Origin of the sequence: Paenalcaligenes sp. Me131 (genome assembly GCF_050487225.1) — a bacterium.
Lineage (GTDB): Bacteria > Pseudomonadota > Gammaproteobacteria > Burkholderiales > Burkholderiaceae_B > Paenalcaligenes.
The window spans coordinates 1035853-1091473 of record NZ_JBKQGY010000001.1; the positions used below are offsets into that span (position 1 = coordinate 1035853).

The window sequence follows — 55621 nt, forward strand, 5'->3', positions numbered from 1 at the left end:
AGGTGCTGCTATGGCACAGCAAGTGCTAGACGCGAACACCACGCTATTTGCGATTGCCCGAAGTGACAACCCCTCTTTGGCCGCTCTTGCTCATCAGCAAGGCGCTACACTGCACGCTTTGCAAGCAGACTTATCGTCTGCTGAAGGCGTACAGACCACACAAGAGTGGCTGCAACACGCGCTGCCCCGCACCGCACAGCACTATTGGCTAATCAATAATGCTGGCACGGTAGAGCCTGTTGCCCAAGCTAATCAGCTTAACGATGCACTGGCTATACAACACGCCCTACAGTTAAATGTAGGCAGTGCCATTGCCTTATGTGCCACGCTGTTGGCCGCTACCGATGCCAGCGCTGCTGAACGTCGTATTTTGAATATTTCTTCAGGTGCTGGTAGACGCAGCGTAGCGGGCTGGGGCGTTTATGGTGCAACCAAAGCGGCGTTAGATTTCTACACGCAAACACTGGCCATGGAAAACCACCCTCGCCTGCGTTGTGCCTCGCTCGCTCCTGGTGTCATTGATAGCCATATGCAGAGCGTCATACGTCAACAGAAAGTCTCTGATTTTCCCGACCTACAACGCTTTCTTAACCTACATGCCGAGCAACAACTCAGCTCCCCAGAGGAAACGGCTGCACACATTCTGCGCCACATGGGTAGCGATGTGTTCGGCAGCACCCTCCTGGATGATATCCGTCGTTATTTGTAAAGTTTACTGAAACCATGACTCAACCTACTCCTGCCCCGCATGCCGACGAAAACCATTTGATTACCGAGCGTCGTGGCAAGCTTCAACAACTTCGTGAAAATGGTGTGGCTTACCCCAACAATTTTCGCCCTGCCGACCAAGCCGATGCATTGCACGCTACTTTTAGCGAGCACGAAAAAGAAGCGCTGGCCGAATTGAAACACCCTGCATCCGTTGCTGGGCGCATGATGCTGAAGCGAGTAATGGGTAAGGCCAGTTTTGCCACACTGCAAGACGGCAGCGGCCGTATCCAGATTTATCTGGATAAAAACTCGGTAGGCGAAGACGTATACGAACAATTTAAAACTTGGGATATTGGCGACATGCTGGCCGTTGAAGGCATCATGTTCAAAACCAATAAAGGCGAACTGTCTATTCATGCAAGCAGCATCCGTCTGCTGGCTAAATCACTGCGCCCCCTGCCCGACAAATTCCACGGCTTGGCTGACCAAGAACTGCGTTACCGCCAACGTTACGTAGACCTCATCATGAACGAAGAGGTACGTGGCACCTTCTTGGCACGTAGCAAGATCATTAACAGCATCCGTCAGAACATGCTGCAAGAGCGTTTCCTAGAAGTGGAAACGCCTATGCTGCACCCTATTCCAGGTGGTGCATCGGCCAAGCCATTCGTGACACACCACAATGCGTTGGACATGGAAATGTACCTGCGTATTGCACCAGAACTGTACTTGAAACGTCTGGTAGTGGGGGGCTTTGAGCGTGTATTCGAAATTAACCGCAACTTCCGTAACGAAGGGGTGAGCCCACGCCACAACCCTGAGTTCACCATGATGGAGTTCTACGCGGCTTACACCGACTACCGCTGGTTGATGGACTTCACCGAAGAACTGATCCGTAACGCAGCAATTGCTGCACACGGCACAGCCGTATTGACGTACCAAGACCAAGAGCTGGATTTAAGCAAACCCTTTGAGCGTTTGACCATTATCCAAGCCATTCAGAAGTACGCCGAAGGTTACCAAGAAAGCCAACTGCAAGACATAGACTTCTTGCGTACTGAGCTGAAACGCCTGAAAGTAGACGTAAGCAACCCACCACTGTCTAACGCAGGTCTGGGTGCATTGCAACTGGCACTGTTTGAAGAAGTAGCCGAGTCCAAACTATGGAACCCTACTTACATCATCGACTACCCAGTAGAAGTGTCGCCATTGGCTCGTGCATCGGACTCCGAAGCAGGCATTACCGAGCGTTTTGAACTGTTCATCACCGGCCGCGAAATTGCTAACGGCTTCTCGGAGTTGAATGACCCCGAAGACCAAGCACAACGCTTCCAAGCTCAAGTAGCTGCTAAAGATGCTGGTGACGAAGAAGCCATGTACTACGATGCCGACTACATTCGTGCATTGGAATACGGTATGCCTCCTACAGGTGGTTGCGGTATTGGTATTGACCGTTTGGTGATGCTGCTAACAAACAGCCCAAGCATCCGTGACGTGATTTTGTTCCCACACCTACGTCGCGAGTAATACCCGCTTGCAAGCCAACCCGCTACGGGTTGGCTGCAACAAAAAAGGCTCAATGTGTACACATTGAGCCTTTTTTTAGTACCTAACTACTGATTAGACAGTGAACGACTCACCGCAGCCGCAACTCGCTGCCTCATTAGGATTGTTAAATTTAAAGCTGCTGCTTAAGCCTTCACGTACGAAATCGATTTCCGTACCATCGATGAAAGGCAAGGCCTTGGGATCCACATACATGGTAATGCCGTGCTCAGAGAAGATCTGATCACCCTCTTTACCCTCGCTCACGTAGTCCCATTTATAGGCCATGCCAGAGCAGCCCGTTAATCGCACACTCAAACGCATTGCTTGCGCATCATTTTTAGTCAAATGATGGTTAATGTGTTTAGCCGCGTTTTCAGTTAATGTAATCGCCATGTTTTACCTCATTCATCCTGTGACGGTACAAGTTTGCTCGCCGCATCGCGTAGCACTTCTACAGCCAAAATAGTGCTGTGCAACTTCACTGCTGGCAAATCCAAGGCCTGCATAAGCTCAGCACTGGTCAACGATGCCAATTGCTCTACACGCTTACCCTCTGCCCATCTACAGGCATATTCTGCCGCAGCAATCGTGACACCACAACCATAGGCTTGAAACCTAGCCTGCTGGATGACACCGTTTTCATCCAAACCTAGCGACAGCCTAATTGCCGCACCTTCTTGCACCGAACCCGCCAAAGCACTGCCTGTTTTTGCTGCCGTAATTGCGAGCACCCCAGCATGTTCGGGCTGTTTGAAATATGACTCTACCTGCGCGTTATACCGCATGATATCCCTTTACCTACTACACCAACGAGCTGCTTTGCTCGTGTTCCCAGAAGGGAGACAAATTACGCAAACGCTCTACACTGTGGCGTATGGCCGCAATGGTAGTGTCTACATCTTCTTTTGTGGTCTGACGCCCTAAGGAAATTCGCAACGAGCTATGTGCTTGTTGATCGGTACGTCCCAGCGCCTTCAACACAAAAGAAGGCTCCAAACTGGCGGATGTACAGGCTGAACCGCTGGATAACGCCAAACCCGATAAATCCATCATCAGGGCTTCGCCCTCTACCCCATCAAAGCTCACACTGAGGTTGTGAGGCACGCGCTGAGACAACGAACCATTAATGTAGATATTGGGGATGGACTGCAACCCCTGCAACAACTGCTGATGCAATTGCTGTATGCGTGCGCACTCTTCTTCGCGTAGTTGCTCAGCCAACTCAAATGCAGCACCCATGCCTACAATTTGATGCGTCGCCAACGTGCCAGAACGCATACCACGTTCGTGCCCACCACCATGCATTTGCGCCTCTACACGTACACGCGGTTTACGACGTACATACAGCGCCCCCATACCTTTGGGGCCATACACCTTGTGTGCTGACATAGACAATAAATCGATGCCCATGGCATCTACATCTATAGGTAGCTTACCTACAGCTTGAGCCGCATCCACATGCAACAACGTACCGTTTTCATGGCACAACGCGGAAATAGCCGCCACATCTTGCACCACACCAATTTCGTTGTTCACCAACATGACACTGAACAACGTCGTATCTGGTCGCAAATGCTGGCGTAGTAATTCCAAATCCAGCAAACCATCTGCCTGCACCGGCAGGTAGTCCACTTCAAAACCTTGCTGTTCTAAAGCATGGCAGGTGTCTAACACCGCCTTGTGCTCGGTTTGCAGGGTAATCAGGTGTTTACCTTTGTGCTGATAAGCCTGCGCCACCCCTTTGATGGCCAAGTTATCAGATTCGGTCGCACCCGATGTCCACACAATATCGCGTGCCTGCGCACCTATAGCGTTTGCTACCTGCGCGCGCGCGCGTTCAACGGCCTCTTCTGCATCCCAGCCATAGCTATGGCTGCTGGACGCCGCGTTACCAAAACCGTCTTGCAACCAGTACATCATTTGCTCTAACACACGCCCATCCAAAGGTGTGGTAGCGGCATAATCCAAATACAGTGGTCTAGATTGTTTCTGCACGTCAGCCACCAAAGTTGAAAACACTGGAGGCTACGGGTGTGCTAGTTTTTTGCACTGAAATGACTTCCTCGTCGTTATGAGCCGCTTCTTCTAGCTGACGCAAACGCTGCTGGTCTACTAAATCTTGTAGCGACACTGAATCTAGGTAATCCACCATTTTACGGCTTAGGTTGGCCCACAGATCATGTGTCATGCACTGACCTCGGCCACCACCAGCACCCAACTTGCAATTGCCTTTGCCCTTGCAGTTTGTAGCATCAACCGGTTCGTCTACCGCGAAAATAATGTCGGCAACCGTAATGTATCTAGCCAGCCTAGCCAGTGAATAACCACCGCCAGGCCCACGCGTGCTTTCCACCAATTCATGGCGGCGCAGCTTTCCAAACAACTGCTCTAGATACGACAACGAAATATGCTGACGCTCACTAATTTTAGCCAAAGTGACTGGCCCACTTTGTTGTCGTAACGCCAGATCTATCATGGCCGTTACAGCAAAGCGGCCCTTTGTCGTCAAACGCATACTGAAACTCCTCAGCTTATGGCGGGCACTATTGTGGCTGTTTATACCCGACTGATTTAGTCCAGTATAGCAAACAACACCGTCAAAAATAAGGGTTTTCCCACAACACAATACACCATTTCGTACCGTGAAAACAACGCGAATACTTTACAGCCCCAATAGTGCTTTTTCTTTCAACTGACGCAACTGATCACGCGCTTTAGCCGCCTGTTCAAACTCTAGGTTTTTCGCATGATCCATCATTTGTTTTTCTAGACGTTTGATTTCTTTGGCTAGCTTTTTCTCGTCACCCAGCACATCGCTACCGATAATACTGTACTCAGTCTCAACCACTGGTGCTGCTGACACACCATCAATCAGGTCGCGCACTGCTTTATTCACACCACGTGCTGTAATACCGTGCTCTAGGTTAAACGCCACTTGTTTTTCACGACGGCGCTCTGTTTCGCTCATCGCTTTATGCATAGAATCTGTAATTCTGTCTGCATACAAAATAGCGTGACCATTTAGGTTACGCGCTGCCCTACCAATAGTCTGAATCAAACTGCGCTCGGAGCGCAAGAAGCCCTCTTTATCGGCATCCAGAATGGCGACTAAAGAGACCTCTGGGATATCCAAGCCCTCACGTAGTAAGTTAATGCCCACTAACACATCAAACATACCCAAACGCAGGTCGCGGATAATTTCCACGCGCTCTACCGTATCAATGTCAGAGTGTAAGTAACGCACCCGCACACCGTTTTCAGCCAAATAGTCGGTTAAGTCTTCCGACATACGTTTGGTCAGCGTGGTGACTAAAATCCTTTCTTGAGCAGCCACACGCAGTTTAATCTCGCCCAGTAGGTCATCCACCTGCGTCGTCGCTGGACGCACCTCTACTAACGGATCTACCAAGCCTGTAGGACGCACCACCTGCTCTACTACCGCATCTGCATGCTCTTGCTCGTAGGCTGCAGGCGTTGCCGACACAAACACCGTTTGCGGCATGCGCTGCTCGAATTCTTCTAGCTTCAGCGGGCGGTTATCCAGCGCCGATGGCAAGCGGAAACCAAACTGCACCAGCGTTTGTTTACGCGAGCGGTCCCCCCTATACATACCGCCTATCTGCCCCATGGTGACGTGACTTTCATCGATAAACATCAAGGCGTCTTTAGGTAGGTAGTCGATCAAGGTAGGCGGAGGATCACCCGGCGCTGCACCCGATAAGTGTCTGGAGTAGTTCTCAATGCCTTTGCAAAACCCCAGTTCGTTCATCATTTCCAAATCAAAACGTGTGCGCTGTTCTATGCGTTGAGCTTCGACTAATTCGCCAGCTTTCACAAACTGATCCACTCGTTCACGCAGTTCGTCTTTGATGGTTTCCATCGCGCGCAAAATCGTTTCGCGCGGTGTCACAAAGTGCGACCCGGGGAACACGGTATAGCGACGTACATCTTGCTGGATCTTGCCTGTCAGCGGATCAAATAACGCCAAAGACTCGATTTCATCATCAAACATGGTGATGCGTAGCGCTTGCTCCGCGTTCTCGGCAGGGAACACATCAATGACCTCACCCCTAGCCCGGAAAATACCCCGCGCAAAGTCAGCATCGTTACGCTCATACTGCATCGCCACCAAGCGTGCTAATAACTCTTGCCTAGGCACCGTATCCCCTACGCGCAAGGTCAGCACCATCGAGTGATAATCGCCGGGGTTACCAATACCGTAGATACTGGACACCGACGCCACAATGATGGTGTCGCGACGCTCTAACAAGCTTTTAGTGGCTGACAAACGCATCTGTTCTATGTGCTCGTTAATCGAGGAGTCTTTCTCGATAAACATATCGCGTGAGGGTACGTACGCTTCAGGCTGATAGTAATCGTAGTACGACACGAAGTATTCCACCGCATTACGCGGGAAGAACTCGCGCATCTCGGCGTACAACTGCGCCGCCAAGGTTTTGTTTGGCGCCATCACGATGGCTGGCCTGCCCGTACGAGCAATGACGTTTGCCATGGTGTAGGTCTTGCCCGACCCAGTCACCCCCAGAAGAGTCTGGTACATCAAACCATCGTCTAACCCCTCTACCAGCTTTTCAATAGCCGCAGGCTGATCACCCGCTGGCGGGTACGGCTCGTACAGCGAAAAGGGGCTATCGGGGAAACTGACAAAACGCGGAGCAAACTCTGACATAAGATAGGTGACACGAAGTCCTAAAGAAACAGCCGGCATAAAAATGTGCCTAGATCAGCCCAAAGGCCCATACGGCTTGATTTTTCTTGTATTTTAACGCAAAATCATTGCTGTATAAATAAACAGCATCAATATATCATGGCCGTCAAACTTACCATCAGGCAACAACAGGTGCTTGATATCATCCGTCAAGAGATACAGCGCACCGGTTTCCCTCCCACCAGAGCCGAAATCGCTCAGACGTTGGGCTTCAGGTCGGCCAATGCTGCCGAAGATCACCTTAAGGCCTTGGCAAAAAAAGGCGCCATCGAATTAACCGCTGGTGCATCGCGTGGTATTCGTCTTGTACAAGACGACTCTACCCTGCCTGCAGCCGCCAACGACCACGATATCGCCAGCAACAACTTGCAGCTCCCCATCATTGGTAGAGTAGCTGCCGGTAGCCCTATTCTGGCTAGTGCTCATGTAGAACAAGAAATTGGTGTTGCCCCTAACCTGTTTAGCCAAACACCCGATTACTTGCTGCGCGTACGCGGCCTTAGTATGCGTGACATCGGCATTTTGGAAGGCGACTTGCTTGCCGTCAAAAAAACTACCGAAGCTCGCCATGGCCAAGTGATTGTGGCCCGCCTGGGTGACGATGTGACCGTTAAGCGTCTGCACATCGAAGGTAAAACCATTAACCTGATGCCCGAAAACCCAGACTTCGAGCCTATACCTGTGTCCGACGAAGACAACTTCAGCGTAGAAGGTATTGCTGTAGGCCTGATCCGCAATACACCCATACACTGATTATTGGTTTTATCGCGATAAAAAAACAGCCCAGTACTAACTGGGCTGTTTTTATTTTGACACCAAGCTTAGTGCGTCGTACTCAAACCACCTGCACTGCTCACTGCTTTGTTAGCAACAGCGGCTTCCGCTGCCAGTCTGGCAACTTCTTCATCGCTTAATGGCACAGGCATTTTTTCTAACGCCACTTCCAGCACTCTATCGATCCAACGCACTGGAATAATCTCCAAGTGGTTTTTAACGTTGTCTGGAATCTCAGCCAAATCCTTCACGTTTTGCTCAGGAATCATGACGGTTTTGATACCACCACGCAGTGCTGCCAGCAGTTTCTCTTTCAAACCACCAATTTCCAGCACCTCACCACGCAGTGTGATCTCACCTGTCATGGCAACATCAGCACGGATAGGAATACCGGTCAACGACGACACAATGGCTGTGGTGATCGCAATACCTGCAGATGGACCATCCTTAGGTGTAGCACCATCAGGGAAGTGCACGTGCAAGTCACGTTTCTCAAAAGTAGTGTCAGGAATACCCCACTTCTGAGCACGCGAGCGAACTACCGTACGAGCGGCTTCCACCGACTCTTTCATCACGTCACCAATAGAACCCGTACGCTGTACGTTGCCTTTACCTGGCATGTCAGCAACTTCGATGGTGAGCAAATCGCCACCCACTTCAGTCCATGCCAAACCAGTCACTTGGCCTACCTTGTTCTCGGTTTCCGCCACGCCAAAGGTATAGCGACGTACACCCAAGAACTCTTCTAGGTTCTCGGAATTCACCACTACCGTTGTTGGTTTAGCATTCGACTTCGCTGCTTCCAAGAACTTACGCACTACCTTACGGCAGATTTTGCTGATTTCACGTTCTAGCGAACGCACACCAGCTTCGCGTGTGTAGTAGCGAATCATGTCGCGCACAGCGTCTTCGGTAACTTCCAACTCACCGTCTTTCACACCATTGTGTTTCACCAACTTAGGAATCAAGTGGTCAAACGCAATGCGTACTTTTTCGTCTTCGGTATAACCAGACAAACGAATCACTTCCATACGGTCTAACAGCGCCGGTGGAATATTCAGCGTATTGCTGGTGGCCACAAACATTACGTCGGACAAATCGAAGTCTACTTCCAAGTAGTGATCTTGGAAGGTGTGGTTTTGTTCTGGATCTAGCACTTCAAGCAATGCCGATGACGGATCGCCACGGAAATCCATACCCAACTTGTCGATTTCATCCAGCAGGAACAGCGGGTTACGCACGCCCACTTTGGACATGTTCTGCAGCACTTTACCTGGCATGGAGCCAATGTAGGTACGACGGTGACCGCGAATCTCGGCCTCGTCACGTACACCACCCAGCGCCATACGTACGTACTTGCGGTTGGTTGCGCGCGCAATAGACTGACCCAGCGAGGTCTTACCCACGCCTGGAGGCCCTACCAAACACAAGATAGGTGATTTCAGTTTGCTCACACGTTGTTGAACCGCTAAGTATTCAACAATACGTTCTTTCACTTTTTCCAGACCGAAGTGATCACTATCCAGCACTTCTTGAGCATTTACCAGCGAATTGCTGATACGGCTCTTCTTGCGCCATGGCATACCCACTAGGGTATCCAGATAGTTACGCACCACAGTAGCTTCTGCCGACATAGGCGACATTAGCTTCAGTTTTTTCAGTTCAGCTTCCGCTTTCTTCTGTGCTTCTTTAGGCAGCTTGGCTTCTTCGATGCGTTTTTCCAGTTCTTCTAGATCAGCACCTTCTTCGCCCTCGCCCAACTCTTTCTGAATGGCTTTTACTTGCTCATTCAGGTAGTAGTCACGCTGGCTTTTTTCCATCTGTTTCTTCACGCGGCCGCGAATGCGTTTTTCCACCTGAAGAATATCGATTTCAGACTCCAGCTGCGCCAACAGTGCTTCCAAACGACTGCCTACAGCAGCCATTTCCAGCATTTCCTGTTTTTGCTCCAGCTTCAAGCTCAGGTGTGCAGCCACTGTATCGGCCAGCCTACCTGGCTCTTCAATGCCAGTCAGAGAAGTGAGAATTTCTTGCGGGATTTTTTTATTCAGTTTGACGTACTGCTCAAACTGCGCCAACACAGCACGGCGCAAAGCCTCGTGCTCTGATGCCGACGCTGCAGATTCGATCTCTGCAGCCACAACCTTAGCTTTGAAACACTCGTCGGTTTCCGTAACGTCAACCGCACGCGCACGCTGCATACCTTCGACCAACACCTTCACGGTGCCATCGGGCAGTTTCAGCATTTGCAAAATGTTCGCTACACAACCTATTTCATATAGGTCGTCTTTGGAAGGCTCATCTTTGCTGGCAGTTTTCTGGGCAACCAACATAATGTGGTTGCCATCTTCCATTGCCAATTCCAACGCCTTGATGGATCGTGGACGCCCCACGAACAGGGGAATCACCATATGCGGAAACACCACCACATCGCGCAATGGCAACAGCGGTAGCTCCATGGGTTCCGTAGTAAGAATCTGGCTCGCAGACATAGCAAATTCCTTTTAATAAGCCCGTCATCCGCAAAAGGGAAGCATGAAGCTTCCCTTTTTAGATGCACTTCTTAACTGTAAGGTTGCGGCTATTTTGAATATTTCAAGAGCCAAGGAAGCAATGAGTCTGTTATTTATAACAGAAAGTTTCCCAGTTAGGCGGCTGCAGTGTCAGATGTTGCTGCCGATTTTTCTTCCTCGCTGCGTTCCACCAGAATGGGTTCACCTTTGCCACTCACAGCATCTGCTGTCAGTATCACTTTGCCCACATCAGGACGCGATGGCAACTCATACATTGTGTTCAACAGTGACTGTTCCACAATAGAGCGCAAACCACGAGCACCCGTCTTGCGAGTAATCGCGCGTTTAGCGATGGCACGCAGCGCATCATCTTCCACTTCCAAGCCCACGTCTTCCATCGCAAACAGTTGCTGGAACTGTTTTACCAAGGCATTACGTGGTTGAGTCAGGATTTGAATCAGTGAATCTTCATCCAACTCTTGCAAGGTTGTGACCACAGGCAACCTACCAACCAACTCGGGGATAATACCGAACTTGATCAAGTCTTCTGGCTCAACCTCGGTAAACAGCTCACCTACGCCACGCTCAGACTTAGAGCTTACTGACGCAGAGAAACCAATACCTGATTTTTCTGTACGATCCAGAATAACTTTATCCAGACCTGCAAATGCACCACCCACGATAAACAAGATGTTTGTGGTGTCCACTTGCACAAAGTCTTGGTTAGGATGCTTACGACCACCTTGTGGCGGCACAGAGGCAACCGTACCTTCAATCAATTTCAGCAAAGCCTGCTGCACACCCTCACCCGACACATCACGGGTAATGGATGGGTTATCAGACTTACGGGAAATCTTGTCAATTTCATCGATGTAGACAATCGCTTGCTGCGCCTTATCAACATCGTACTCGCAGCTTTGTAGCAGTTTTTGGATGATGTTTTCTACATCCTCACCCACATACCCAGCTTCGGTTAGTGTCGTAGCATCGGCCATCACAAATGGCACATTCAGCATGCGCGCCAATGTTTGAGCCAGCAATGTTTTACCGGAGCCTGTAGGCCCAATCAGCAAAATATTACTCTTGGAAAGCTCTACACCATCATCCGTGGTATTCGCATAACGAATACGCTTGTAGTGGTTGTAGACCGCAACCGCTAAGCTACGTTTAGGGGACTCTTGACCAATCACATACTGATCAAGAAACCCAGTAATCTCTTTGGGTTTAGGAAGCTCTGTTTTGATGGCTTCCTTCGCTTTTTCCTGTGACTCTTCGTGAATAATGTCACTGCACAAGGTAATGCATTCATCACAAATGAATACGGAAGCAGGTCCAGCTATTAGCTTGCCGACTTCGCTCTGGCTCTTGTTGCAAAACGAACAATGCAGGACTTTGTCATCGGACGAGTGTTTATCGGACATAAGACTCTGTCAAAAATAGAGAGAAAAAAGCATTTTCCCTACAAAACATCAAGTGCCCACACTGCCAGCACTTTCGCATGGCAGCGTGGTCACACCCATTAAGCTGTTTCGTCTGAACGATGTGTTAAGACTTGGTCAATCAGACCATAGTTTTTTGCATCATCTGAAGACATGAAACGATCACGCTCTGTATCCAGCGCAACTTGCTCAATGGTCTGGCCAGTATTTTTGGCCAGAATACCATTCAGACTATCACGCAAGCTCAGGATCTCTTGAGCATGGATTTGAATATCCGACGCTTGACCCTGCGCACCGCCTGATGGCTGATGAATCATGATGCGGGAATTAGGCAAGGCAAAGCGCTTGCCCTTTTCCCCCGCCGACAACAGGAAAGCACCCATGCTGGCTGCCATCCCGGTGCACAGCGTTGAAACCTGAGGTTTCACGAACTGCATGGTGTCATAAATGCCCATCCCTGCGTACACACCGCCACCAGGCGAGTTGATGTACAAAGAGATGTCTTTGTCTGGGTTTTCCGACTCCAAGAACAGCAGTTGCGCCACAATCAGGTTAGCGGATTGGTCATTAACCGGACCCACCAAAAACACCAAGCGCTCACGCAGCAAGCGTGAGTAGATATCGTAAGAACGCTCACCGCGACCAGATTGCTCTACAACCATAGGAATGTAGCCCAAACCGGACGGTGTTACTGCGTGTCCTCCATGCATCGAAGCATAGAAGTCGATAAAACTAGACGACATTAGTTAGTTCCCCATGATTTCGTTGAATGGCACGCCCTCTTCTGTAACTTTAGCGTTAGAAAGTACGTGTTCAACCACGTTATCTTCCAGCACTACAGCTTCGATCTCAGCGCGACGTTGACGATCTGACAGGTAGTATGTCACAACCTGAGCAGGTTGTTCGTAGTTCTGAGCAAACTCTTCGATACGAGCACGAACCTGTTCTGGTTTAGCTTGCAATTCAGCTGCTTTAACCAGTTCAGACAGCAACAGACCCAAACGTACACGACGCTCGGCTTCTTCTTTGAAGCCTTCTTCTGGGATTGGGAAGTTTTCAGCATTAGGCAAACCACGTGCTTTCAACTCTTCACGAGTGGCTGCAATACGGTTTTGCACTTCTGCATCGATCAGTGCTTTAGGCAGTTCGAATGTAGAGGCACCAGCCAATGCATCCATAACGCTTGCTTTTGTACGAGCTTGCACACGAGCTTTAACTTCACGCTCAACGTTGCTACGGATGTCAGCTTTCAGCGCTTCTACATCGCCTTCGGCTTGACCCAGCATTTTTGCAAAGTCAGCGTTCAACTCAGGCAGAACAGCTTCAGCAACTTCCGTTACTTTGATCTCGAATTGTGCTGTTTTACCAGCAACTTCGGTGCCACCGTAATCAGCGGGGAATGCCAGCGGGAAGGTTTTCTCTTCGCCTGCTTTCATGCCTTGAACAGCTGTTTCGAACTCAGGCAACATGCGGCCTTCGCCCAATACGAAGGAGAAGCCTTCAGCAGTACCACCTTCAAAAGCCACGTCATCGATCGTGCCTTTGAAATCCAACGTAATACGATCGCCGTCTTGAGCAGCGCGGTCTTCGCGAGCTTCAAATTGAGCGCGTTGTTTACGCAGGATATCGATAGTTGTTTGGATTTCTTCGTCGCCAACGTCTGCTGTGCTACGAGTAATTTCCAGTGCGGACAAATCAGGCACAGCCACTTCTGGGTACACTTCGAACGTGGCAGTAAATGCCATAGTACCTTCAGCAGGCTCACCTTCTTTAGGTTCGATGCTAGGTGTACCAGCAACACGTACGTCTGCAGCTTTCAGAGCTGCATCCATCGCTTTACCTAATTCAGCATTGATCACATCGTAACGGACGCTAGGACCGTGGCTGCGCTCAATCATGGCTAGTGGTGCTTTACCGGGGCGGAAGCCCTGAATTTTTGCGGTACGCGCCACACGTTTAAGTTGTGCCTGGACTTCTTTTTCGACATCGGCCACAGAAACGACCAGATCGACACGGCGCTCCAAACCGGACAGAATTTCAACCTCGGGCTGCATTAGAGACCTATTTGAGTGAGTTAGTGAATGAAAATAATCGGTTATTTTACCGCAAAAGCCGTCATCAATAACCGGCCAACCCTCTATTCAATAGCAAGCATAGTATCTATGTCTAGCATTTTTTAGGGTAAATCGAGTGATTGTACGCATACAGAGCCATGCATACAATCTCCGGCCCTGCCCTTTAGCTAGCATTTTTCTTTACTTCTACTAGAGGCAAGGACCCACACAAAAAAGCTTGCAGAATTTTTTTTACTCATCTATACTTCAATGCTTGTCTGTGCGAACGTGGCGGAATTGGTAGACGCACCAGGTTTAGGTTCTGGCGCCGAGAGGTGTGGGAGTTCGAGTCTCCCCGTTCGCACCAACAGATTGAAAAAGCATTGATTCTTTTGAGTCAGTGCTTTTTTTATTTGTGGCATCAGACTGGCATTCTTTCTGATAGCAATGCCATCCCTATGCAGCGTCTTATTTGCCGTCAATCGTGATCCAGACCTGATCCTCGGAAACGTCATACTCTTTGGCCAAGGCACTGACTGCCTCGCTTTTCGTTAAGCATAGTGATGGCCTATCTACCCACATCCCCTCATACTTGTCTTCGTCCAACATCCGTATCAGTTGATCTTCACTGGTAAGCATTCTTTGTTGCGACGAAAAACTCTCCAGTGCGGGTGAGTCTTCACCGCTAAGCGCTAGCGTTCTCTTGATCTTATAGTGAAGTAAGAGCGAGAAATCCCCGCTGTCGTTTTCTTCATAATCTACTTTAGGCCCCACAAATACGCTTGCCCTTTCTAACTCAGCAACTACGGAATCACCCTGTTTGGTACTGAAAAACAGATAGTGTATTTCGGTGAATTCAAGGGGATCTAAGGCTGTATTTTGCAAATAGCTAGGAAGGTTAGGCTTCACTTTCAAGGTCACCTCGCCCTCCCAACGCGCTACATACGCCGCAATCTCTACAGGCTCACAAACCACCATCAACCCTTTGAGCCCTCTTTTCCTTGCACCAATTGCCCAATAAAAACCCATGATGAAGCCCTAAAAAACAGCGAATGAATAATAACTGTATGCAGTGTAAGCCTCCCATCTATTAACTATGAAAGTAGCAGTTCCCTCTAGAGCATATGTCAGTCTTACCTACAAAATGTAAAGCTCTACTGCGTGAGTCGCTGCCTGCGCAGCAACCGTAATGAGTTTCAAGGTTCTTTACATCTACGTTACGGATCACCCCATCATAGGCACAAAAAAACCCGCAAAAGGCAGCAACCTTTGCGGGTTTTGATTGTTCGTAACCCTACGCTAACCGGAACTGCTACAGATATAAAAAAAGCTTGGCATTTAGCCAAGCTCACTTTCACGTACCCAAAACGGCTCTTTAGCGCCCTGTTTGTGCTTTCGCAGCACCACCTTATGAATCGCAGCCCGATGCTCACGATAGGTATCCAGACAGCTTTCTTCACCAACCCATTTTCCTGCTAAGGCTTCCAACGCATTGAGGGATACATTTCCCAACACCCGTTCGCCTACATCCGTTAAAAAAGAAAATGCAACGCCTGATGGGTTAACTCTGTACTCAGCAAACTCAATATCCATTTTGTCCTCTTGTAATTATGCCAATAAAAAAACCTACGGATTTTTTATCTTGCTACAACGTAGGCGCCTGATACTGCCCGCCCCTCTCAAAACGACTTGAACTTCTTTGACCTGATATGTGCAAGGTGGCATACACCTTTAGCTCAACCCTTGCGTGATATCCAGCTAAGTCTAGCAGCATAGCGGGAAAATATTACAGAATATATGCAACCAAACAATTACGCTGTATGCATAACTCAAGCTATAGCGCACATTGTTACAGCCAAAAATCGTCCGTTTCCTCTAGGGGAACACGTGTAAATCGCCAAAAAAAGCCCCCAAGAGCACGCGCTCACTACTCAGCACTAACCCCTAGCAAAAAGCGCATCAACATTACAACAAGCAGCAAACTTTCAATCACATTAAAGCAGTGATGCCACAACCTAGCTCGCCCCTCATAACCCAAGACATGGCGTATACCTAAGTAATTAATCGTAAAAGCCGCAATCACCAGTACCGGCCAAAGCAGCCACAACGGTGGGAAAAAGAGCAGAAACAAAAAGCTCAACCATGCAAAACACAACGTAGCGATAGGCGAAAAAAAAGCCAGCAGCTTTAACATGCTGCTAGCCCATTCTCGTCAATCATCATCTGTTGAAACATGATTACGCCCCCACCAATGCAACCAACTCGGTTAAATGGGTGATTTCATAGGTAGGCTGTATCGCCGAGGTGTTCTGAGCAATCGAAGGGTTAAACCAGCAGCTAGAAATAGCAAAGTTATTCCCCCCCAAGATATCCGCCTCTAAACGGTCGCCAATAATGAGGGTAGAGTCATTACTAAACGCCTTGGCCTTATCTACCGCAAACGCAAATAGCCGAGCGTCAGGCTTAGCGTAACCGCACGCCTCCGACGATGCGATAAAAGAAACGTAAGGCTGTAGCCCTGCGTTCAGCACGCGTTGACGCTGCACCTGTTCAAACCCATTCGTAATCACCCCTACCTCGCCTACAGCGGCAAGCGCCTTGCAAACCTCTACGGCGCCATCAATTAAGGCGACGTGCTCTCCCAAGCCTTGCAAATAGAGGTGGTTCGCTTCTTCTGCATCAATAGTTAAGCCATGCTTTGCAAACGTACGCGCAAAGCGCTCAACTTTGAGCTGATCTCTAGAAACCAGACCTTGCTCAAACTGCTTCCATAAGCCGCTATCAATGCTCAGAAAATCGGCAAACACCGAGTCAGCAGATACTGCCGCGCCAGACGTATGCAGCATCTGCTTAAACGACCACGCGTTTGAAGCAGAAAAATCAAAGAGAGTATCGTCGAGATCAAAGAGATAAAGGCGGTATTTCATCTAGTGCCATCGCCCACAAAGTGCAGAAAAACAGAGGACCCACAAAATCTAGTGTATCAATCATCACCCATAATAAAAAAGCGAGACCTATACATAACAGGTCTCGCTCTCTTGTTTTGTCATACCCGCCCGAAGGCTATAGGCCGTTTACAACAGTGTGATTTTTGTTGCACAAGGCCCTTTTTGACCTTGCCCAATCACATATGACACGCGTTGGTTTTCGCTTAGTGTGCTGTACGATTCATTACTTTGGATTTCGCTCTGATGCGCAAAAAGGTCCTTCCCTCCATTTTCCGGCATGATAAAACCAAAGCCTCTGTCGTTGTCGAACCATTTCACAATACCAGTTTCTATTTTCAATGTATTTCCTAAATAGTGAGAGAAATTTCCCTAACCCACTATGACAGAAATACAGCGCTAAAGATACCCATGCGATGTTTTAAACCGTAAAGCCGCCATCTACCTTTAAACACTCCCTGTGATACGTGCAGCACCTGAGTTTGCAAATACCCCCACATGCCACCGTGTTAGCTCAGCTCACCCAAGTACGGTTGACGTCAGCCAAACCTTAAACCTACTATCTACCATATAGTTCACAACTAAACTAAGGGGACAACTGTGCTGGTACCTATGACCAAACCCAAAACGGGTGTGCTTCGCTATCTGGAAGACTTCAAAGTTGGGGAGACAATAGAAACAGAGGCGTTTTCGCTGGATCGCGACATGATTGTCTCTTTTGCTGAGCAATATGACCCACAAGATATGCATGTAGACGAAGAGCTCGCCAAAAACACGATTTTTGGCGAACTGGTGGGTAGCGGTTGGCAAACGCTGTTGATTACCTTAAAGCTGATTTTGAACTCCAAGCGCTTTGGTGACACCCCGCTAATTGGCGCAGGGTTTAAAGAGGTGCGCTTTCATCACCCCATGTATCCTGGCGATAGCCTGAAAGTGTGTGCTGAAATCCTGGATATACGGCCTTCTAAAAACAAGGCTGATCGGGGCTTAATGGATATTCACGTCACCACCAAAACCACCACTGGAACGGTGCTTATTACCCAGACGTGGACACTGGCTCTCCCCACTAAGGCCAGCGTTACCGCCACCGCAGCCAGTCACTAATGGGGTAGCGAGCCTACACCGCACACGAAAAAGCCCGCCGGTTTCGTTACCTACGGGCTATGTCGGTGGTGGTCAGCTACTCATCCGCGATTAACCTACGCCCTAAACTCACTACATCGTCTGGGGTATAACCCAACTCTTTATAGAACTGGATCACCTGCGCATTGCTGCTACGTACCAATAAATTGATTTTTGGGCAGCCTCGTTCTATCAACAACTGCTCGGCTTCGCGCATCAATTGTTTACCATAAGATAAGCGCTGGTAATCAGGATCAACGGCTACGTAATACACCCAGCCACGATGCCCATCAAAGCCTACCATCGCCGTAGCTATCACGTTATCTTGTTCTACCCCCACCAGAAACAGCTCTGGCTGAGCTGTCAGCTTGCGCGCAATATCCTTACGAGGATCATTCCAAGGGCGCGTTAAGCCGCAGGTTTCCCAAAGCGCAATCACCGCCGTTTCATCCGCAGGTTGGTAAGAACGAATTTCCATAATTATCAGTATTGATACTGGTGGATGACAAGCATGCTTAGCGTGACGCGTCAAAGCACGATGAACGTCTTATCCTACCCTAGTAGATAAGCCTAATTTCATGAGCACACACAGTAAACTCACAATAAGACAGCACCGTGACCACACTACTCGTCGGATGGCTGCTTAGGCGTCTGTACAGCCCTAGCCGCATTCGTTAAGCCGCTTGCCAATACTCTCTGCTCTTCTGTACTGAACTGTTTCAGAAAAAGCTCGGCCACAGTGGACTCATACACTTTCCACATTTTTTTGCGCAGCTCTCTACCTTTATCCGTGATAGTTGCGAAAGCGGCCCTGCCATCTTCGGCGGAGCGCGCCCTAGTCACCAGCCCCTCACTTTCTAGCCTATCTACCAATCGGGTGAGGTTATAGCGCTCTATGGCTAACTTATCTGCCAATTCATGCATACGACGCGTACCGTCCGCCCCGCTCTCTAGCCCCCAGAGTACGTCGTACCACGCGTAGTTAGGCAGTTTCTCAGCTGCCAAACGCCGTTCAATTTCGCGAATCATCACGCGATGCGTACGTACAAATGAGTACCAAAGATCCGGTTCACCAGCCGCCATAGCCCTGCTCCTTTTTCTACATTTTGATCACAGACACAATTTTAACTGACGAATATACGATTGCAAATGCTATGATTGCATTTGCAATCCATACCGGCTACCCCGTAGGTTTGTCAGCTCAAGCCAACCCATGGCTTGTATAAAACATTGATTATTCTAGGAGATATGCCATGACCCAGTCCCTCGTACCTCACGATAGTGATCCCCAAGAGACACGAGAATGGTTGGAGGCGTTAGAGGCTGTAGTTGCTGTTGAGGGCAGACCGCGGGCTCATTACCTGATCGACCAGTTGATGGATTTTGATGTTGAACAGCACGGCAGCTTGCATGGCAAAGTGACTACTGCTTACGTCAACACCATCCCTAAACGCAGCCAACCCACATATCCTGGCGACATAGGCATAGAGCGCAGGTTAAATGCCTATATACGCTGGAATGCAATGGTCATGGTGCTACGCGCTGGCAAGTACTCTAATGTGGGCGGGCATATTGCGACCTATCAGTCAGCCGCTGTGCTGTATGACGTGGGTTTCAACCACTTTTTTAGAGGCAGAACCGATAGCTTCGGTGGCGACATGGTGTACATACAAGGCCACTCTGCCCCCGGCATTTATGGACGCGCCTACTTGGAAGGACGCATTAGCGAAGAGCAGTTGGACAACTTCCGCCGCGAAGCTGGTAGAGATGGCTTATCGTCGTACCCTCACCCTCGCCTCATGCCTGAGTTTTGGCAGTTTCCTACCGTATCCATGGGCTTGGGGCCACTCACAGCGGCCTACCAAGCTCGCTTTATGCGCTATCTGGAATACCGTGGACTCATTCAGCACCAAGGCCGCAAAGTATGGGCATTCTTGGGGGATGGCGAAATGGATCAACCAGAATCCTTGGCGGCTATCTCGCTGGCAGGCCGCGAGCGCTTGGACAACATCATCTTTGTGGTGAACTGCAATTTGCAGCGCCTAGATGGCCCCGTGCGCGGCAATAGCAAAATCGTTCAAGAGCTGGAAGGTACGTTCCGTGCCGCTGGCTGGAATGTCATTAAAGTATTGTGGGGTAGCGGCTGGGATGAGCTACTACAGCGCGATACTACCGGATTACTACGTCAACGCATGATGGAATGTGTGGATGGTGAATACCAAACCTTTAAGTCACAAAACGGCGCGTATGTGCGCGAACACTTCTTTGGTAAATACCCAGAATTGCTTGAGCTAGTCGCTCATTTATCCGACGATGAGATTTGGGCCTTAACTCGTGGTGGCCATGACCCCGAAAAAGTCTACGCAGCCTATTCGCAAGCCGTAAACACCACGGGCAGACCTAGCGTTGTATTGGTCAAAACTGTGAAAGGTTTTGGGATGGGCGAGGCAGGTGAAGGCCAGAACATCAATCACCAGTTGAAGAAAATGAGTGCTGACGCGGTGCGAGCCTTCCGGGATCGTTTTTCACTACCGGTGTCTGACGATCAGTTAGAAGAAATGCCTTATCTGAAACCAGCCCCTGGCAGCGAGGAGGCACGTTACTTTGCCGAGCGTAGATCTACCCTTGGCGGCTATATCCCTGCTCGCATCAGTAAGGTAGAGCCTTTAGTCATCCCCCCGTTAAGTGCTTTCGCTGCACAACTCAAAGACAGCGGCGAGCGCGGTGTGTCCACCACCATGTCGTTTGTGCGCATACTCACCACGCTGCTAAAAGACCCCAACCTAGGCAAACTCATCATCCCCATCGTGCCGGATGAATCACGCACCTTTGGGATGGAGGGCTTATTCAGGCAGATAGGCATTCACTCTTATTTAGGACAGTTGTATACCCCTCAAGATGCGGGCCAACTGAGCTACTACAAAGAGGCCAAAGACGGACAGATCCTGCAAGAAGGGATTAATGAGTCTGGCGCCATGTCTTCGTGGATTGCTGCTGGTACGGCCTATAGCAATCACGGCGTGACCGCCATCCCGTTCTACATTTTCTACTCTATGTTTGGGCTGCAACGTGTAGGCGATTTGGCCTGGGCTGCAGGGGACGCCCGCACTCGAGGCTTTATGTTGGGTGCCACATCAGGGCGCACAACCTTGATGGGCGAAGGCTTACAGCATGACGATGGGCACAGTCATGTACTGTCTTCCGTAATTCCTAATTGCATCTCGTATGACCCTACTTTTGCCTACGAGCTAGCCGTCATCATTCAAGATGGCCTACGCCGCATGTACGTAGACCAAGAGGATATCTACTACTACATCACCGTGCTGAACGAAAGCTACCCCAACCCTGCATTACTTGAGGGTTCAGAGGCTGGCATTCTAAAAGGGCTATACCTACTGCAGGAGGGTGAAAAAGATAGTGCTAAGACGCCTCAGGTACAGCTACTAGGAAGCGGCTCCATACTGCGCGAAGTCATTGCGGCTAGCGAGCTACTGCAGAATGACTTTGGTATGAGCAGCAATGTCTGGAGCGCTACCAGCCTGACAGAGCTACGTCGTGACGGCATGGCCGCTGAGCGCTGGAACCTGCTACACCCAGAAGCCGAACCTCGTATTCCTTATGTACAGCAGTGCTTTGACAAACATGCTGGCCCCATTGTGGTGACCACCGACTACATGAAAATAGTTGGCGATCAAATACACCCGTTTATCCATAACCGTCGCTTTGTATCCTTAGGCACCGACGGCTTTGGGCGCTCAGACACACGGGAGTCCCTACGTACTTTCTTTGAGGTAGACAGACATTTTATTGTTGTCGCGGCATTAAAAGCGTTAGCCGATGAGGGGCATATTTCACGCAGCGTGGTAGCCGAGGCCATTAAACGTTATGGGATAGATACTGAAAAACCGGATCCTGCATCCATTTAAATCACGTATATCTGCCCGCTATAGAAAAAGCCCGCAATTGCGGGCTTTTTCTGTGACTACTTAGTTTTCTTGTTCTGCTGTTTGTACTAAATTAACCTTTGGCGTAATGGGTGCTTCTGTTTTTTCTGCCACTAGCACTTCCTCGCCTTGCAGAGGAACACCATCTTTATGATGAGTTCTATCAAAAACAAAAACCTTCCCAAACACTACTTGAATCCACGCTGGGTAGTTGTAAGCAGTGCCTCTATTGTGATCAATAATTGCACCAATCCCGCCCCCAAATAGGATATTCCCAAACATCCCTGCTCCAGCACGAGAAATAGCCGTACCCGTCGCCTTATCCTCTCTATCGGGTGCACTACACGTAATACTTAGGTCATTACTCGATTTATTGACCATCGTATGTTTGCCTATCTCTGTATTGTAGGTACCTTTATCATTGATTAATTCACATGTCGCCTCGGCCACGGGCTGCCCAGACTCATCCAAAGCATCTACTCGCACTAATTGCGTAGATTCAGAAGTAATAGAGGCACAACCAGACGTTAACGCTACGACTGACAGCATTGATATGATTCTCTTCATTCCCACCTCTTTTTAAATGTAAGTAAATTTTATTTTTCATTTCAGGAGGTGATTTTATGATGTAAATCATAATTGTCAAATCAGAACAATAAATTACTCCATAGCCATATTTTTATCCCCTTAATAGCTCAGCAACTATTACTTCGTTTATAGCGGATATTTATCAAAATGATTGTTCTCTATAACACAATCTGTACCGTACATTTTCTAGACAAGCCTTAACTACCCACACACGCCAAAAAACCTCGTAAACAGGGATTTTGATTTGCAGGTGACCAGACCAATACCTGTTCAATCAGTGGCGCATCATCTAACGGTAAATACTGCAGCCCTGCCACCTGCGCTTTTTGCATAGAAGCGGGCACTAACGCAATACCAACGCCTTCTGCCACTAGGCTCAGCACAGTTTGCTGCAGTTGTACCTCGAAACGTATATTGGGATTAAAACCATGTCGCTGGCAATGCTTCACAATCGCCGCATATAGCGATGAAGCGGCATTTTCTGCTGCCACCACAAACGCTTCATCTTGCAACTGCGTAATAGCAAGACTAGGCTCTGAAGCCAATGCGTGTGTACTGGCCAGCGCTACACATAACGGCTCGGCAACAACAGTTTGGGTATTCAACCCTTGCTCATCTTCGGATGGCAATAACACTGCCGCATCAATATCCCCTCTACGCACTTGCTCTAACAGGTTGTTGGATACCACCTCACAAAGCTGCAACGTTACCTCTGGCCACGCTGCGCTAAACAATCTGGTGTAACGCGGAATCACACTGTAGGCCGCACACATCGTAAAACCTATGGTCAATACGCCGGCATCACCGGCGGCAACCGCTCTCGCATTGTGAACTGCTTGCTCCAGTGTGTTTAAGACGTTTTTCGCATCCTGATAGAAACATTCGCCAGCCGCCGTCAGCGTGACATTACGCGAATTACGTTCTAGTAATTTAACGCCAATACTTTGCTCTAATGCCGTCAACTGTCGGCTAAGCGGTGGTTGTGATATGTGCAAACGCGCTGCCGCCTGACCGAAGTGCAGGGTCTCAGCCAACGCCACAAAATAACGCAGCGGTTTAATATCCATAATTGATGCAGAAAAGGTATTAATTCATCAGAAAAATAGCATTGGTAAGCAATGATTTACCTTTTTACACTATACGCTTCACCTGCTGCATCACCTACTTATGCTCTCCGTTCTTGCTGTCATTTTGCCCATTTTTTCACTCATCGCTACAGGATGGATAGCCCGTAAAGCTGGGGCCTTGGGGCCTCGTGCAACAGGCGAGATCAATAACTTTGTGGTCTACCTAGCGCTCCCCGCCTTGCTGTTTGACATCGTCGCTAACGCGGATTGGCACACTCTGTGGCAACCCACATTTGTAGCAGCCTTTGGATTAGGTACTGCCCTACTCTTTATAGCGACCTTATGCCTACAACGCTTACGTACCAAGAAACTCGCCGATGCCACCATAGATGCTTTAAATGCTTCTTATGCAAACACGGGGTTCATGGGCATACCCTTAGCGTTGGCGGTACTCGGACAGCCAGCCCTAATCCCTGCATTAGTCTCAACGATTCTAACCGTTTGTGTGCTGTTTGCCGTCGCCATCGTCGTTATTGAAGTGAGCTTACAAACTGACCGCAGCACCACACAAATGTTGAGCAACATTGCCAAACAACTGGCTCGCAACCCGTTATTGGTCGCCCCCGTTGCTGGCACAGTGGTAATGCTATCGGGTGTCAGCCTTCCTGCCCCTATTAACAGCTTCTTGAAACTTTTGGGTGGTGCGGCCTCACCTTGCGCGCTGATTGCATTAGGACTATTTCTGGCACAACGCCGCAACTCTACCGGCACCTTAAAAGGGCTACGTACCGTGGTTGCACTTAAGCTTGTGATACATCCACTCGTTGTTTGGCTGTTAGCGACGCACCTCTTTAGCCTGCCAGAACCTCTGGTTCACAGTGCTGTGTTGTTAGCTGCCTTACCTACTGGCACGGGGCCATTCATGGTTACACAGTACTATAAGAGGGATGGCAATTTGACCTCTGCCGCCATTTTAGTATCCACCGTCCTATCCCTATTTAGTATCACCGCCTACGTCGTGCTAACACGCCTCTAAGCCTGCAAACGCTGGCTACCTTAGGGGTCAGCGCTACATTGTATGTAGATCAATAAAGGAGACCGTATGACCGCCCCCAGCTACCCGCTGTCGTTTAGAACAGCACAGCATGATGACTTGCCTGCGATTATTGCTCTGCTTTCAGACGACCCACTAGGTGCTACACGAGAAGGGAACGAATACGAGGCCGCCTACCATGCGGCCTTTATGGCGATACAAGCCCAACGTGGTAACTCACTGATTGTGGCTGAACATCAAAACAAGGTGGTTGGTGTATTACAGCTCACTCTTATTCCTGGCTTATCTCGTGGCGGCATGCTCCGGGCACAACTAGAAAGTGTACGTGTGAGCAGCCAACATCGCGGGCTAGGTATAGGTAGAAAGATGTTGGAATACGCGATTGCTCACGCTCGCACGGCAGGGTGTGGCATGGTGCAACTAACCAGTGACAAACAGCGCACCGATGCTCTGCGATTTTATGAAGGTCTGGGGTTTGCACCCTCTCACGAAGGCTTCAAGCTCATGCTGTAAATCATATGGCCATGTAAACCATCAGTGTGGGCATAGCCAACGATGTACTCATTCGTTGATGTAGTAGTCTTCTTCGGTTTCGATGATGACCAAATGTTCTTTTTCTGTGATTACGGCTTTATTCGTACGTATCTCATCGCCACGCCCTGTAATCACTACATTACCTTTAGCGTGAAACTCCATTGGCTTGACCATTTCAATTTCGTCTGCCTGAATCTCAATGGCACTCACTTGAGCAGCCAAATGCTCTTTAGTCTGCTCTGCCGCAACCAGCACAGGCCACAAGCCACACAACGCCACCACCACAACTTTCTTCATGCTAGATCTTCAAGAGTCGAGCACATCGCTCACCTTAACTATTTAGCATATCGATATAGCGTGGATGTTAAGCATTGCAAGCAGGTAATACCGTGTATTTTGACCTACGTAACCGCTTTAAGTAGAAAGACTTCAGCGGCTGCTTGTAACGGCCCAAACTGCACAGCCCCAGCCTCCCTAAAACCATTGCGCTGATGCCATGCCAGCGGTTCTGGTTCATCGGCCTGTGCAGATGTCATCAATAAGGTTGCACCCGCATCCAGCATTAACCTTTCCCAATGATGAAGCAACGCCCTGCCTACGCCACGACGCTGATGTTCAGGTTGCACCCGAATCATATCCATAAAAGGAATTTTTCCCCAGAATAGGCTATATCGCAAAAAGCCCACTAGTTGCCCCTGCCGCTCGGCAACAATGTACTCGTTCTGCGCCACGCAACGTTGCACCCACGAGGGCGCTACCTCGGTATCGTGTGCCACCAGCCAATCCTGATGCGCGGTAGTCGCAATAGTCACAACTAGCGTCATGTGATCCTTTACGTAAATAGGCTTATGGAATGAGAACCCATCATAGCCTCAGCTCACGTGATCACGCTGACTTATTTTTAGAATGATTTCGCTATATTGTATTGGTGATCTGCTTTACTCAGATCACCCTACCTCACGACTTATGCGTAAGAGACCTGAGCGGCACGAATTGTCCGCTCCGCAAAGCGCTGAGCTTCTGCCAAGGCATCTTCAATTCGGCCAAATGCACCGCTAATCACCATATGCTCATGTGGAGCAGGAACGATCCTTGTCTCTACTTGCCCGTTATCCAGAGCTCTAATCTCTACTTCGTACTTCCAGCCCTCAGAGGATCTCTGAGCTACAACTGTCCACTCTTCCATGTCATCCCCACGTACTAGTCATATAACCTTTATTGCCTGACTTAAGCGCTATAGAAAGTTGAAAGATATAGTACGACTTTACAACTTATACATATTGCCATAGCTCAGACAATTCACAATTTGCCAAGTCTACCAGCACAATACGTTATTTTTTCTGTAGAGACGAAACTAAAAGAAACAGCCGCTAACGCTTACTCCGTAAGGTTTTGGGCAAAAAAATCCCCGCATTCTCAACACGAATCGGGGCAATAAGTAACCTGTTTTGTAAAGTCAGACGCTCTATTACTGCCTCTGTAAACCTTTACACTTCCTTCATCTGAATGACGACTTAATCATCATCCTTACCTTTGTAGAGGAATGGCAAAACAAAGGAAAAAAACACTGCTACCCAATAGATTGGTTTCATAAAATACATAATCATTCCACTTCAAAGAATGTCATTATTATACAAAGCACAATCCTTAAAACTGTTAACAATCAACAAGTTACATTTCAGTTACATAGAAAAACCACCCAACCATGACTACGCCAACTCACCCTAAAAAAGACCTATATCAAGCCGCCTGTCACTGTGGCACGGTTCGTTTCAGTGTAAAACTTAGTGACGGTTTGCATAGCGCCAGACGTTGTAATTGTTCGTACTGTTGTATGCGCGGCGCAGTGGCTGTATCTGCCAACCTGGATGACATTCACGTTCAGCAAGGCCAAGACGCCTTAACGCTGTACCAGTTTAATACCCACGAAGCCAAGCACTACTTTTGCTCAACCTGCGGCATCTACACTTTTCATCAACGACGCTCTAACCCCCATCAATATGGTGTGAATGTCGCTTGCTTAGAAGGCATGAGCCCCTTTGATTTTGCTGAGATCCCCGTTAATGAAGGGCGCATACACCCTAACGACAGGCCGGCAGGCAGCTCTAATATTGCAGGCTGGTTACGCTATACCGCTAACCCTGACACGACTACCGACTAAACGTTACCGCACCTATGAAAACCAACAGCTTAGCCAGTAGCATCAAATCCAGAACGCTTACTTCCACGCAACGGTGGTTGATCGTGCTGATTCTGCTACTACCTGTCATCAATGTATGCATGATTGGTTATTGGCTATATAACGGCTTAAGCCCCACCACACGCCTAACACTCAAGAAAACCTTACCGTTGCTCGTGGCGACAGGATTCTTACTGTATATGCTGTTTTTACTGATCGTGGTGGGGATGCATAGAGATCTATAATATAAGGTCATCACACGTTATCAATTTCACTCTCGCCCAGAGTTTCAACATGAACACAAAAAGCAGACTGATAGCGACACTGTTGGCTCTGAATGTATATGCTGGCTTTACAGCCCCTGCTTACGCTCAGCCCACAGCAACAGCCACCACGCCTAGCAGCAGTCAAACCCAATTCGACTTAGGGATGCTGTATTACGGCGGTGCTAACTTCCCCCAGAATTTTGTAAAAGCACGCACATTATTTGAGTTAGCGGCAGCACAACATCATGCCGAGGCCCAATACATGCTTGCGCTACTGTACTTAAATGGTGAAGGCGTCACGCAAAGCTTTAGCCAAGCTCTGCCTTGGCTGGAAAAGGCGGCCGAGCAAGGGCATGCCAGCGCGCAATATAACGCGGCTATTTTGTACGATATGGGGGATGGTACTGAACAAGACTTGCACAAAGCATTTGAGCTTTACACCAAAGCAGCAGAACAAAACTTCCCTGGGGCGCTTTTTAATCTCGCCACGATGTATGTCAAGGGTGAAGTGGTTCAGCAAGACCTACAACGTGCGCAAGATCTGTTCCTAAAAGCATGCGAGCAAGGCGTAGCGGCGGGGTGCCAGGAATACGAAAAGCTACTGCTTAACACAGAAAACTAAGTCCTATACTCTTAGCCGCAAGACGATGTTCTAGCAAAGATAGTTTATGGATGCCTTTTTATAGTGCAGACAACTCTCGTAAACAGGTGATTTTCCACTGCTGCGCGAACTCGCTACTGAGTTGCTGCCTCTGCTTTGGGTTACTCACACGGTCTGTGCTGTAAGCCTCTTGCACCATAATCTCAAACAGCAAAGATATATCTGGCTCGCCCGGTACCTGCACTTTCTCTAAGACAGCATTCTTATCAGCCCCCGCCTGCCTACCTAGCATAATAGACTCTGCGACGTCAGCGATGATGGTGCATTTTTCCTCGGTGGTCCGTGCTGACACGACTGCAGGTAACAATGCACCACTGATCAAAGCCACTACTACCGCTATAAGCTTCATACCATCCCTCTTTATATTGTGTAGTCGTCATCTCACACTATGGACTACTTCACCCTCAGTTGCCTCGTAGCCCCTGTCCTATCGCAATGCCGTATTCTACCGTTCTATGTGCCAACCCTGCCCACGCTATGGCACGAGAGTACATAGAACACTCGTAGGGCATAAAAAAGCACGCCTATGGCGTGCTTTTTCAGGGTGGATCTTACTTATAGCTTGCTAGGTAATAGCTTATCTTTAGCCATGATTTTCTCCAACACACCCAACATTACCGCAGAGACTACAAAAGCCAAATGTATGATGGTGTACCACATTAGCTTGTCATTCTCGTACTTGTTGGCATTCAAGAAAATCTGCAGCAGATATATAGAGGACATAGCGACAATAGAAGACGCCACTTTGATTTTCAAACTACCGGCATCCAACTTGCCCAAGAAGGATACATCGGTGTTGGCATCATCAAATCGGCTGACAAAGTTCTCATAACCGGAAATCATAACCATCACGATTAGGCTGGCAACTAGCGCTGCATCAATCAAGCTCAACTTGGCCAACGCCAAAACCAGCCCTATGTAAAACGCCAGCAAAGGTATAGCCTCTGCCATGACAAGCACCGAGTGTAGACATTGCTACACAGCGGGAGTTCCCCTACCTAACCAACTATTTTAGGCAACAAAAAAGCCAGCACTACATACATAGGTCTGGCTTTTAAATTCGATGATTACTAACGCCGAAACGTTAGGCATGCATTAAATTTTTTGGATGTTCGTAGCGCAAGGACCTTTTTGGCCTTGACCAACTTCGAATGATACACGTTGGTTTTCATCAAGAGACTTGTATCCTGCCCCTTGGATTTCGCTGTGGTGAGCAAAGAGATCTTTACCACCGTTTTCAGGTGTAATGAAGCCGTAGCCTTTCTCGTTATTGAACCACTTTACGATACCAGTTTCTGTTTTCAATGTCTTTCCTAAATGTACTCAGGGAAAAATATCCCTCCATAATCATGGCAGATAAGCAGAATATTCGATAGTCCTTACAGCTAAAAAATCACCACAAGCACTGTAAAGCTTACTATTTCGTCAACACAACGCAACATTTTTACGCACTACAAGAAATAAATTTCATAGACATAATCCTGTAGAAAACGTTATGATTCTTTCATGATGATGAGTCGGCATAGAAGGACTACTACACTTTCAGTTTCTGACAGTTGGTAGTCTAGCCTCAAAGAGGGCTTCCTTAGGGAAGCCCTCTTTGTATATACGCTCTTGTCAGGCAATTACTCAGTGCTTTATGGTGACGTTTTACCCCCTCAAGGCGTATAAGAATGCTATTACGCGCACTGCCCTTACTGCTCTTGTTTCCTCTTGCCTCGCAGGTTAGTGCGCAGCCCTCTCGCACCGCTTATCCAGACGCGACAAATACCCAGACTAATACTGCTGCTGTCACTCCTGCCCCCTCTGCTGAACCCAATGGTTGGTCTACTGGCCACAGCGTAGATCCTTACACTGGGCAACGCTTTCCCTATGCCAGTTTGCGCTCATCCGCTACAGCGCAGCAGCAGCCCGCCATCCTGACACTGCTATGCAGCCGCTATCACACCATCGTGAATCTGTACTGGGGCCAACCGCTCACAGGTGAAGGCATGACAGTACGTTACACCACGGCCCCTGCTGATAACACAGTAGAATCACGCTGGGAGGTGTCGGCTGATCAACGCACGCTCATTTACCCCTCTGACGGCAATCAGCTATTTGTTAGCCTACTTACTGCGCCCACCGTTACCATTGAAGCACAAACAGAAAACGGCCAATTATTAATGGCGACGTTTACGACGCAAGGGGCCAACGACGCACTGCAAGACGTGGTCAACGTGTGCGGAGAATAGCGAGGCCACCGTGGCGTAGCGCTTTACCAAAGCCCGCATGACCACACTAGAAGCAGTACGGTATAGTGACACTTTAGTCATCAAGCCCTTATGGCACACAGCACAAAGGAATCACCATGAAAAAAACTCTGTCGGCACTGGCTCTGGTACTACTGTGGGTTCCTGCCGCACACGCTACCGATATACAAGAGGCCTTAGCCAACTGTTCCGCAATGGAAGACGGCACTAAACGCTTAGCTTGTTTTGATCAGCTCGCCAAAGACTTTCAAGAAACCGTGGATGCTGACAACGCTGAAAACAAAACAGACAGCAACGCCTCAGCCAGCAAATAAACAGTACGCCCTACTGTGCACGCATAGCGCTTACTGACTGCGTGTGCACATGGTGTATCGTTAGCCCGTATTACTCATGCGCCAACAATATCACTTTCGCCAGCAAGGCTCTGATGTCTTGATCTGGGACGTCAACAAACTGCTAGCACTTACCCAAGACCTGCCCATCGAAGAACTTCCTCTGGCATAGATTACTGAGTTGGATGAAGCCTATTGGTATGACCTAGGTGGTGATAAGCCCACTTGCCGATCCATCGCTAACCATATGACATTAGTACAAGCCGCTGACCTAGCTTACCCAATTATTGTCTGCCCAGAGGGTAAGGTGATTGATGGTATGCATAGAGCAGTTAAAGCACTGCTGCTTCAACAGCACAGCATCAAAGCATATAGGCTGCCCATACTGCCCGAGCCTGATTATCGCAATGTATCGCCTGACGACTTGCACTACGACGACTAACCTCACCCATTCGTACACACAATAAAAAAGCTGCCTACTAGGCAGCTTTTTCGGTATAGATGCAGTCTCATTTATCTTGTTCTCATCACGCTACGATGCCGTGCTGTATCACTAGGTTTTAGCCATCGCAAGGCATTACAGCATCAGTGTTTTTTTCTGCTGAGTTTCACCATACCCACAAAGGAAAACACCGTCAGCAGAACTACCACATCAAACGCAATGATATGCATCCACAATGACCACCAGCCTGAGGATAGAAACATATTTCCTCCTAATAATGTACAAGTACAATCAATCCATGATTAGAACCTTAGCACCTATATTAAAAACCTTTTTGACAAATCACAATAATTCTCACAAAAACAGTAACAAGAAATTGTAAATATCTCACAAGATTCCAAACAAAGGATAAACAGATAAATTTGTAACAAAAAGAGGAAAAACCATATTATTAAATGAGTAAAAAATAGAACAAAAATACTAATTAATCAAAATAACAAAACCTACCTAGTCTTATCCCCCACTACTATGCCAGGAACAACGCTGTGACCCGTATCAACTGTGTACCCGTAGAAGAGCTAAGCGGCCCTCACTTGGTTGCCGAGTACCGAGAGCTTCCCCGTGTGTTTGCGTTAGCTGAAAAATCCACCAAGCGAACAAAGCTATTACAACCAGAGACTTACACCCTAGGAAAAGGGCATGTGCTCTTCTTTTACACACGACTAGGCTATCTACAAAAACGCCACGCAGCCCTGATTGCTGAGATGAAAAGGCGAGAATACAACCCATCGTTCACAGGAGTAGAGCGAGCGGACTTCCCACTCATACCTGACCATTACTGGAGTGATTGGACGCCAACCGAAGAAGCCCTTGCCATCAATAGGCAGCGCATTCAGGAAAGAGAAAGAGCCTCTTTAGAAAAACAAAATAGTAAAAACAAAGATCAAAACCAATAGCAATAGAAGCTATATAAATATAAAAAATAATAGACCATAAGATATCATTTTTTATAAACCCCTATAGTTAAAAACTAAATACCATCCATTATCTCTTGCGCAGACAAACGTGCTAGATACGGTGACAAAATAATGCCAGGGTGTGCCACCAAGGTGTACAAATTGGTAAGGTTTGATAGTTTCTTTCTATAAGGCATACCGCCCTTTACTAGAGGGCGTCTCGCCCCGGCCATACCGCGCAGCTCCAGACTAGGGGCAGGAGTTAGTAGCTGCTGCAATCGTGTTTTAACCGTTTGCACCAATGCCTCTAAACCTGCCTCCCCTTCTTCTGGGTAATCTGTTGCAATGACAATACCGCCCTGCAAATCAGGTCTAAGTTCTAGATCGTTGGCACAGACTAAGTGGCGTACAACTGCATCATCCGTTTGCCACCGCATTAAGAACGCAGGCGCCTCATACACTGGTGCATCTACACCCACATCACTTAGCAATGTCTTGACCGCAACCCCATTGGCGAGCACCACAGCCTGAGCCGATATGTCGCCCTGAGTGGTAGTAACACCCAGAACAGTATCCCCTTGTACCAGCAAACGCTCTACAACCGTGTTGTAGCGCACCTCCGCCCCCAAACCCTTAGCTGCATCCAAAAGCTGCTGAGTCAGCATAATAGGCTCTATCGCAAAGTCATCAGGTGCCCACGCGGCATACCGAGGCGGCGTCGTGAGACTAGGCTCTAACTGACGAATAGCCGCCTGATCCATGAGTGACATGCTGACCCCCACCGCTTGCTGCTCCGCCACAAGTTGGTGAGTTTCTTCATCGTTCTCACCCCAGACCAGCGCTCCATATGCTGCATAGGGCAATGTGCCTAGCTCTTTTTCCAATGCTGAAAACTCACGCAAGGCTGTCTGTTTGAGCGCAAAAGCCTGAGGAGCCTCACTAGGCAACACGCTGGCAGTTCCTACCCAGCCATAAGACCACTGCGTGGCACCTTTGGCAGGCTCGGCATGCTGCTCTAGCACCAGTACCTTCGCACCCGCTTTGGCCAGATTCCACGCTATACAAGCCCCCATAATCCCGCCACCTACCACCACAACTTTTGGAGCTGGATGTATCATGCTATGTATTCCTTTGCAGTCATCATTAACGATCTGGCTGGCATTCTAAAAAGCCTGCCGAATCCGGTCAACGCTCTTTAGATAACGCTCACGCTTATCTACTGCCGGCCCTCGTAGTTTGTTCATACGCTCACAACCATTCGCTGCTTTTTACTGCTTTCATGACTCTTGCTCAGCTTGGCCCTCGTATCTGCATCATAGGCCCTTCAAACAGCGGAAAGTCTACGTTAGCTGCCGCCATCAGCCAGCAACAGCATATCCCGCTGACACACCTGGATCAGTTGTATCATCAACCTCATAGCAACTGGGTACCTAGACCCACCCACGAGTTTCTAGCCTTGCACGATGCAGCCATAGAAGCAGACCGCTGGATCATGGAAGGTAATTACTCAGTCAGCATGCCACAACGCTTAGATCGCGCCACGGGGATCATTGTGATGGAGATTTCTACGGCGCTAAGTCTAACTAGATACCTACGCCGCTGCTTGTTTGAACCCGGACATATAGGCTCGTTAGAGGGCTCTCAAGACAGTATCAAGTGGAGCATGATTAAGCATCTACTGATTGCCACGCCTAAAAATAGAAAGCGTTACCAGCAACTTTATCTGGATTGGAATGGGCCTAAAGTGTTGCTTAATGGTGCACGCGATTTGCAGCGCATTTATAAAGAATGGAGGCTGATCCGCCCTGCTCGTTCGGCGTAACTTTTTACGCCTCCTCAAACTCATCACTCATCATCTGCTTGCTACTACGCTAAGCGAAACACCACACCGTCTTTGCCTGCGGGCGAATCCCGAATACAAAAAAGCCTCCAAGAAACCTTGGAGGCTTTTTACTGCTGGGCAACCGAAGTTGCCCATCTGATCTGCATTGCTATCGTTAAGATTAACGCAGCAAGGACAGAACAGTTTGTGGAACTTGGTTAGCTTGAGCCAACACAGAAGTACCAGCTTGTTGCAGAATCTGTGCACGTGTCATGTTGGACACTTCAACAGCATAGTCAGCATCTTCGATACGTGAACGTGCTGCGGACAAGTTGTTCACAGTGTTGTTCAGGTTAGCGATAGTGGACTGGAAGCGGTTTTGTACAGCACCCAGCTCTGAACGCAGTGAGTCTACTTGCTGCAATGCATTATCCAACGCAGCCAAAGGATCTGTTGTTTTAGTTACAACATCAGCCTCATCGGTAACAATATTCGTAGCTTTAGCACCAATAGAAACGACTGCTGTTGGTTTTTCAGCCGGCACATAACCCGTATCACCAACATTACCAACTGCAGGTTTACCATCAGTCACTTTAGCAGTCGCATGGTGCCACTCATTATCAACTTTGATGTATAAATTCCCTTTAGCATCGGCCTTGATATCTGATGCGTCCAGATCATCTACATCCTTTCCACCTTTCTGGATCTTGATATCAGCATCATCTACATCTACAGCAGGAGACTGTTTATCTTTGAGACCGTGAGCTTGGTCGATCTCTGTGTCCAGTACAGTGCTACGTACACTAAAAGTGCCCAGCTTTAAAGTCGAGCTATCAATCTGCTTTAAATTGATATCAATTTTCTCACCATCATGAGCACCAACTTGTACAGTCAAGGTGTCATCTTTTGCCAGAACTTTCACACCGTTAAACTGAGTTTGCTCAGATACACGGTTGATTTCGTTCAAACGCTCACCAATTTCAGCTTGGATAGAAGCCAAGTCTGTATCAGAGTTCGAACCTGTAGTTGCTTGAACTGTCAGTGTACGGATACGCTGCAAGTTTTCGTTGATTTCGTTCAACGCGCCTTCTGTTGTCTGCGCAACGGAAATACCGTCGTTAGCGTTACGAGCAGCTTGTGTCAGACCATTGATGTTGGCTGTGAAACGGTTAGCGATGGCTTGACCAGCAGCGTCGTCTTTTGCGCTGTTGATACGCAGACCGGAGGACAAACGCTCAATAGCGGTGCCCAGGGAGTTTTGGGATTTGGTCAGGTTGTTCTGAGAAACCAGCGCCAAGTAGTTAGTATTAATAACAGACATGAATGACTCCTGTTTGAGGAAAATTGCAGCACTTAACTGCTAGTTAATCAGGAAAGCCCTGTTTAGGTAGCGCCTTAACCATCACGGTAGTGGTGGGTGCTGCGCTATTTCCTGTATTAACTTGTTTACGACATACATCACTAAAGCTTTAGGGGGCATCACAAAATTTTTCTGCTCCCATCACGTGATCAACCTGTTAAAACCCAGCCTGAGCACGTTGCTGTTGTGATAACGGCAGCCGTTTTTTTTTCTTAAGTGCTGCTGACAAATTCCTAGCCACTTTAGGATTTTTCCTACGTCTAGGCCCTCTGTTCTGGGAAGACCGATGCTATTGCCATATTCATCGCACACGCTGGGGACTGCAGGAATACTTTTTGTGATTTGACCACCAAATCAAAAAAGTTTCCTCTCCGTCCCCCGATGATGCTGATACTGATAGGTTTACTGCCCTTTCTTGAGAATGACCCTCTCTGTATGTGTCGCTACATATAGGCTTACTAACGTCGAGATCTGGGCATTCTTGCGTGAGGCCCTATGCAGCACTACGCAATGGGGCTTTCCATCAGCGCTAACTAAGGGAGTCAACAGTTGCAACGCACTCCCCTTCCTCATGTTTCTACTACAGAAATACACTTAACCCCCAGTAGCGACCTATCTAAAGCTCGTGGCAAGCTATGAAGGGAAGGCGGAGGGAAGTATTTTTTTATTTGGTGTACAAATTAAAAAATACTTTCGCAGCCTAAGGCTACGGCAGACAGTCGTTGATAAGCGGGCTTTCACTCTCAATATAGACGACTTCATCATGCTATGGAGAGCCTATGACAGCAGATCTCCCACCCCGATGATCTGCTACATGAACAACGTAAAAACAAACGGGGAAGTCGATTCTCTCAACTTCCCCTCGTAGCCAACCTGAACACCCTACCCTTAAATAATGCCCCAAAAGTTCAACAACGCCGGCATCAACGCCGTCGTAATCCCTTGCGCTGCCGTCACCACACCCGTCAGCCTACCTATAGGCAACTGGCACACTAACAGCAAAAAGAACATAAACCACAGCACTGACCATGCCAACCAGCTAAACACCATCCAATACTCAAAACCCGTCACCGCCGACAAGAAAGTCAAAATGGCCACGGGTATACCAATAAACGGCACCAACAAACAGAACCAACCAAAGGCCTTACCATCTGCCCCCGTAAACGCATTGATGGCCAACCAAATATAGGTCAGCACAAACAACCCGGAATACGCAGCCGGTGCCAGACTATCCCCCGTGGTGGTCGAACGCACCACCATGACTGTCAGCAACACCACACCCATAACGCCAGTAAATAAATTCACCACGGCGGCATCTTTAATGCCTATATGTTTGTTCGTATCCGTGGCGTAACTGTTATAGATTCGTACACCGTTCACGAACAACGTAATGCCTACAAATACTAAATAGAATTGCAGCATGGCAGCATCCTTAAGGTCTTTATTGCTGGTTAATGTAAATACGTCTGCCTCAACACCAAGGTTTGGGTAAAGCATGTGCCCTGCGGTGAAACCGCGACTTCCTCATTTCGGCATGATGCTACGAGCAAAATCACTCTTTCGGTATAAGGGATTCCCTTGGCTGCCTATCAGCATTCACAGATTGACTTTTACCAACAAAAAAAGCCCACAACATGGTTGTGGGCCCTTCTGGTACTGCAAACAGAATATAGACTTATACGGAGCAGGTTGCCTGTACAAATCGGGACTGGTTTTGACGATTCAACACTTGGCTAATGTACTGCCCTGCTCTGAGCATAGCTTCTTTGTTAACGCCGGTTTGTAAACCCAAACCGTCTAACAAATACACTACGTCTTCAGTCGCTACGTTACCGGATGCGCCTTTGGCATACGGACAGCCGCCCAAACCTGCTACCGACGCATCAAAGCTGCGCAAACCTAGGTCTAGCGACGCATAGATGTTCGCAATCGCCATACCGTACGTGTCGTGGTAGTGACCCGCTAAGGCCGCAACAGGAATCATATCAATACAGTGCTTCAACACGGTACGAATACGTTCTGGCGTACCCGTACCGATGGTGTCACCTAAGGACACTTCGTAGCAGCCCATGTCGTACAGCTTTTTAGCCACGTAAGCGACTTTGGCTGGATCGGTTGGACCATCGTAAGGGCAGTCCACAATGGTAGACACATAGCCACGCACTTTGATGCCCAGCTCTTTGGCTTGTGCAGCGATATCTGCAAAGCGCGCCAAGCTGTCTTCAATGGTGCTGTTGATGTTCTTTTGTACAAAGCTTTCGGAAGCCGCGGTAAAGATAGATACCTCTTTACACTGTACGGCTACCGCTGCTTCAAAGCCTTTTTGATTGGGTGTGAGCAAGCTGAAGTCTATACCTTCAGGTTTTACCAACCTTTGGTATAGCTCATCGCTTTGCGCCATTTGCGGCACCCATTTAGGCGACACACACGCGCCCACTTCTATAGCTGGAAAACCGCACTCTACTAGATGCTCTAGAAAAGTCAGTCGTTGTTCCAAGGTGATGACGGCTTTCTCGTTTTGCAAGCCGTCTCTCGCGCCCACTTCAGTGAGTCTAACGTATGTATCGCTCATCTCATCCTACCAATGCCAATAAAGCCGGAACGGTCAAAATCGCCATGTAGTACCCCATGAACTGGCAGCCCGTATTAAAGCCAAAATGGCGTGATAGCATGCCGCCCACAAGACCCATGGTCAGAATAACCAACAGTCCTAGAATACCACCTTCCCACAGGCTGATGACCACAATCAGGCCAACAAAGGTGGCAATAATGGCTTCATGACTAATGCGTCTGGACACGAACAACGCTGCACGACGGGCATAGTTCATGGCAAAGGGATAAGCCACAATCGCCGCAATCAACACGGACAACATGCCGTAGCCTAGGAATTCCCATTGGCTTAACAAGTTGTGCAAGTTAAACGGCTCTACACCATCACCGCCAACGGTGTATACCGGTGGTGCGTTAAACAAGGGCGCTGCAGGGCCAGCCGCTACTGGGCTCAGAGGCAAACCGAAGGCCACTAGAGGAATCAGTGCTTCAGCAATGTAGGTAGACTCTGTCACACCGTTTTTAACGGCCAAACTAGTAGTCAAACGTTGGTAGATTTGTTTGAAGCGCGATGCCACAAACTCACCCAATGCTACGGTCATGGCCACAGGGCTGAACACAAAGGTCGCGCTGGAAATTACCGAGGTAATACCTGTCCATTTGAGTTGCTGTTTATCCAGCACTTTGAATGGGCTTGGGAAGTAACCATTCCAGCTTTTCAGCTCTGGAGCAATAGACAACTGATTTACGCGATCACGACGCATGTGTTTTTTACCTTGAGGTGAAAACACAGTGAACAAATCCGCAATCAGTGGGCCAATCGCAATACCCAAGAAGTAGCTTACCGACAGTTTAACGTCGAATTTTGCAGTGAAACTTTGTAGTGCAATGATCAAGCACACAAAAGGAATCAACAGCATGGTGGAGGCAATTTTACCTGGCGAGAACCATGTAATCAGAATGGCTGCAAAGGCAAAAATCCACGGTGCAAACTTCGTGATGGTGCCACCAAAAGGTGCCAACAAGGAAGCAAACAACATCGCGCTAGGTACAGCGATGAAGGCCGAAATAATCGCCCCGGAAATCATCTTACGCAACGCAATGTGTGGAGCACCCAACTGACGCATAGCATTGGCATCCGATACCAACGGTGTTGCCAAGGTATCGCCTGGAATCCCCAGCAATGCGGTAGGAATCGCATGCGTCATGTGCTTGGCAATGGCTGCCGACATCCAGAAGGTAAACACACCCACAGGAGGCGCACCCAGCAAAATCACCAACAAGGTGAGTGGCGCTAAGGTGGTGGTTTCATCCGTACCAGAAATTAAACCGATGGCTGAAAACAGCACCGCCCCTGCCAAACCAAAGGCAAAGGCATAGAGAAACTGCTCAATAAAAACTTCCATGTAAGCCTCCTATTATTGTTCTTTTTGTTTTTGCAGAAACGCGTCGTAGAGATTGAGCTCTTTTAGCTCACGTTTGACGGACTCAGGTACCTGCGTCACATCACCTAACTCTCTACCCTCTTCTTTCCACTGCGCGACCAAGTGGTCAAACCACTCCATGCTCTGCTCGTCAGGCTGCAGAATTTCGCGTTTAGGGCTGAACATTTTGGCGCACACAAAGCCCGCCAACAAACATCCAAACAAACCAAACAACATGCTGTACGCATGGGCTAAAGCAGGTTCAGATACGCGTGGCAACAAAAACCAACGCCCTAAATAAAAGGTGGCCGTACTCAGCACAATGCCAATCAGAATAGCTTTCACTAACTGAGCATAGCTAACGGTATCACCCCATACTTCGACCAGATCCCCTGGTACTTGTGTTGCCGTGGATGCAGACGTGGCATCTGCACTGTTATTGTTCATGGTCTTCTCCACGATGACTCTCCTTAAAATGGCAGGCCGACCTTGTGAGCCGACCCACCAACAAGCACCTATAGGCTATTAACGCGCGCGCAACTGCTCCAACAACTCACGAGCACGGTCATTACGTACGTCTTTTTCTGCCACCATTTGCTGTACGACTTCGTCTACTTCGTGCGGTTCTGCACCGGCAACCACGGCAATATTACGGGCATGTAGTGCCATGTGACCACGTTGGATACCTTCTGTTGCCAAAGCACGCATCGCAGCCATGTTTTGAGCCAAACCAACCGCTGCCACAATTTCACCCAATTCATTGGCAGACTTCACGCCCAACAATTTCAAGGACAACTGTGCCAGTGGGTGAGTTTTCGTTGCACCACCCACCAGACCTACCGCCATTGGCAATTCGATGCGACCGATCAAGTTGCCGTTTTCGTCTTTACGCCATTGGCTCAAGGATGTGTAGCGACCATCTTTTACCGCATACGCGTGAGCACCGGCTTCTACAGCACGCCAGTCATTACCGGTAGCTACGATCACAGGATCAATACCGTTCATGATGCCTTTGTTGTGAGTCGCTGCACGGTATGGGTCAATCGCTGCAAACTCATAGGCTTCCAACATGCGATCAATGACTTCTTCGCCTGAGAAAGCTTCTTGTTTCAGCTGATCTGGGCGCACGGTCATTTCTGCAGTCGCCAAACGCAAGTCAGCCAAGTTAGACAAGATACGCAGACGTACTTGGCCGCCTGTCAGTTTCTCTACCAGCGGTGTTACGGTTTCAGCCATGGTGTTCACGGTGTTTGCACCCATGGCATCACACACGTTCACGATCAAGTGCATCACCACCATTGGGCCTACAGCACTGTTCTCGAACACGTGTACTTCAATGTCTTTACAACCACCGCCCAAGCTAATCAGGAACTTGTCTTTAGTGTTAGCCAGTTCGATGATCTGTTCACGATTCGCCAACAAGGCTTCACGCGCTTTTTGTACGGACTCTACGCCTACGATCTGTACTTGTGCGCGCATCATGGGTTCTGTGCTGCTAGTACGGAAACCACCGTTATCGCGAGCCAGTTTTGCCATGTACGACGCCGCAGCCACGATAGAAGGCTCTTCCACCACCATAGGGATCAAGCAATCACGGCCGTTCACGGTGAAGTTAGCGGCAATACCCATAGGCAGTTCAAACTTGCCCACGACGTTTTCAATCATGCTGCTAGCCAGTTGCATAGGCAGTGCGCCATTTTCAGCTAACAAGGCTTTTTCTGCTGCAGACAGGTCTGCAATTTTGCAGATTTCGTCCAGACGTTCCGCAACGGACAGGGAACGGAAATTAGGTAGTTTGGAATTCATAAGCAGCTCCGATCTTCTTGTTACTATTAACAGCCAGTAATGTAAGATGCAGAATATTGGCAAACAAGGTACAGTTTTCGCAGACAGATTCGAGATCAGGGCTAGCTCATGGCGACGCAACACAAGCAGTTATACGAGAAAATTCACCAGACCTTGGCCTACCAAATCAAGTCCGGACTCTATAAGGACAACGAGAAACTTCCCTCTATTCGAATACTGGCTGAACAGTACTCTGTCTCTAAGAACACCATCATCACCGTATTGGAAAAACTGGTGGATGATGGGCTGATTCACTCGCGTTCTCGATCTGGTTTTTTCATCACCGAACAGCTCTCAGAAAGCACGGCGCATTTCGCTACCATCGATATTGATGACATAGACGAGCTATGGCTCATGCGCCGTCAGCTAGAGAATTTTGGTGACGTCTTGCACGTGGGGGATGGCTATCCCAGCAAAGAGTGGTTTAGGGATTTACCCCTAAACCGTTTGTTGCAAAGCGCACTACAAGAAGAAAACGAAAAGCTGCTGCGCTACGGCAATAAGTACGGTTTTCTACCCTTGCGTGAGAAGTTAGCGAAAACGCTGGGCACGCTAAAGATGAGCCTCACCCCTGACAATATTCTGCTGAATAACGGGGTAAATGATGCGATTGACCTGATCATCCGCTTCTTTGTACGTAGCAATACACCCGTGCTGGTGGACTCCCCCGTGTATTACCCACTGCTCAAGAAGCTGCAGTTGGCGCACTGCAAAATCATCGATATCCCACGCTTGGCCGATGGGCCAGATTGCCAAGTCTTAGAAGAACGCTTGCGACAGCACCCCAAAGCCATGTTCTTCACGCAAAGTATTGCGCACAACCCTACCGGCACTCACATCAGCGACGAGAAGCTACAGCGCATTAATGCGCTCTGCGCTCAGTACAACTGCTTGCTGATTGAGAACGACATATTTTCTGCCTATACCCAAAGTAAGCGCCGTTTATGCTCGGGCAGTGATTTCAGCCACCATTTGTATGTGGGCGGGTTTTCTAAGATCATTAGCCCCTCTATTCGGGTTGGCTTTATCGTGGGTAATCACGAGCTCATTAATAGGCTGGCAGACTTCAAGGCCATCATCCATATTAATAGCTCTGAATACTCTGAGCGTTTTATTCATAGGATTCTGGCCAGCAAATCGTACCCTCAACATTTGCGCCACTTCACAAAACAGTTGAGTACCGTCTGCCAAAAAAGCCGTGATCATATCGAGGCATTAGGCGGCGAGATTTTCCACTACTCGGATAACAGCTTGTATTTTTGGGTGCGTTTTCCCGGTTTACGCTTTGATAAAAAGACCATACGTAAGGGCATGGAAAAGAAAATCATTTTCGCGCCAGGGTACTTCTTTAGCCAAAATGGGGCTCAGTTTAGAGACTGGACACGCATCAACAACCACATTGCGGCCAACCCTCAATTCTTACAGGCCATGAAAAACTTACTGTCCTAACCAGAGAACGCCGTCCACCACAGCACCAAGGCATGCAACAGTAAACCAATCACACCACCGACTAAGGTGCCACTAAAGCGTATGTATTGCAGGTCGCTACCTACGCTTAACTCTAGTTCGCGCACTAGATGTTTTTCATCCCAATTACGCACAGTGCGGGTAATGTGTTCGGTGACACCAGTGCGCAAGCTTCCCGCCATGCTGGCCGCGCTTTCCAGTAAATGCTGGTTCAAGGCATCACGCAAGGCGTCATCTGCTTGCAAACGCTGCCCTAACCCTTGAAATAGCGTTTCCAAATGCTGCGAAATAGTAGATTGCTCGCTAGACAGATCATCTTTCAGCAACTGCATAATGTCGCGCCACACGCTGTCCAAATACGCTTGTACGTGTTGATGCTCTAGTATTTGCTGCTTGATGTTATCTATCTGGCGGATGAGATCGGGGTCGCTACCCAAACGCTCTATATATTCCCCCACCCATGCCTCGTAATCACGACGCAGTGGATGATCTGGCTCTTGCAGCACATCTTGTAGCTCCGTGACCAACGCAGCGGCTAAACGCTCAGAGAGTTTCTTGGAAATATCCTCTACCGAGCTCACCACATCTACCATTTTGAGTAGCTTGGGCCATTCACGCTCGGCATGTCGGGTCATCATTTTTGCGATGCGCAGTTTGACATCGCTACTGTCCAGATAACCGCCCAATTGTCGCAAGCTTTCGTCCAGCAGCACTTGATGGCGACCGTCTTTGGTTAAAAGGCTCAGCACCTCGTGCGCTGTGCCAGCCATGTTCCAATTTGCCAGACGTGACCGTAGTGCATCCAGCAAGGCGGCTTTCACCGCACGCTCGTCCAACAGATCCAAAGCGGGTAATAAACTTTGCCGCGTCCAACGGCTTAAGCGCTGTGCTTGCTCAGGTTGGCTTAGCCACTGCCCTATGCGCATCGCCGGGTCTAATGCTTTAAGCCTATCTAATAATTGTTGTGGATCTAAAAAATGATCACGTACAAAGACTGCCAAGCTTTGGCCTAGGTTGTCTTTTTTACGTGGGATGATTGCAGTGTGGGGAAAGGGAATACCTAAAGGATGTTTAAACAAAGCCACCACTGCGAACCAGTCCGCCAGTGCACCCACGGTAGCGGCCTCACAGAAGGCCCGCACCCACGCCCAAATGCCCTGCCCGCCCATATGATGACTGAGTATGAAGCCCGATAACGTACTGGCCAATAACGCCAATGCGATGACTTTCATACGTCGTAACTGCTGTACTTCTCTAGCCTGTTTACTCACGCTAGCACTCCCTGCTGTACTTCACAGCAGTCATACTACCACTACCTTTGTCACGGTAAAACCGTGTAATTCCCCCTTGTAGTGCATTGCTGCAACCCCAAAAAAACAGCGGTGCAACTGATTGGCTGCAACGCTGTTCTCTATCCGGTTAACGCTTACTTTGCGAGATTTTCGTTCACTACCACATAGCGTACAAACCCACTGTGCGGTGTGTATTTGTCGTATAGCCCTCTGGCGCGGTAGTTAGTTTCTTTGGTCAACCAATACAGACGCGCCCAACCTTGTTCGGTCATCTGCTCTTTTAACCAATCCAACATCGCTTCGCCTGTACCGTTCGCGCGCACATCAGGCTTCACAAACATGTCTTGCAAGTAGCAAATAGGCTCTATAGCCCAGGTGCTGTCATGCAAGATGTAATTGGCCATTCCTATCACCCCTTCTTTTGCACTGTCTGCCACAATGCACTGTACAGGGCTGTTTTCATCCATGATGCGCAACCATGTATGCTGCGTTACCTCATCACTGATGTTGTTCTGATAAAAATCATGGTAGCCAGCCCATAATTGGCGCCAAGCGGGGTAATCCTCGCTGGTAATTCTGCGTATATGCAATGACATAAAGTGTGCCCAATAAGAACAGTGAAAAAGGTGTTACACCGCAATCATACCGTTATCTTTTGCCAGCAAAATACTGTCGCTTAAGGTTTCAGGGTTTTCCATCAACCATGTATCTACTTTATGGCTGATATGGGTGAGCACTAGGTGCTTTACAGTCAGTTGCTGACCGATGGCTAGCGCCATATTCAGGTCATTATGATTACGTGGTGGCGTGTCTTGCGGCGGGTGTGAGCAATCCACAATACAGTAGTCCAACGCTACGGTTTGCAGATACGCCAAGCTCTCGGGCGGCAGCCCCACGGTATCGGTCAAATAGGCGATATGTTTGCCTTCATGGCTAAACACATAACCCAAACAAGGCTTGGAGTGCTGCAACGGAATAGCTGTTACTTGCATAGCCCCCAATTGGCGTTGCTCAAATGCCGACCACGTTGCTGAAAAATCCAAAATACCCGAGTGTTTAAACAGATCGGCAAAGCCTTTTTCGTCCTCTGGACCATACACTGGGATGCGGCAATTCACGCCCCACCGCAAATGCAAAAGGCCTTGAGCGTGGTCTGCATGGTAATGCGTTTGCAAAATGCCGTTTAGGCTACCGGGAGGAAACAGCTCGGTAAGGTCCATGCGGCCAGAATCTATCAGCCAGCGTTGGTCACCACACTCTATGACCGCGCTGCACGGACGCCTATACCAACTGGGGTCTTGCTGCGCACGCGTACATGCGAGGCAATCACAGTTATAGACTGGCACCTGAGCCGAGTCTCCCGTACCTAAAAACCGCAACTTCATCCCACTTTCCTCATCACACTTTGCTTATGCCATTGCTGTAACTGTACTCGCAAATTGGCGACGGTTTGATCCAACGCCTGCGAGTTGTCTAACATATACACATTATGTGAGGTGTCAGCGCCTAAGCGGTGACGAAACTGCTGTTCTATGTGCTGATTACGCTGCACACGCAACGTTATAGCGTCTAGCGCTTCTCTACCCCGCTGCTGCAAGCGTTGCAGTAGCAGTTCAGGGGCGACAGTTAACCACACCAACGAGGCGTGGGCATAACGTTGTTTCACCTGTTCCCAATGCTCTCTGGAACCGTTCACCAACACCAACCTACCGGCCTGCAAATGCTGATCTAACTCGGTGCGTATACCGTAAATCAGACCATGAGCCTCCCAGCTCAACGCAAACGCACCTTGCCGTTGCTGCTGGCGGAACACCTCGTGAGTGAGGTATTCCGCATAGGCATTGGCAGGTGTTTCCTCGCGCGTTACCGCACGCTTCATGATGACCCAGTCTGGTGGTAAATCAGCCGCCAATGCTGCCAGCACACTGTCTTTACCACTACCAGACGGCCCAACCATGTAGACCAATTTTCCTTGCATTAGTACACCCTCTGCCCTTGGCTAAATACTTGCTTCACGATGAACTGCTTGCCTAAGTCTTTGACTTGTATCAGGTCAGCCCGTTTACCTACCGCTATCTCGCCACGGTCATGCAATCCCACGGCAGTGGCCGGTGCCAAGCTGACGGTAGAAACCGCACGCGGCAAGCTGTAGCCCTGCTCCATTGTCGCTAGCCCATGCACAGCTTGTAGCAAGCTTGAGGGGTAGTAGTCGCTGGACAAAATATCCAATACACCGTGGCGCGCTAACTCAGCCGCCGCAATATTGCCCGAGTGTGAACCGCCGCGCACAATGTTTGGCGCCCCCATTAATACATTCAGCCCCAGCTTGTGGCTAAGATCAGCCGCTTCGCGCGTAGTGGGAAACTCAGCGATGGTCATCCCTGCCGCTGCCGACTCATTGACGTGATCGGTAGTGGCATCATCGTGGCTGGCCAAGGCGATGCCTTTGGTCTGGCACAACCCCACAATAGACTTTCTAAAACCTTCGCTGTACTTAGCCGCATTGGTGGTTTGTCTATAGATGAAGGCTTCCATTTCTTCATCGCTCAGATGGTATTTACCTTGGTAATACTCACGGTATTTTTCTATCTTCACAAACTGGCGCTGGCCTGGGGTGTGATCCATCACTGACACCAGTTTTACCAGCTCGTGATCCACCAGTTGTTCAAACATTTGCAAGGTCAACTCGTGACTCACTTCACAGCGTAAATGCAAAAGGTGATCCGCACGTGTCAGGCCCTCGCGCACGCCCTGACCAATGGCATCTACCATCTTGGGTAACTGCGCCAAGCGTGTTTGTTTAGGGCTCACATCGCCAATAGACAAGGCATCGAACACCGTTGTGATGCCTGAGCTTACCAACTGGGCATCGTGTGCCAACACGGCGGCGCTGGACGGCCAATCCACACCAGGGCGTGGGTTCATGTAGCGCTCTAGGTTATCGGTATGCAGCTCGATAAAACCTGGCATCAGGTAATCACCCTGCATGTCTTGCGCCGCAGGCGACTGGCTTGGTGTAGAGGAAATATCGCGTATACGACCGTTTTCTAGCACGACGCAGCCACGTACTACTTCATCTGCTAAAACGATTTGGGCATTATTCAGTATCTGTTCATGCAACATGGCTGGACTCCTGTACATTCAGTTCTACATAACGATCCATGACCGCTTCGCGAGCGATGGCATCGTGAAAGATTCCTACAATGGCCGAACCGGCCTGTTTGGCTTCATTAATGAGCGCCAACACCACCTGACGGTTTTTATCGTCCAAAGAGGCGGTTGGTTCATCCAACAGCAGCAAAGGCCAGAACACCATAAAACCGCGTGCAATATTGACGCGCTGCTGCTCTCCACCCGAGAAGGTTCCTGGGGCCAATGACCACAGGCGTTGAGGAATATTCAAACGTGTTAACAGTTGCTCGGCACGGGCTTGCGCTTGCTCGGTAGGTTCACCACGTAACAAGGCCGGCTCCATCACCACATCCAAGCACGACACACGTGGAATCACCCGCAAGAATTGACTCACATAACCAATGGTTTGTTTGCGTAATTGCATGATCAAACGAGGATCTGCTTGTACCAGCTCCACTGTTTTATTCTGGTGATGCACCGCGATGCTGCCGTGCTCTGCTTGGTAGTTACCGTAAAGCGTGCGCATCAATGTGGATTTACCAGCACCGGACTGGCCAGCTAATACCACACACTCACCCGGCTGCACGGCAAAGCTCACATCATGCAAAACGTGCAGCACTACGCCTTGCTGTTGGTGCAAAGTGAACTGTTTAGACAAATGACTAACTTCAAGAATGGGACTCACAACTGGCTCCTAGGGCTGCAGAACAGAAGACACCAACAACTGGCTATAGGGGTGTTGTGGATCGTCCAGAATTTGATCGGTCAAACCACTTTCCACCACATGCGAGCGTCGCATCACCAACAATCTGTCTGCCAACAAACGGGCTACCGCTAAATCATGCGTGACAATTACTACCGCCAAATTAAGCTCACGCACTAAACGTCGTAGCATGTCCAATAAACGCGCTTGCACAGACACGTCCAAACCACCCGTTGGTTCATCCATAAACACCAAACGCGGGCCAGACACTAGGTTTCGCGCAATCTGCAAACGTTGCTGCATACCGCCGGAAAAGGTGCGCGGTAAATCATCAATACGCGAACCATCAATTTCTACGTTTTGCAGCCATTCCAAAGCGCGAGCACGCAACTCGCTGTAGTTGCGTACGCCTTGAGCCATCAGGCGTTCACCAATGTTGGCACCCGCCGATACACTCATGCGCAAACCATCGCGTGGATTCTGCTCTACAAAGCCCCATTGCGTACGCAGCAAAGTGCGACGCTCAGCTTCGGTACTGTCGTACAAGCTTTGTTGTGTGCCTTCAGGTGTAGAAAACAACACTTGACCATCGGTAGGCGCACAACGACCCGACAACACGCTTAACAGCGTGGATTTACCGGAACCCGACTCCCCCACAATGCCCAACACTTCGCCGGGGAATAAATCGAAGGATACGTTTTGGCAGCCTTTTTCATGCCCAAACAATCGTGATACTTGACGTGCCTGTAACAGTGGCACTGCCTCATTGTTTTGCAACCTTGTCATACCTGCTGCTCCTGCTCTGCCACACGCTGGGCACAATAATCCGTATCGGAACACACCAGTTCACGTGTGCCGTTGTCATCCACAATAATTTCGTCCAAGTAAGAGTCGTGGCTACCGCAAATCACGCAGCCGCCATCCCACGTGGGCAAACTAAAGGGGTGATCTTCAAAATCTAAACTTTGCACATCGGTGTACGGCGGCAAGGCATAAATACGTTTTTCACGTCCTGCACCAAACAGCATCAATGCGGGGCTTTGGTTCAGTCTGGGGTTATCGAACTTAGGGATAGGAGATGGGTCCATCACATAACGGTCATCCACCAGTACCGGGTAGGCATAGGCCGTTGCAATGTGGCCGTAGGTTGCAATGTCTTCGTACAACTTCACGTGCATCACACCGTAGTCGTTCAGTGCGTGCATGGTTTTGGTTTCTGTTTCTGAAGGCTCAATAAAACGTAACGGCTCAGGGATAGGCACCTGAAACACCATGATCTGCCCAGAGGTCAGCGCGTATTCAGGGATACGGTGACGCGTCTGAATAATGGTGGCGGCTTGCGTTTGTTCGGTCGTGCTCACCCCCGCCGTCGCCGCAAAGAAGCGACGAATAGATACGGCGTTAGTGGTATCGTCGGCCCCTTGGTCAATCACTTTAAGCACATCGTCTTGACCCAAAATAGCAGCCGTTACCTGAATCCCCCCTGTACCCCAACCGTATGGCAGCGGCATTTCACGCCCCCCAAACGGGACCTGATAACCAGGGATAGCAATCGCTTTCAACAGCGCGCGACGAATCATGCGCTTGCTTTGTTCGTCTAGGTACGCAAAGTTATAGCCTTCGCTTTGTGCCACCATGTCTTGAGAAGTTAATGCATTCATGCTTCTTGCTCCTGCTTTGCCACGCCCGAAGCATCGGGTTTGTGCATTTTGCGAATCAATTCCAACTCGGATTGGAAATCTACGTAGTGCGGCAATTTCAGGTGAGCCACAAACCCTGCTGCTTCAACGTTATCGCTGTGCATCAGCACAAACTCTTCTTGTTGAGCGGGTGACAAGATTTCTTCGCCCAGCTCCTCACCACACAAGGCACGATCGACTAAGGCCATACTCATGGCTTTGCGTTCGTTGTAGCCAAAGGCCAAACCGTAGCCGCGCGTGAATTGCGGTGCTTGCTCGGCCGTACCAATAAATTGGTTCACCATTTCGCATTCCGTCACTTCCACATCGCCCACACATACGGCAAAACCCAGTTCTTCAGGCTCAATCCATAGCTCTACTTCACCAATACGAATCTCGCCCGCAAAGGGGTGGTTGCGGCCATAACCGCGTTGTGTGGAGTACGCCAGCGCCATCATGAAGCCCTCATCACCACGGGCCAGCATTTGCAAACGCTGTTGACGATTACTGGGGAAATCCAGTGGCTCACGTGTCACGTCTGGCACACTGGCGGTGCTAGGTTGCTCGGTACGCATCAAGCCTTCTTGTTCCAGCCACGCCAATACACGAGGGCAATGCCCTACTTCTGCGGTGTTGTCCTCCGCTACCGCCGTAGTGGCAGAACGTGTTTCGTCCAACAAAGAGAAATCCAACAAACGGTGGGTGTAATCAAAGGTAGGACCCAAGATTTGTCCGCCAGGCAGGTCTTTATAGGTAGCCGAAATACGGCGTTCAATCACCATGCCTGCGGTCTCTAGTGGCACGCTATTCATGAAACGTGGCAAGGTAGTGCGGTACGCACGCAGCAAGAAAATAGCTTCCAGCAAATCACCTGCGGCTTGCTTAATGGCCAATGCGGCCAACTGACGGTCGTACAGCGAGGCTTCTGTCATCACGCGCGATACCGCGAATGGCATCTGCTCTTGAATTTGGCGCACGCTCAGCTCAGGAATCGCCGTGTCACCACGACGCTTTTGTGCCAACAGACGGTGTGCATGATCAATGGCTTTCTCGCCACCTTTAACTGCTACATACATGACTTACTCCTTAGTCTGCAGGCCAACGCGGGTGCTACGTGGCAACCCCATCATGTCTTGTCCCGCTACAAAACAAATATCTACGCCGCGAGGAAAGGCGGTGATGGCATCACGCTGTTGCCAAAACTCGGGGCTCATCGGCAACTGCACATTGCGACTATGCTGAATGCCTGGGCCCGACCACGTAGTAGTCGTACCGCTCTGTAACGAAGCTACTTGCAAAAACACCGTGCAAGAAAACTCAGGGTCTCTGTCTGTACCCGCATCCAAACGACTTAATACGGCTGTGTCGTTAGCACTCATAAAGACGAATTGCGCATCCTCTGGTTGCTCCACAATGGGGCACGCACAATGAAAGATCAGGTGACGTCGCAGCGCGGCAGAGTCCAACGCAGGGCTAATCCAAATAGGGGTATCACTGTCTAACAACGTCAATGCGCTGGCGTGACTGGCGGCATCCAAGGCGTCCATGCTGCCCACCAAGGCAATGTGCTCTACCAAACCGGGCTCTGCCAATGCTTGGGCAATGTGTCGGAAGCACTGTTGAGCCTGATGTACGGGATTACTGAATGCCGCTTGTAAGGAAGGTTGTGTCATCCTAGTCTCCTCGTACCATGGTGAAGAAATCGACTTTGGATGTGGCCACATCCTGTTGATGCGCATGACGCGCCTGTTGCTGCGCTTCTTCTAAGGGCTGGATTAGTGTGCTCAACCAATGAACCTGCTGCTCGCCTTGCAATAAGGCATCCGCAATAGCAGCCAGCCTTGCGACCAACATATTGCGGCCCAACACATAGCTGTAGCCCTCACAGCCATTCGTCAAACGCACTACGCAACGGCTCACGGTGGTTTCACCCACGTTAAACGCCATACCTGTGCCACCTGCTCGGCCGCGCACCATCACCATGCCGGTTTCTGGAGCACGAATATACTCGTGCGGTGTGGCGAGCAACTGTTCTTGAAAAGGCAGTAGAGCCTTGCCTGCGCGTGACAACACTTTCATCCAATGCTGTCGTGTACTTACTGTGTTCTGTTCCATTTTTTCCTACTATCCTCATGCTCACATCACTACGTGATAACGGAAACGATCTGATCGGCTGACGGTGAACGCCAGCTCTATGGGGTGTCCATATTGATCTCTAGACAAGGTTTCTACGGTCAATACCGGTTGGTTCACGGCCATACGCAAACGGGCAGCTTCATCCACTGAGGGCAAACGCGCGCCGATTGCACTGAACACACGCTCTAGTTCTAGGCCATTGCTACGTAAGTGATCTCGCATAGAACCACTTTGGTATGGAGCCAGCATCAGTTGGTGTCGCAATGCAAAACAATGACTAATCAAGCTCACTGCCTCGCCCTCCAAAAACCGCAAGGTTTTGTATTCCAATACCGCATCGCCCTCTTGCAGTGCCAAGTGCTCTACCTCTGCGGTCGTTGCCAACCTAGAGCGCTTTGTCACTAAGCTAGTGCGCACGTTGTGGCCATTCGCTTCAAACCAACTGCTGTATGCACTGTTTTGCGATAAGGGATACGACAGCAAGCTCCCCAATATCTGCGCGCCTTTGCCTTTGATACGTAAGATGCAAGACTCTTGCTCTAACAGCTGCAATGCACCGCGTACGGTATGCCTGTTCACCTGAAAGCGTTCTGCTAAGCGCATTTCACTAGGGAGAAAATCCCCTGGCTGGTACTTCCCCAGCTCGGCACGTAAGACGGCAGCGATTTGCTGGTAAATGGGACCATCCTGTCTAGACAAGTTCATATAACGTAAAAGGCAGTTTCCTGCCTTTTCCTGTGTGATCAGGTAAACAAACGTCTGAGACGCTGCGAAATCATGTCAATCGCACTCACCACAACGATGATGATCAACAAAATGGCAGCACTCTGCGTGAATTGAAAACCTCGAATGGTTTCCCACAGCAGTACCCCAACCCCACCTGCCCCCACCATCCCTACTACCGTGGCGGAACGCACGTTGGACTCAAATCGGTACAGCACGTAGGAGATCCACAGCGGTAACACCTGCGGAATCACACCGTAAATAATTTCCTGTAAGGCGCTCGCACCACTGGCGCGTATGCCCTCAATAGGTCCATGATCAATGGCTTCTACTGCTTCAGCAAAAAGCTTTGCCAGCACACCCGTGGTGCCCATAAACAAAGCCAATGCTCCCGCAAAAGGTCCCAGCCCCACTGCCACCACAAACAACATGGCAAACACCATCTCGTTAATGGAGCGCAGCGCATCCATCAAGCGACGCACAGGCTGGTACACCCACCACGGCACAATATTGGAAGAAGACATCAGCCCTAACGGAATACCGACGATGACCGCCAGCACCGTACCCCACACCGCAATCTGTACGGTAACTACCATTTCACGCAGGTAGTACCGCCAGTCACCGAAGTCAGGAGGAAAGAAATCTGCGGCAAACTGCTTCATGTTGTCCGCATCTTTCCAGAGCTTGAGAGGGGCCATCTCTGCCCCCTCCCAGGACCACGCTAGAAACGCCAGAAACAGCCCCCAGCCCAACAAACTCAGATACCAATTTTTCTTAGGCTTGAGTAATACTGTTTGCGAAACGAGTGTCGTCATGCTCTCTTTACCTGAAATTAGGATTTAGCGTGGCCTGCCAAAGCTTCTAACTGAGCGTCAACAGCTTGCAGTTTTTCAGCTTTTTCGGCGTCGCTCAGTTTGCTGTCGCTAGCAATCTGGGTACGTGCTTTAAACAATTCCAATTGACGAATAGGGATCAACTGGTCATTGCTGGACTTCTCGAACTTGCCCCATGCCAAGTTCTCCAACACTTGCATTTCTTCAGGCTTGTCACCGTAGTTTTCGAAGAAAGCGGTGATTTTCACTTTGGCATCATCTGGCAAGTTGTTACGCCATACGATGGGATCCGCAGGGATCAGTGGAGAGCGCCAGATCTCTTTAATCTGGGATGCTTTTTCTGGGTTTACAGCTTGCAAACGCACCGTGGCTTCGGTGTTGTTGGTCGCTACGTCTACTTGTTTGTTCGCCACCGACAAAGCGTTTACTTCGTGGTTGGCATTCAGCGTACGTTTGAAGATCTGTTTAGGATCCACATTGTTCTGAGCAAACACGTAGTAGCTAGGCACCAAGAAACCAGAAGTGGAGTTTGGATCACCGTTACCGAAAGTCAGGCTGCCTGCATTAGCCAGCATGTCTTCTACGCTGTTGATAGGGCTGTCTTTGTGAGCGATCAACAAGCTGTAGTAGCCTTTTGTGCCATCCGCATTCGTGGTTTGGAAGATCACTTCACCGTTAGCACGGTCTACAGCTTCCATTGCCGATTTGTTGCCGTACCACGCCACATCCACTTTGTCGAAACGCATGCCTTGAATAATGCCGGCGTAGTCAGAAGCAAAGAAGGCGTTTACTTTGTAGCCTGTTTGCTTGGACATATCTTCCAAGAAGGGCTCCCACAACTGCTTCAAGTTTTGTGAGGACTCGGTAGAGATAATGCCAAAATTCAGTTCTTTGACTTCTTCAGCAACAGCCGAACCCATAGCCAACACACCAAACAGGGTCGTTGTAGCAAACGTTTTCACGATAGATTTCATGTTCAATTCCTGCGTACAGTAATAATCAGGCAGCGACAAAATTCAGAAAATCAGCACGGTTTTCTTCCGTACTTTTTTCTGGGATAAAACTGGATTCCATGCTGGAACCGTACAGTTGGTTCAAGAAGCTATTGCTTAGCTCAGAGACAGGGCCATCAAAGTGCTTCACACCGTCTTTCAATGCGACAGCATGCTGGCAATACTTCACGGCATAATCCACTTGATGCAGCGTCACGATGACTGTTTTGCCATCTTGCTGATTGATGCGACGCAGGCTTTCCATCACTTTGCGGGCTGACTCGGGGTCCAGCGATGCGATAGGCTCATCCGCCAAGATCACATCGGCCTGCTGACACAGTGTGCGGGCAATGGCCACACGTTGTTGTTGGCCACCTGAAAGCGTGGAAGCGCGTCGGTAAGCGTGTTCTAGTAGGCCCACGCGCTCTAAGGCTTGCAAGGCGCGTTCTTTGTCTTCATGACTGAACAAGCCCAACGTGCCGCGTAGTCTGGGCATACGCCCCAAACAGCCCAAAAGCACGTTCTGCAGTACGCTTAAGCGGCCTACTAAATTGAATTGTTGAAATACATAACCAATATTGGCGCGCAAACGGCGAACATCACGGCTCAAGATACCGTTGCTCTGCATGGTTTTGCCCAGCACCTCTACGCGGCAATCCTGCCCGGAGTCTGCTTTGGTCAACCCTGCTAAATGGCGCAATAATGTAGATTTCCCCGAGCCTGAAGCTCCGATCAGCGCCACCATGGCACCGCGGGGAATAGAGAGATCAAGAGCTGTTAGTACTTTCTTAGTATGAAAGGTCTTATTCAGCGCTTGTACCTGAATTGCCGACATTGTGGTTCATCCTTTTCTGGCAAGAAAAGTCTTGCAATGTCGACATGGTAGAGAGTGCGTATGTCAGGGGGGTTACGCTTTTATGACGTTTTTCTTAAATGCCATAAAAGCGTACCTAGAGTCTGCTTAGACATATTGCAGATTCAAAATCACGTAAACCTTCTCTGTTGCAGCGGTTAACTGGCCTGCTGCATCACGATAACGAATACCTAAAGAGGTAGCCTGATCTTTTTCTACCATATGAAAGCTAGTGTGATTTCGTTGTGCTTGGCCAGACTGCATCAGCGGGCTTAGCACAATATCCAGACCAGAGCCCAATGTGTTCATGGTGACATCTAGTCTTTCGCCATCTTCATGCATAGCTTGTACCGATACCCCTACAGCCTGTTGGATTTCTTCTAGGCAATTATTAAACCCTAGATCAAATTTCAGTTTTTCCTTAGCAGTGTAGGCGTTGGCTACATGGTCTATGGGGCTACAACTCCCGTTCACTATCTCGCCATAAAAACGTATTTCCCCAGTTTGTTGTGCTAAAGCGCTAGAAGCACCCATTGTCATCAGTACAGTAGCTGTTATTGCTGAAAAATATGTTTTTGCGTTCATTTGATATACCCAGTTACTAAATAATGTAGTGCTAAAAAAACGAGCCTGATGTCTATCTGCAATTTTGGGCCTATCACGCTAACGGCAAGACATAAACAAACGCCAAAAAACCTTC

63 protein-coding genes and 1 tRNA gene (1 of these 64 cut by a window edge) are annotated in these 55621 nt (G+C 49.2%); 17 read left to right on the top strand and 47 right to left on the bottom strand.

Annotation, left to right across the window (positions count from 1 at the left end; genetic code table 11):
• Positions 1–709: the 3' portion of an SDR family NAD(P)-dependent oxidoreductase gene (locus tag ACLPHM_RS04930; protein WP_430220147.1), read on the top strand. The gene continues 47 nt to the left of window position 1, outside the view; only the last 709 of its 756 coding nucleotides appear in the window; its start codon lies off the left edge, out of view; the stop codon is at positions 707–709.
• A gap of 14 nt (positions 710–723) precedes the next feature.
• Positions 724–2238, top strand: a complete 1515-nt coding sequence (lysS, locus tag ACLPHM_RS04935) for a lysine--tRNA ligase (protein ID WP_430220148.1) — start codon at positions 724–726, stop codon at positions 2236–2238.
• Positions 2239–2331: 93 nt separating this feature from the next.
• Here the strand turns inward: lysS and ACLPHM_RS04940 are convergent, their stop codons facing one another.
• The 5 genes from ACLPHM_RS04940 to uvrB form a co-directional block, all read right to left on the bottom strand.
• Positions 2332–2652: a HesB/IscA family protein gene (locus ACLPHM_RS04940; protein WP_430220149.1), complete on the bottom strand. Its 321-nt coding sequence runs from the start codon at positions 2650–2652 to the stop codon at positions 2332–2334.
• An 8-nt stretch (positions 2653–2660) separates the two neighbouring features.
• Positions 2661–3044 carry an iron-sulfur cluster assembly scaffold protein gene (locus ACLPHM_RS04945; protein WP_430220150.1) on the bottom strand — a complete coding sequence of 128 codons (384 nt, stop codon included), beginning with the start codon at positions 3042–3044 and terminating at the stop codon, positions 2661–2663.
• 16 nt (positions 3045–3060) lie between these two features.
• Positions 3061–4254 carry an IscS subfamily cysteine desulfurase gene (locus ACLPHM_RS04950; protein WP_430220151.1) on the bottom strand — a complete coding sequence of 398 codons (1194 nt, stop codon included), beginning with the start codon at positions 4252–4254 and terminating at the stop codon, positions 3061–3063.
• A 1-nt stretch (position 4255) separates the two neighbouring features.
• The gene (iscR, locus tag ACLPHM_RS04955) at positions 4256–4774 is read right to left on the bottom strand and encodes a Fe-S cluster assembly transcriptional regulator IscR (RefSeq protein WP_430220152.1); all 519 of its coding nucleotides are present in this window, start codon (positions 4772–4774) and stop codon (positions 4256–4258) included.
• 147 nt (positions 4775–4921) lie between these two features.
• The gene (uvrB, locus tag ACLPHM_RS04960; protein WP_430220153.1) at positions 4922–6949 is read right to left on the bottom strand and encodes an excinuclease ABC subunit UvrB; all 2028 of its coding nucleotides are present in this window, start codon (positions 6947–6949) and stop codon (positions 4922–4924) included.
• Positions 6950–7087: 138 nt separating this feature from the next.
• Here uvrB and lexA point away from each other — a divergent pair, with 138 nt between their 5' ends.
• Positions 7088–7741 (top strand): transcriptional repressor LexA, encoded by a 654-nt coding sequence (gene lexA / locus ACLPHM_RS04965; RefSeq protein ID WP_430220154.1) that lies wholly within the window; start codon positions 7088–7090, stop codon positions 7739–7741.
• A 68-nt stretch (positions 7742–7809) separates the two neighbouring features.
• On the opposite strand, the gene lon is transcribed toward lexA, so the two are convergent.
• The 4 genes from lon to tig all read right to left on the bottom strand — a co-directional run bounded on the left by lon (position 7810) and on the right by tig (position 13768).
• Positions 7810–10254: an endopeptidase La gene (gene lon, locus ACLPHM_RS04970; protein ID WP_430220155.1), complete on the bottom strand. Its 2445-nt coding sequence runs from the start codon at positions 10252–10254 to the stop codon at positions 7810–7812.
• 155 nt (positions 10255–10409) lie between these two features.
• Entirely contained in the window at positions 10410–11696 is a 1287-nt protein-coding gene (gene clpX, locus ACLPHM_RS04975; protein WP_430220156.1) for an ATP-dependent Clp protease ATP-binding subunit ClpX, read from the bottom strand.
• A gap of 98 nt (positions 11697–11794) precedes the next feature.
• Positions 11795–12457, bottom strand: a complete 663-nt coding sequence (gene clpP, locus ACLPHM_RS04980; RefSeq protein WP_430220157.1) for an ATP-dependent Clp endopeptidase proteolytic subunit ClpP — start codon at positions 12455–12457, stop codon at positions 11795–11797.
• 3 nt (positions 12458–12460) lie between these two features.
• A complete protein-coding gene (tig, locus tag ACLPHM_RS04985) occupies positions 12461–13768 on the bottom strand; it encodes a trigger factor (RefSeq protein WP_430220158.1) in 1308 nt (435 codons plus the stop codon).
• 282 nt (positions 13769–14050) lie between these two features.
• On the opposite strand from tig, the gene ACLPHM_RS04990 reads away from it, so the two are divergent.
• Positions 14051–14135 (top strand) — tRNA-Leu (locus ACLPHM_RS04990).
• A 101-nt stretch (positions 14136–14236) separates the two neighbouring features.
• Here ACLPHM_RS04990 and ACLPHM_RS04995 read toward each other — a convergent pair.
• The 5 genes from ACLPHM_RS04995 to ACLPHM_RS05015 form a co-directional block, all read right to left on the bottom strand.
• Entirely contained in the window at positions 14237–14797 is a 561-nt protein-coding gene (locus tag ACLPHM_RS04995; protein WP_430220159.1) for a hypothetical protein, read from the bottom strand.
• 309 nt (positions 14798–15106) lie between these two features.
• Positions 15107–15361 (bottom strand): hypothetical protein, encoded by a 255-nt coding sequence (locus ACLPHM_RS05000; protein WP_430220160.1) that lies wholly within the window; start codon positions 15359–15361, stop codon positions 15107–15109.
• 334 nt (positions 15362–15695) lie between these two features.
• Positions 15696–15962 (bottom strand): hypothetical protein, encoded by a 267-nt coding sequence (locus tag ACLPHM_RS05005; protein ID WP_430220161.1) that lies wholly within the window; start codon positions 15960–15962, stop codon positions 15696–15698.
• Positions 15963–16005: 43 nt separating this feature from the next.
• Entirely contained in the window at positions 16006–16695 is a 690-nt protein-coding gene (locus ACLPHM_RS05010; protein ID WP_430220162.1) for a YjjG family noncanonical pyrimidine nucleotidase, read from the bottom strand.
• Between the two features lie 147 nt (positions 16696–16842).
• Positions 16843–17055, bottom strand: a complete 213-nt coding sequence (locus tag ACLPHM_RS05015; protein ID WP_430220163.1) for a cold-shock protein — start codon at positions 17053–17055, stop codon at positions 16843–16845.
• A gap of 270 nt (positions 17056–17325) precedes the next feature.
• On the opposite strand from ACLPHM_RS05015, the gene ACLPHM_RS05020 reads away from it, so the two are divergent.
• Positions 17326–17817: a MaoC/PaaZ C-terminal domain-containing protein gene (locus tag ACLPHM_RS05020; RefSeq protein WP_430220164.1), complete on the top strand. Its 492-nt coding sequence runs from the start codon at positions 17326–17328 to the stop codon at positions 17815–17817.
• A 76-nt stretch (positions 17818–17893) separates the two neighbouring features.
• Here the strand turns inward: ACLPHM_RS05020 and ACLPHM_RS05025 are convergent, their stop codons facing one another.
• Both ACLPHM_RS05025 and ACLPHM_RS05030 read right to left on the bottom strand, forming a co-directional pair.
• Positions 17894–18313 (bottom strand): GNAT family acetyltransferase, encoded by a 420-nt coding sequence (locus ACLPHM_RS05025; protein ID WP_430220165.1) that lies wholly within the window; start codon positions 18311–18313, stop codon positions 17894–17896.
• A gap of 146 nt (positions 18314–18459) precedes the next feature.
• Positions 18460–18918 carry a MarR family winged helix-turn-helix transcriptional regulator gene (locus ACLPHM_RS05030; RefSeq protein ID WP_430220166.1) on the bottom strand — a complete coding sequence of 153 codons (459 nt, stop codon included), beginning with the start codon at positions 18916–18918 and terminating at the stop codon, positions 18460–18462.
• 170 nt (positions 18919–19088) lie between these two features.
• Here ACLPHM_RS05030 and aceE point away from each other — a divergent pair, with 170 nt between their 5' ends.
• Positions 19089–21761 (top strand): pyruvate dehydrogenase (acetyl-transferring), homodimeric type, encoded by a 2673-nt coding sequence (aceE, locus tag ACLPHM_RS05035; protein ID WP_430220167.1) that lies wholly within the window; start codon positions 19089–19091, stop codon positions 21759–21761.
• Between the two features lie 60 nt (positions 21762–21821).
• Here the strand turns inward: aceE and ACLPHM_RS05040 are convergent, their stop codons facing one another.
• Together ACLPHM_RS05040 and ACLPHM_RS05045 are read right to left on the bottom strand one after the other, a co-directional pair.
• On the bottom strand, positions 21822–22346 hold the full coding sequence (locus ACLPHM_RS05040; RefSeq protein ID WP_430220168.1) for a hypothetical protein: 525 nt from the start codon (positions 22344–22346) through the stop codon (positions 21822–21824).
• Positions 22347–22564: 218 nt separating this feature from the next.
• Positions 22565–23434: a LysR substrate-binding domain-containing protein gene (locus tag ACLPHM_RS05045; RefSeq protein ID WP_458575153.1), complete on the bottom strand. Its 870-nt coding sequence runs from the start codon at positions 23432–23434 to the stop codon at positions 22565–22567.
• Between the two features lie 100 nt (positions 23435–23534).
• Between ACLPHM_RS05045 and ACLPHM_RS05050 the strand changes: the two genes are divergently transcribed.
• Positions 23535–24470: an AEC family transporter gene (locus ACLPHM_RS05050; protein WP_430220169.1), complete on the top strand. Its 936-nt coding sequence runs from the start codon at positions 23535–23537 to the stop codon at positions 24468–24470.
• 66 nt (positions 24471–24536) lie between these two features.
• Positions 24537–25001, top strand: coding sequence for a GNAT family N-acetyltransferase (locus ACLPHM_RS05055; RefSeq protein ID WP_430220170.1), 465 nt, complete (start codon positions 24537–24539; stop codon positions 24999–25001).
• A gap of 48 nt (positions 25002–25049) precedes the next feature.
• Here the strand turns inward: ACLPHM_RS05055 and ACLPHM_RS05060 are convergent, their stop codons facing one another.
• From ACLPHM_RS05060 to ACLPHM_RS05070, 3 genes are all read right to left on the bottom strand, one after another.
• A complete protein-coding gene (locus tag ACLPHM_RS05060; RefSeq protein ID WP_430220171.1) occupies positions 25050–25319 on the bottom strand; it encodes a hypothetical protein in 270 nt (89 codons plus the stop codon).
• A gap of 104 nt (positions 25320–25423) precedes the next feature.
• Entirely contained in the window at positions 25424–25846 is a 423-nt protein-coding gene (locus tag ACLPHM_RS05065) for a GNAT family N-acetyltransferase (RefSeq protein WP_430220172.1), read from the bottom strand.
• A gap of 140 nt (positions 25847–25986) precedes the next feature.
• Complete coding sequence (locus ACLPHM_RS05070) at positions 25987–26208, bottom strand: hypothetical protein (protein ID WP_430220173.1); 222 nt, start codon at positions 26206–26208, stop codon at positions 25987–25989.
• Positions 26209–26727: 519 nt separating this feature from the next.
• On the opposite strand from ACLPHM_RS05070, the gene ACLPHM_RS05075 reads away from it, so the two are divergent.
• From ACLPHM_RS05075 to ACLPHM_RS05085, 3 genes are read left to right on the top strand one after another with little or no spacing between them, the layout of a single operon-like run.
• Entirely contained in the window at positions 26728–27183 is a 456-nt protein-coding gene (locus ACLPHM_RS05075; RefSeq protein WP_430220174.1) for a GFA family protein, read from the top strand.
• Positions 27184–27197: 14 nt separating this feature from the next.
• The gene (locus ACLPHM_RS05080; protein WP_430220175.1) at positions 27198–27446 is read left to right on the top strand and encodes a hypothetical protein; all 249 of its coding nucleotides are present in this window, start codon (positions 27198–27200) and stop codon (positions 27444–27446) included.
• Between the two features lie 49 nt (positions 27447–27495).
• On the top strand, positions 27496–28089 hold the full coding sequence (locus ACLPHM_RS05085) for a tetratricopeptide repeat protein (RefSeq protein ID WP_430220176.1): 594 nt from the start codon (positions 27496–27498) through the stop codon (positions 28087–28089).
• 58 nt (positions 28090–28147) lie between these two features.
• Here the strand turns inward: ACLPHM_RS05085 and ACLPHM_RS05090 are convergent, their stop codons facing one another.
• The 3 genes from ACLPHM_RS05090 to ACLPHM_RS05100 form a co-directional block, all read right to left on the bottom strand.
• Positions 28148–28477, bottom strand: coding sequence for a hypothetical protein (locus ACLPHM_RS05090; RefSeq protein WP_430220177.1), 330 nt, complete (start codon positions 28475–28477; stop codon positions 28148–28150).
• Positions 28478–28683: 206 nt separating this feature from the next.
• On the bottom strand, positions 28684–29079 hold the full coding sequence (locus ACLPHM_RS05095) for a YqhA family protein (protein ID WP_430220178.1): 396 nt from the start codon (positions 29077–29079) through the stop codon (positions 28684–28686).
• Positions 29080–29223: 144 nt separating this feature from the next.
• Positions 29224–29433 (bottom strand): cold-shock protein, encoded by a 210-nt coding sequence (locus tag ACLPHM_RS05100; protein ID WP_135867011.1) that lies wholly within the window; start codon positions 29431–29433, stop codon positions 29224–29226.
• Between the two features lie 368 nt (positions 29434–29801).
• On the opposite strand from ACLPHM_RS05100, the gene ACLPHM_RS05105 reads away from it, so the two are divergent.
• The 4 genes from ACLPHM_RS05105 (at position 29802) to ACLPHM_RS05120 (ending at position 32110) form a co-directional block, all read left to right on the top strand.
• Entirely contained in the window at positions 29802–30362 is a 561-nt protein-coding gene (locus ACLPHM_RS05105; RefSeq protein ID WP_430220179.1) for a hypothetical protein, read from the top strand.
• A gap of 116 nt (positions 30363–30478) precedes the next feature.
• Positions 30479–30694 (top strand): hypothetical protein, encoded by a 216-nt coding sequence (locus ACLPHM_RS05110; protein WP_430220180.1) that lies wholly within the window; start codon positions 30479–30481, stop codon positions 30692–30694.
• A gap of 199 nt (positions 30695–30893) precedes the next feature.
• A complete protein-coding gene (locus ACLPHM_RS05115) occupies positions 30894–31154 on the top strand; it encodes a hypothetical protein (RefSeq protein WP_430220181.1) in 261 nt (86 codons plus the stop codon).
• Between the two features lie 545 nt (positions 31155–31699).
• Positions 31700–32110 carry a pyrimidine dimer DNA glycosylase/endonuclease V gene (locus ACLPHM_RS05120; RefSeq protein WP_430220182.1) on the top strand — a complete coding sequence of 137 codons (411 nt, stop codon included), beginning with the start codon at positions 31700–31702 and terminating at the stop codon, positions 32108–32110.
• Between the two features lie 74 nt (positions 32111–32184).
• Here ACLPHM_RS05120 and ACLPHM_RS05125 read toward each other — a convergent pair whose 3' ends face one another.
• On the bottom strand, positions 32185–33228 hold the full coding sequence (locus ACLPHM_RS05125; RefSeq protein ID WP_430220183.1) for an NAD(P)/FAD-dependent oxidoreductase: 1044 nt from the start codon (positions 33226–33228) through the stop codon (positions 32185–32187).
• A 161-nt stretch (positions 33229–33389) separates the two neighbouring features.
• On the opposite strand from ACLPHM_RS05125, the gene ACLPHM_RS05130 reads away from it, so the two are divergent.
• A complete protein-coding gene (locus ACLPHM_RS05130; protein WP_430220184.1) occupies positions 33390–33932 on the top strand; it encodes a P-loop NTPase family protein in 543 nt (180 codons plus the stop codon).
• A gap of 181 nt (positions 33933–34113) precedes the next feature.
• Here the strand turns inward: ACLPHM_RS05130 and ACLPHM_RS05135 are convergent, their stop codons facing one another.
• From ACLPHM_RS05135 to ACLPHM_RS05160, 6 genes are all read right to left on the bottom strand, one after another.
• Positions 34114–35253, bottom strand: a complete 1140-nt coding sequence (locus tag ACLPHM_RS05135; protein WP_430220185.1) for a FliC/FljB family flagellin — start codon at positions 35251–35253, stop codon at positions 34114–34116.
• A 927-nt stretch (positions 35254–36180) separates the two neighbouring features.
• Positions 36181–36714, bottom strand: a complete 534-nt coding sequence (locus ACLPHM_RS05140) for an AmiS/UreI family transporter (RefSeq protein WP_430220186.1) — start codon at positions 36712–36714, stop codon at positions 36181–36183.
• Positions 36715–36967: 253 nt separating this feature from the next.
• The gene (locus ACLPHM_RS05145) at positions 36968–37864 is read right to left on the bottom strand and encodes a hydroxymethylglutaryl-CoA lyase (RefSeq protein ID WP_430220187.1); all 897 of its coding nucleotides are present in this window, start codon (positions 37862–37864) and stop codon (positions 36968–36970) included.
• Between the two features lies 1 nt (position 37865).
• Positions 37866–39248: a tripartite tricarboxylate transporter permease gene (locus ACLPHM_RS05150; RefSeq protein WP_430220188.1), complete on the bottom strand. Its 1383-nt coding sequence runs from the start codon at positions 39246–39248 to the stop codon at positions 37866–37868.
• Between the two features lie 12 nt (positions 39249–39260).
• The gene (locus tag ACLPHM_RS05155; protein ID WP_430220189.1) at positions 39261–39713 is read right to left on the bottom strand and encodes a hypothetical protein; all 453 of its coding nucleotides are present in this window, start codon (positions 39711–39713) and stop codon (positions 39261–39263) included.
• Between the two features lie 78 nt (positions 39714–39791).
• On the bottom strand, positions 39792–41078 hold the full coding sequence (locus ACLPHM_RS05160; protein ID WP_430220752.1) for a hydroxymethylglutaryl-CoA reductase, degradative: 1287 nt from the start codon (positions 41076–41078) through the stop codon (positions 39792–39794).
• A 102-nt stretch (positions 41079–41180) separates the two neighbouring features.
• Between ACLPHM_RS05160 and ACLPHM_RS05165 the strand changes: the two genes are divergently transcribed.
• Positions 41181–42560 carry an aminotransferase-like domain-containing protein gene (locus ACLPHM_RS05165; protein WP_430220190.1) on the top strand — a complete coding sequence of 460 codons (1380 nt, stop codon included), beginning with the start codon at positions 41181–41183 and terminating at the stop codon, positions 42558–42560.
• Here ACLPHM_RS05165 and ACLPHM_RS05170 read toward each other — a convergent pair.
• From ACLPHM_RS05170 to ACLPHM_RS05245, 16 genes are all read right to left on the bottom strand, one after another.
• The gene (locus ACLPHM_RS05170; protein ID WP_430220753.1) at positions 42557–43810 is read right to left on the bottom strand and encodes a DUF445 domain-containing protein; all 1254 of its coding nucleotides are present in this window, start codon (positions 43808–43810) and stop codon (positions 42557–42559) included. The two genes, ACLPHM_RS05165 and ACLPHM_RS05170, sit on opposite strands and share 4 nt — an antisense overlap.
• A gap of 194 nt (positions 43811–44004) precedes the next feature.
• Positions 44005–44466 (bottom strand): GNAT family N-acetyltransferase, encoded by a 462-nt coding sequence (locus ACLPHM_RS05175; protein ID WP_430220191.1) that lies wholly within the window; start codon positions 44464–44466, stop codon positions 44005–44007.
• A gap of 33 nt (positions 44467–44499) precedes the next feature.
• Positions 44500–45255, bottom strand: coding sequence for a phosphonate metabolism protein PhnP (gene phnP, locus ACLPHM_RS05180; protein WP_430220192.1), 756 nt, complete (start codon positions 45253–45255; stop codon positions 44500–44502).
• Positions 45252–45848 carry a phosphonate metabolism protein/1,5-bisphosphokinase (PRPP-forming) PhnN gene (gene phnN / locus ACLPHM_RS05185; RefSeq protein WP_430220193.1) on the bottom strand — a complete coding sequence of 199 codons (597 nt, stop codon included), beginning with the start codon at positions 45846–45848 and terminating at the stop codon, positions 45252–45254. Before phnN ends, phnP begins: the two co-directional genes overlap by 4 nt.
• The gene (locus tag ACLPHM_RS05190) at positions 45848–46993 is read right to left on the bottom strand and encodes an alpha-D-ribose 1-methylphosphonate 5-triphosphate diphosphatase (RefSeq protein ID WP_430220194.1); all 1146 of its coding nucleotides are present in this window, start codon (positions 46991–46993) and stop codon (positions 45848–45850) included. The genes phnN and ACLPHM_RS05190 overlap by 1 nt, the downstream gene beginning before the upstream one ends.
• Positions 46983–47687: a phosphonate C-P lyase system protein PhnL gene (gene phnL, locus ACLPHM_RS05195; protein ID WP_430220195.1), complete on the bottom strand. Its 705-nt coding sequence runs from the start codon at positions 47685–47687 to the stop codon at positions 46983–46985. Before phnL ends, ACLPHM_RS05190 begins: the two co-directional genes overlap by 11 nt.
• A gap of 9 nt (positions 47688–47696) precedes the next feature.
• A complete protein-coding gene (phnK, locus tag ACLPHM_RS05200; RefSeq protein WP_430220196.1) occupies positions 47697–48491 on the bottom strand; it encodes a phosphonate C-P lyase system protein PhnK in 795 nt (264 codons plus the stop codon).
• Complete coding sequence (locus tag ACLPHM_RS05205; protein WP_430220197.1) at positions 48488–49366, bottom strand: alpha-D-ribose 1-methylphosphonate 5-phosphate C-P-lyase PhnJ; 879 nt, start codon at positions 49364–49366, stop codon at positions 48488–48490. Before ACLPHM_RS05205 ends, phnK begins: the two co-directional genes overlap by 4 nt.
• Entirely contained in the window at positions 49363–50460 is a 1098-nt protein-coding gene (locus tag ACLPHM_RS05210) for a carbon-phosphorus lyase complex subunit PhnI (RefSeq protein WP_430220198.1), read from the bottom strand. The genes ACLPHM_RS05205 and ACLPHM_RS05210 overlap by 4 nt, the downstream gene beginning before the upstream one ends.
• Before the next feature lie 3 nt (positions 50461–50463).
• On the bottom strand, positions 50464–51057 hold the full coding sequence (gene phnH / locus ACLPHM_RS05215) for a phosphonate C-P lyase system protein PhnH (RefSeq protein ID WP_430220199.1): 594 nt from the start codon (positions 51055–51057) through the stop codon (positions 50464–50466).
• A 1-nt stretch (position 51058) separates the two neighbouring features.
• Positions 51059–51499: a phosphonate C-P lyase system protein PhnG gene (phnG, locus tag ACLPHM_RS05220; RefSeq protein ID WP_430220200.1), complete on the bottom strand. Its 441-nt coding sequence runs from the start codon at positions 51497–51499 to the stop codon at positions 51059–51061.
• A 21-nt stretch (positions 51500–51520) separates the two neighbouring features.
• Positions 51521–52225: a GntR family transcriptional regulator gene (locus ACLPHM_RS05225; protein WP_430220201.1), complete on the bottom strand. Its 705-nt coding sequence runs from the start codon at positions 52223–52225 to the stop codon at positions 51521–51523.
• A 38-nt stretch (positions 52226–52263) separates the two neighbouring features.
• The gene (phnE, locus tag ACLPHM_RS05230) at positions 52264–53058 is read right to left on the bottom strand and encodes a phosphonate ABC transporter, permease protein PhnE (protein ID WP_430220202.1); all 795 of its coding nucleotides are present in this window, start codon (positions 53056–53058) and stop codon (positions 52264–52266) included.
• A gap of 17 nt (positions 53059–53075) precedes the next feature.
• The gene (gene phnD / locus ACLPHM_RS05235; protein ID WP_430220203.1) at positions 53076–54050 is read right to left on the bottom strand and encodes a phosphonate ABC transporter substrate-binding protein; all 975 of its coding nucleotides are present in this window, start codon (positions 54048–54050) and stop codon (positions 53076–53078) included.
• A gap of 25 nt (positions 54051–54075) precedes the next feature.
• Positions 54076–54903, bottom strand: coding sequence for a phosphonate ABC transporter ATP-binding protein (phnC, locus tag ACLPHM_RS05240; RefSeq protein WP_430220204.1), 828 nt, complete (start codon positions 54901–54903; stop codon positions 54076–54078).
• 126 nt (positions 54904–55029) lie between these two features.
• Positions 55030–55506, bottom strand: coding sequence for a hypothetical protein (locus tag ACLPHM_RS05245; protein ID WP_430220205.1), 477 nt, complete (start codon positions 55504–55506; stop codon positions 55030–55032).
• Positions 55507–55621 lie beyond the last annotated feature (115 nt).

Bases quoted from the DNA above. Each gene is read 5' to 3' on its own strand.
- lysS (WP_430220148.1), top strand. From the start codon at position 724: ATGACTCAACCTACTCCTGCCCCGCATGCCGACGAAAACCATTTGATT.
- ACLPHM_RS04940 (WP_430220149.1), bottom strand. From the start codon at position 2,652: ATGGCGATTACATTAACTGAAAACGCGGCTAAACACATTAACCATCAT.
- ACLPHM_RS04945 (WP_430220150.1), bottom strand. From the start codon at position 3,044: ATGCGGTATAACGCGCAGGTAGAGTCATATTTCAAACAGCCCGAACAT.
- iscR (WP_430220152.1), bottom strand. From the start codon at position 4,774: ATGCGTTTGACGACAAAGGGCCGCTTTGCTGTAACGGCCATGATAGAT.
- uvrB (WP_430220153.1), bottom strand. From the start codon at position 6,949: ATGTCAGAGTTTGCTCCGCGTTTTGTCAGTTTCCCCGATAGCCCCTTT.
- lexA (WP_430220154.1), top strand. From the start codon at position 7,088: ATGGCCGTCAAACTTACCATCAGGCAACAACAGGTGCTTGATATCATC.
- lon (WP_430220155.1), bottom strand. From the start codon at position 10,254: ATGTCTGCGAGCCAGATTCTTACTACGGAACCCATGGAGCTACCGCTG.
- clpX (WP_430220156.1), bottom strand. From the start codon at position 11,696: ATGTCCGATAAACACTCGTCCGATGACAAAGTCCTGCATTGTTCGTTT.
- clpP (WP_430220157.1), bottom strand. From the start codon at position 12,457: ATGTCGTCTAGTTTTATCGACTTCTATGCTTCGATGCATGGAGGACAC.
- tig (WP_430220158.1), bottom strand. From the start codon at position 13,768: ATGCAGCCCGAGGTTGAAATTCTGTCCGGTTTGGAGCGCCGTGTCGAT.
- ACLPHM_RS04995 (WP_430220159.1), bottom strand. From the start codon at position 14,797: ATGGGTTTTTATTGGGCAATTGGTGCAAGGAAAAGAGGGCTCAAAGGG.
- ACLPHM_RS05000 (WP_430220160.1), bottom strand. From the start codon at position 15,361: ATGGATATTGAGTTTGCTGAGTACAGAGTTAACCCATCAGGCGTTGCA.
- ACLPHM_RS05005 (WP_430220161.1), bottom strand. From the start codon at position 15,962: ATGTTAAAGCTGCTGGCTTTTTTTTCGCCTATCGCTACGTTGTGTTTT.
- ACLPHM_RS05010 (WP_430220162.1), bottom strand. From the start codon at position 16,695: ATGAAATACCGCCTTTATCTCTTTGATCTCGACGATACTCTCTTTGAT.
- ACLPHM_RS05020 (WP_430220164.1), top strand. From the start codon at position 17,326: ATGACCAAACCCAAAACGGGTGTGCTTCGCTATCTGGAAGACTTCAAA.
- ACLPHM_RS05025 (WP_430220165.1), bottom strand. From the start codon at position 18,313: ATGGAAATTCGTTCTTACCAACCTGCGGATGAAACGGCGGTGATTGCG.
- ACLPHM_RS05030 (WP_430220166.1), bottom strand. From the start codon at position 18,918: ATGGCGGCTGGTGAACCGGATCTTTGGTACTCATTTGTACGTACGCAT.
- aceE (WP_430220167.1), top strand. From the start codon at position 19,089: ATGACCCAGTCCCTCGTACCTCACGATAGTGATCCCCAAGAGACACGA.
- ACLPHM_RS05040 (WP_430220168.1), bottom strand. From the start codon at position 22,346: ATGAAGAGAATCATATCAATGCTGTCAGTCGTAGCGTTAACGTCTGGT.
- ACLPHM_RS05045 (WP_458575153.1), bottom strand. From the start codon at position 23,434: ATGGATATTAAACCGCTGCGTTATTTTGTGGCGTTGGCTGAGACCCTG.
- ACLPHM_RS05050 (WP_430220169.1), top strand. From the start codon at position 23,535: ATGCTCTCCGTTCTTGCTGTCATTTTGCCCATTTTTTCACTCATCGCT.
- ACLPHM_RS05055 (WP_430220170.1), top strand. From the start codon at position 24,537: ATGACCGCCCCCAGCTACCCGCTGTCGTTTAGAACAGCACAGCATGAT.
- ACLPHM_RS05060 (WP_430220171.1), bottom strand. From the start codon at position 25,319: ATGAAGAAAGTTGTGGTGGTGGCGTTGTGTGGCTTGTGGCCTGTGCTG.
- ACLPHM_RS05065 (WP_430220172.1), bottom strand. From the start codon at position 25,846: ATGACGCTAGTTGTGACTATTGCGACTACCGCGCATCAGGATTGGCTG.
- ACLPHM_RS05070 (WP_430220173.1), bottom strand. From the start codon at position 26,208: ATGGAAGAGTGGACAGTTGTAGCTCAGAGATCCTCTGAGGGCTGGAAG.
- ACLPHM_RS05075 (WP_430220174.1), top strand. From the start codon at position 26,728: ATGACTACGCCAACTCACCCTAAAAAAGACCTATATCAAGCCGCCTGT.
- ACLPHM_RS05080 (WP_430220175.1), top strand. From the start codon at position 27,198: ATGAAAACCAACAGCTTAGCCAGTAGCATCAAATCCAGAACGCTTACT.
- ACLPHM_RS05085 (WP_430220176.1), top strand. From the start codon at position 27,496: ATGAACACAAAAAGCAGACTGATAGCGACACTGTTGGCTCTGAATGTA.
- ACLPHM_RS05090 (WP_430220177.1), bottom strand. From the start codon at position 28,477: ATGAAGCTTATAGCGGTAGTAGTGGCTTTGATCAGTGGTGCATTGTTA.
- ACLPHM_RS05095 (WP_430220178.1), bottom strand. From the start codon at position 29,079: ATGGCAGAGGCTATACCTTTGCTGGCGTTTTACATAGGGCTGGTTTTG.
- ACLPHM_RS05105 (WP_430220179.1), top strand. From the start codon at position 29,802: ATGCTATTACGCGCACTGCCCTTACTGCTCTTGTTTCCTCTTGCCTCG.
- ACLPHM_RS05110 (WP_430220180.1), top strand. From the start codon at position 30,479: ATGAAAAAAACTCTGTCGGCACTGGCTCTGGTACTACTGTGGGTTCCT.
- ACLPHM_RS05125 (WP_430220183.1), bottom strand. From the start codon at position 33,228: ATGATACATCCAGCTCCAAAAGTTGTGGTGGTAGGTGGCGGGATTATG.
- ACLPHM_RS05130 (WP_430220184.1), top strand. From the start codon at position 33,390: ATGACTCTTGCTCAGCTTGGCCCTCGTATCTGCATCATAGGCCCTTCA.
- ACLPHM_RS05135 (WP_430220185.1), bottom strand. From the start codon at position 35,253: ATGTCTGTTATTAATACTAACTACTTGGCGCTGGTTTCTCAGAACAAC.
- ACLPHM_RS05140 (WP_430220186.1), bottom strand. From the start codon at position 36,714: ATGCTGCAATTCTATTTAGTATTTGTAGGCATTACGTTGTTCGTGAAC.
- ACLPHM_RS05145 (WP_430220187.1), bottom strand. From the start codon at position 37,864: ATGAGCGATACATACGTTAGACTCACTGAAGTGGGCGCGAGAGACGGC.
- ACLPHM_RS05150 (WP_430220188.1), bottom strand. From the start codon at position 39,248: ATGGAAGTTTTTATTGAGCAGTTTCTCTATGCCTTTGCCTTTGGTTTG.
- ACLPHM_RS05155 (WP_430220189.1), bottom strand. From the start codon at position 39,713: ATGAACAATAACAGTGCAGATGCCACGTCTGCATCCACGGCAACACAA.
- ACLPHM_RS05165 (WP_430220190.1), top strand. From the start codon at position 41,181: ATGGCGACGCAACACAAGCAGTTATACGAGAAAATTCACCAGACCTTG.
- ACLPHM_RS05170 (WP_430220753.1), bottom strand. From the start codon at position 43,810: ATGAAAGTCATCGCATTGGCGTTATTGGCCAGTACGTTATCGGGCTTC.
- ACLPHM_RS05175 (WP_430220191.1), bottom strand. From the start codon at position 44,466: ATGTCATTGCATATACGCAGAATTACCAGCGAGGATTACCCCGCTTGG.
- phnP (WP_430220192.1), bottom strand. From the start codon at position 45,255: ATGAAGTTGCGGTTTTTAGGTACGGGAGACTCGGCTCAGGTGCCAGTC.
- phnN (WP_430220193.1), bottom strand. From the start codon at position 45,848: ATGCAAGGAAAATTGGTCTACATGGTTGGGCCGTCTGGTAGTGGTAAA.
- ACLPHM_RS05190 (WP_430220194.1), bottom strand. From the start codon at position 46,993: ATGTTGCATGAACAGATACTGAATAATGCCCAAATCGTTTTAGCAGAT.
- phnK (WP_430220196.1), bottom strand. From the start codon at position 48,491: ATGACAAGGTTGCAAAACAATGAGGCAGTGCCACTGTTACAGGCACGT.
- ACLPHM_RS05205 (WP_430220197.1), bottom strand. From the start codon at position 49,366: ATGAATGCATTAACTTCTCAAGACATGGTGGCACAAAGCGAAGGCTAT.
- ACLPHM_RS05210 (WP_430220198.1), bottom strand. From the start codon at position 50,460: ATGTATGTAGCAGTTAAAGGTGGCGAGAAAGCCATTGATCATGCACAC.
- phnH (WP_430220199.1), bottom strand. From the start codon at position 51,057: ATGACACAACCTTCCTTACAAGCGGCATTCAGTAATCCCGTACATCAG.
- phnG (WP_430220200.1), bottom strand. From the start codon at position 51,499: ATGGAACAGAACACAGTAAGTACACGACAGCATTGGATGAAAGTGTTG.
- ACLPHM_RS05225 (WP_430220201.1), bottom strand. From the start codon at position 52,225: ATGAACTTGTCTAGACAGGATGGTCCCATTTACCAGCAAATCGCTGCC.
- phnE (WP_430220202.1), bottom strand. From the start codon at position 53,058: ATGACGACACTCGTTTCGCAAACAGTATTACTCAAGCCTAAGAAAAAT.
- phnD (WP_430220203.1), bottom strand. From the start codon at position 54,050: ATGAAATCTATCGTGAAAACGTTTGCTACAACGACCCTGTTTGGTGTG.
- phnC (WP_430220204.1), bottom strand. From the start codon at position 54,903: ATGTCGGCAATTCAGGTACAAGCGCTGAATAAGACCTTTCATACTAAG.
- ACLPHM_RS05245 (WP_430220205.1), bottom strand. From the start codon at position 55,506: ATGAACGCAAAAACATATTTTTCAGCAATAACAGCTACTGTACTGATG.